The organism is Acetobacter sp. DsW_54 (genome assembly GCF_002153575.1).
In the GTDB taxonomy this organism is placed as follows: Bacteria; Pseudomonadota; Alphaproteobacteria; order Acetobacterales; family Acetobacteraceae; genus Acetobacter; species Acetobacter fabarum.
This window is the reverse complement of the sequence record NZ_JOPD01000020.1, coordinates 1-57,671: the sequence shown is the minus strand read 5'-3', so window position 1 is coordinate 57,671 and position 57,671 is coordinate 1. Positions and strand designations below refer to the sequence as shown.

At 53.0% G+C, this 57,671-nt stretch carries 53 protein-coding genes and 2 tRNA genes (1 of these 55 running past the window's edge); 29 read left to right on the top strand and 26 right to left on the bottom strand.

The window, feature by feature from the left end; all coding sequences use genetic code 11:
- Positions 1-403, bottom strand: the 5' end (the start) of a protein-coding gene (locus HK20_RS09315) for a LysR family transcriptional regulator (protein WP_086646793.1). It extends 521 nt beyond the left edge of the window; only the first 403 of its 924 coding nucleotides appear in the window; its start codon is at positions 401-403; its stop codon lies off the left edge, out of view.
- Between the two features lie 119 nt (positions 404-522).
- Here HK20_RS09315 and HK20_RS09310 point away from each other — a divergent pair, with 119 nt between their 5' ends.
- Genes HK20_RS09310 through HK20_RS09295 form a run of 4 tightly spaced genes read left to right on the top strand, consistent with a single transcriptional unit; the run spans position 523 to position 5,522 of the window.
- The gene (locus HK20_RS09310; protein ID WP_086646864.1) at positions 523-2,160 is read left to right on the top strand and encodes an MFS transporter; all 1,638 of its coding nucleotides are present in this window, start codon (positions 523-525) and stop codon (positions 2,158-2,160) included.
- A gap of 16 nt (positions 2,161-2,176) precedes the next feature.
- Complete coding sequence (locus tag HK20_RS09305) at positions 2,177-3,253, top strand: HlyD family secretion protein (protein ID WP_086646792.1); 1,077 nt, start codon at positions 2,177-2,179, stop codon at positions 3,251-3,253.
- A gap of 4 nt (positions 3,254-3,257) precedes the next feature.
- On the top strand, positions 3,258-4,781 hold the full coding sequence (locus HK20_RS09300; RefSeq protein ID WP_086646791.1) for an efflux transporter outer membrane subunit: 1,524 nt from the start codon (positions 3,258-3,260) through the stop codon (positions 4,779-4,781).
- Positions 4,782-4,790: 9 nt separating this feature from the next.
- Entirely contained in the window at positions 4,791-5,522 is a 732-nt protein-coding gene (locus HK20_RS09295; RefSeq protein ID WP_086646790.1) for a hypothetical protein, read from the top strand.
- Positions 5,523-5,543: 21 nt separating this feature from the next.
- Here the strand turns inward: HK20_RS09295 and HK20_RS09290 are convergent, their stop codons facing one another.
- Positions 5,544-7,286, bottom strand: a complete 1,743-nt coding sequence (locus tag HK20_RS09290; RefSeq protein WP_233129163.1) for a Na+/H+ antiporter — start codon at positions 7,284-7,286, stop codon at positions 5,544-5,546.
- A 483-nt stretch (positions 7,287-7,769) separates the two neighbouring features.
- Between HK20_RS09290 and sodC the strand changes: the two genes are divergently transcribed.
- The 6 genes from sodC to HK20_RS09260 all read left to right on the top strand — a co-directional run bounded on the left by sodC (position 7,770) and on the right by HK20_RS09260 (position 14,077).
- Positions 7,770-8,294, top strand: a complete 525-nt coding sequence (gene sodC, locus HK20_RS09285) for a superoxide dismutase[Cu-Zn] (protein ID WP_086646788.1) — start codon at positions 7,770-7,772, stop codon at positions 8,292-8,294.
- A gap of 234 nt (positions 8,295-8,528) precedes the next feature.
- Complete coding sequence (locus tag HK20_RS09280) at positions 8,529-9,557, top strand: MYG1 family protein (protein WP_086646787.1); 1,029 nt, start codon at positions 8,529-8,531, stop codon at positions 9,555-9,557.
- 95 nt (positions 9,558-9,652) lie between these two features.
- Entirely contained in the window at positions 9,653-10,663 is a 1,011-nt protein-coding gene (locus HK20_RS09275; protein WP_233129156.1) for an MBL fold metallo-hydrolase, read from the top strand.
- Positions 10,664-10,909: 246 nt separating this feature from the next.
- A complete protein-coding gene (locus HK20_RS09270) occupies positions 10,910-11,119 on the top strand; it encodes a hypothetical protein (RefSeq protein WP_086646786.1) in 210 nt (69 codons plus the stop codon).
- A gap of 212 nt (positions 11,120-11,331) precedes the next feature.
- Complete coding sequence (locus HK20_RS09265; RefSeq protein WP_086646785.1) at positions 11,332-13,014, top strand: OprO/OprP family phosphate-selective porin; 1,683 nt, start codon at positions 11,332-11,334, stop codon at positions 13,012-13,014.
- Positions 13,015-13,042: 28 nt separating this feature from the next.
- A complete protein-coding gene (locus HK20_RS09260) occupies positions 13,043-14,077 on the top strand; it encodes a sulfate ABC transporter substrate-binding protein (RefSeq protein ID WP_086646784.1) in 1,035 nt (344 codons plus the stop codon).
- A gap of 47 nt (positions 14,078-14,124) precedes the next feature.
- On the opposite strand, the gene HK20_RS09255 is transcribed toward HK20_RS09260, so the two are convergent.
- The 4 genes from HK20_RS09255 to HK20_RS09240 all read right to left on the bottom strand — a co-directional run bounded on the left by HK20_RS09255 (position 14,125) and on the right by HK20_RS09240 (position 18,638).
- The gene (locus tag HK20_RS09255; RefSeq protein WP_086646783.1) at positions 14,125-15,429 is read right to left on the bottom strand and encodes a lactonase family protein; all 1,305 of its coding nucleotides are present in this window, start codon (positions 15,427-15,429) and stop codon (positions 14,125-14,127) included.
- A gap of 72 nt (positions 15,430-15,501) precedes the next feature.
- Positions 15,502-16,086 carry a peroxiredoxin gene (locus HK20_RS09250; protein ID WP_233129155.1) on the bottom strand — a complete coding sequence of 195 codons (585 nt, stop codon included), beginning with the start codon at positions 16,084-16,086 and terminating at the stop codon, positions 15,502-15,504.
- A 66-nt stretch (positions 16,087-16,152) separates the two neighbouring features.
- Entirely contained in the window at positions 16,153-17,184 is a 1,032-nt protein-coding gene (locus HK20_RS09245; RefSeq protein WP_086646782.1) for an alpha-E domain-containing protein, read from the bottom strand.
- A complete protein-coding gene (locus tag HK20_RS09240) occupies positions 17,166-18,638 on the bottom strand; it encodes a circularly permuted type 2 ATP-grasp protein (protein WP_086646781.1) in 1,473 nt (490 codons plus the stop codon). Before HK20_RS09240 ends, HK20_RS09245 begins: the two co-directional genes overlap by 19 nt.
- A gap of 264 nt (positions 18,639-18,902) precedes the next feature.
- On the opposite strand from HK20_RS09240, the gene HK20_RS09235 reads away from it, so the two are divergent.
- Complete coding sequence (locus HK20_RS09235) at positions 18,903-19,742, top strand: transglutaminase family protein (RefSeq protein WP_086646780.1); 840 nt, start codon at positions 18,903-18,905, stop codon at positions 19,740-19,742.
- A 55-nt stretch (positions 19,743-19,797) separates the two neighbouring features.
- On the top strand, positions 19,798-20,883 hold the full coding sequence (locus HK20_RS09230) for a putative zinc-binding metallopeptidase (RefSeq protein ID WP_086646779.1): 1,086 nt from the start codon (positions 19,798-19,800) through the stop codon (positions 20,881-20,883).
- Here the strand turns inward: HK20_RS09230 and HK20_RS09225 are convergent.
- Positions 20,875-22,566 carry an ABC transporter substrate-binding protein gene (locus tag HK20_RS09225; protein WP_086646778.1) on the bottom strand — a complete coding sequence of 564 codons (1,692 nt, stop codon included), beginning with the start codon at positions 22,564-22,566 and terminating at the stop codon, positions 20,875-20,877. The genes HK20_RS09230 and HK20_RS09225 overlap by 9 nt on opposite strands.
- 284 nt (positions 22,567-22,850) lie before the next feature.
- Here HK20_RS09225 and HK20_RS09220 point away from each other — a divergent pair, with 284 nt between their 5' ends.
- From HK20_RS09220 to HK20_RS09195, 5 genes are all read left to right on the top strand, one after another.
- Positions 22,851-23,060: a hypothetical protein gene (locus HK20_RS09220; RefSeq protein WP_143296486.1), complete on the top strand. Its 210-nt coding sequence runs from the start codon at positions 22,851-22,853 to the stop codon at positions 23,058-23,060.
- A gap of 240 nt (positions 23,061-23,300) precedes the next feature.
- Positions 23,301-24,779, top strand: a complete 1,479-nt coding sequence (guaB, locus tag HK20_RS09215) for an IMP dehydrogenase (protein WP_086646776.1) — start codon at positions 23,301-23,303, stop codon at positions 24,777-24,779.
- Between the two features lie 9 nt (positions 24,780-24,788).
- Complete coding sequence (locus HK20_RS09210; RefSeq protein WP_086646775.1) at positions 24,789-26,087, top strand: RsmB/NOP family class I SAM-dependent RNA methyltransferase; 1,299 nt, start codon at positions 24,789-24,791, stop codon at positions 26,085-26,087.
- A gap of 131 nt (positions 26,088-26,218) precedes the next feature.
- Positions 26,219-28,036: a sodium:proton antiporter gene (locus HK20_RS09205; protein ID WP_086646774.1), complete on the top strand. Its 1,818-nt coding sequence runs from the start codon at positions 26,219-26,221 to the stop codon at positions 28,034-28,036.
- 653 nt (positions 28,037-28,689) lie between these two features.
- Positions 28,690-29,793, top strand: a complete 1,104-nt coding sequence (locus HK20_RS09195; RefSeq protein WP_086646773.1) for an asparaginase — start codon at positions 28,690-28,692, stop codon at positions 29,791-29,793.
- 70 nt (positions 29,794-29,863) lie between these two features.
- Here HK20_RS09195 and HK20_RS09190 read toward each other — a convergent pair whose 3' ends face one another.
- Positions 29,864-30,385 (bottom strand): L,D-transpeptidase, encoded by a 522-nt coding sequence (locus HK20_RS09190; protein WP_086646860.1) that lies wholly within the window; start codon positions 30,383-30,385, stop codon positions 29,864-29,866.
- A 145-nt stretch (positions 30,386-30,530) separates the two neighbouring features.
- Between HK20_RS09190 and HK20_RS09185 the strand changes: the two genes are divergently transcribed.
- Positions 30,531-31,238 (top strand): response regulator transcription factor, encoded by a 708-nt coding sequence (locus HK20_RS09185; protein WP_086646772.1) that lies wholly within the window; start codon positions 30,531-30,533, stop codon positions 31,236-31,238.
- An 81-nt stretch (positions 31,239-31,319) separates the two neighbouring features.
- Here the strand turns inward: HK20_RS09185 and HK20_RS09180 are convergent, their stop codons facing one another.
- Positions 31,320-32,054 carry a YoaK family protein gene (locus HK20_RS09180; RefSeq protein ID WP_086646771.1) on the bottom strand — a complete coding sequence of 245 codons (735 nt, stop codon included), beginning with the start codon at positions 32,052-32,054 and terminating at the stop codon, positions 31,320-31,322.
- A gap of 122 nt (positions 32,055-32,176) precedes the next feature.
- On the opposite strand from HK20_RS09180, the gene HK20_RS09175 reads away from it, so the two are divergent.
- From HK20_RS09175 to HK20_RS12840, 3 genes are all read left to right on the top strand, one after another.
- Positions 32,177-32,251: transfer RNA gene (locus tag HK20_RS09175), tRNA-Val, on the top strand.
- A 335-nt stretch (positions 32,252-32,586) separates the two neighbouring features.
- Positions 32,587-33,330 (top strand): hypothetical protein, encoded by a 744-nt coding sequence (locus HK20_RS09170; RefSeq protein WP_143296485.1) that lies wholly within the window; start codon positions 32,587-32,589, stop codon positions 33,328-33,330.
- Between the two features lie 72 nt (positions 33,331-33,402).
- A complete protein-coding gene (locus tag HK20_RS12840; protein WP_158093050.1) occupies positions 33,403-33,777 on the top strand; it encodes a hypothetical protein in 375 nt (124 codons plus the stop codon).
- A 307-nt stretch (positions 33,778-34,084) separates the two neighbouring features.
- Here HK20_RS12840 and HK20_RS09165 read toward each other — a convergent pair whose 3' ends face one another.
- The 5 genes from HK20_RS09165 to HK20_RS09150 form a co-directional block, all read right to left on the bottom strand.
- Entirely contained in the window at positions 34,085-34,519 is a 435-nt protein-coding gene (locus HK20_RS09165; RefSeq protein WP_086646769.1) for a hypothetical protein, read from the bottom strand.
- Positions 34,516-34,638, bottom strand: a complete 123-nt coding sequence (locus tag HK20_RS13305) for a hypothetical protein (protein ID WP_255375219.1) — start codon at positions 34,636-34,638, stop codon at positions 34,516-34,518. The genes HK20_RS09165 and HK20_RS13305 overlap by 4 nt, the downstream gene beginning before the upstream one ends.
- Entirely contained in the window at positions 34,635-34,859 is a 225-nt protein-coding gene (locus tag HK20_RS09160; RefSeq protein ID WP_233129154.1) for a hypothetical protein, read from the bottom strand. Before HK20_RS09160 ends, HK20_RS13305 begins: the two co-directional genes overlap by 4 nt.
- Positions 34,856-35,026, bottom strand: coding sequence for a hypothetical protein (locus HK20_RS13230; RefSeq protein WP_233129153.1), 171 nt, complete (start codon positions 35,024-35,026; stop codon positions 34,856-34,858). Before HK20_RS13230 ends, HK20_RS09160 begins: the two co-directional genes overlap by 4 nt.
- A 117-nt stretch (positions 35,027-35,143) precedes the next feature.
- Positions 35,144-35,608 (bottom strand): hypothetical protein, encoded by a 465-nt coding sequence (locus HK20_RS09150; protein ID WP_086646768.1) that lies wholly within the window; start codon positions 35,606-35,608, stop codon positions 35,144-35,146.
- 96 nt (positions 35,609-35,704) lie between these two features.
- Between HK20_RS09150 and HK20_RS09145 the strand changes: the two genes are divergently transcribed.
- Positions 35,705-36,049, top strand: coding sequence for a hypothetical protein (locus tag HK20_RS09145; protein WP_086646767.1), 345 nt, complete (start codon positions 35,705-35,707; stop codon positions 36,047-36,049).
- Here the strand turns inward: HK20_RS09145 and HK20_RS09140 are convergent.
- Both HK20_RS09140 and HK20_RS09135 read right to left on the bottom strand, forming a co-directional pair.
- On the bottom strand, positions 36,044-36,508 hold the full coding sequence (locus tag HK20_RS09140) for a lysozyme (protein WP_086646766.1): 465 nt from the start codon (positions 36,506-36,508) through the stop codon (positions 36,044-36,046). The two genes, HK20_RS09145 and HK20_RS09140, sit on opposite strands and share 6 nt — an antisense overlap.
- Before the next feature lie 119 nt (positions 36,509-36,627).
- The gene (locus HK20_RS09135) at positions 36,628-37,476 is read right to left on the bottom strand and encodes an energy transducer TonB (RefSeq protein ID WP_086646765.1); all 849 of its coding nucleotides are present in this window, start codon (positions 37,474-37,476) and stop codon (positions 36,628-36,630) included.
- A 407-nt stretch (positions 37,477-37,883) separates the two neighbouring features.
- Between HK20_RS09135 and HK20_RS09130 the strand changes: the two genes are divergently transcribed.
- The 4 genes from HK20_RS09130 (at position 37,884) to HK20_RS09115 (ending at position 42,812) form a co-directional block, all read left to right on the top strand.
- Positions 37,884-37,960 (top strand) — tRNA-Ile (locus HK20_RS09130).
- 313 nt (positions 37,961-38,273) lie between these two features.
- Positions 38,274-40,730, top strand: coding sequence for a membrane-bound PQQ-dependent dehydrogenase, glucose/quinate/shikimate family (locus HK20_RS09125; protein WP_086646764.1), 2,457 nt, complete (start codon positions 38,274-38,276; stop codon positions 40,728-40,730).
- A 69-nt stretch (positions 40,731-40,799) separates the two neighbouring features.
- Positions 40,800-41,690 (top strand): transporter, encoded by an 891-nt coding sequence (locus HK20_RS09120; RefSeq protein ID WP_086646763.1) that lies wholly within the window; start codon positions 40,800-40,802, stop codon positions 41,688-41,690.
- Positions 41,691-41,843: 153 nt separating this feature from the next.
- Positions 41,844-42,812, top strand: coding sequence for a helix-turn-helix domain-containing protein (locus tag HK20_RS09115; RefSeq protein ID WP_086646858.1), 969 nt, complete (start codon positions 41,844-41,846; stop codon positions 42,810-42,812).
- Positions 42,813-42,825: 13 nt separating this feature from the next.
- Here the strand turns inward: HK20_RS09115 and HK20_RS09110 are convergent, their stop codons facing one another.
- Positions 42,826-43,305 (bottom strand): Dabb family protein, encoded by a 480-nt coding sequence (locus HK20_RS09110; RefSeq protein ID WP_198943911.1) that lies wholly within the window; start codon positions 43,303-43,305, stop codon positions 42,826-42,828.
- A gap of 101 nt (positions 43,306-43,406) precedes the next feature.
- Complete coding sequence (locus HK20_RS09105) at positions 43,407-44,453, bottom strand: aldo/keto reductase (RefSeq protein ID WP_086646761.1); 1,047 nt, start codon at positions 44,451-44,453, stop codon at positions 43,407-43,409.
- 209 nt (positions 44,454-44,662) lie between these two features.
- Between HK20_RS09105 and HK20_RS09100 the strand changes: the two genes are divergently transcribed.
- Both HK20_RS09100 and fumC read left to right on the top strand, forming a co-directional pair.
- Positions 44,663-46,129 (top strand): mannitol dehydrogenase family protein, encoded by a 1,467-nt coding sequence (locus HK20_RS09100; protein ID WP_086646857.1) that lies wholly within the window; start codon positions 44,663-44,665, stop codon positions 46,127-46,129.
- Positions 46,130-46,519: 390 nt separating this feature from the next.
- Positions 46,520-47,965 carry a class II fumarate hydratase gene (gene fumC, locus HK20_RS09095; protein ID WP_086646760.1) on the top strand — a complete coding sequence of 482 codons (1,446 nt, stop codon included), beginning with the start codon at positions 46,520-46,522 and terminating at the stop codon, positions 47,963-47,965.
- Positions 47,966-48,156: 191 nt separating this feature from the next.
- Here the strand turns inward: fumC and HK20_RS09090 are convergent, their stop codons facing one another.
- Positions 48,157-49,473: an MFS transporter gene (locus tag HK20_RS09090; RefSeq protein ID WP_198943915.1), complete on the bottom strand. Its 1,317-nt coding sequence runs from the start codon at positions 49,471-49,473 to the stop codon at positions 48,157-48,159.
- Between the two features lie 100 nt (positions 49,474-49,573).
- Between HK20_RS09090 and HK20_RS12975 the strand changes: the two genes are divergently transcribed.
- Complete coding sequence (locus HK20_RS12975) at positions 49,574-49,741, top strand: hypothetical protein (RefSeq protein ID WP_158093049.1); 168 nt, start codon at positions 49,574-49,576, stop codon at positions 49,739-49,741.
- A gap of 231 nt (positions 49,742-49,972) precedes the next feature.
- Here HK20_RS12975 and HK20_RS09085 read toward each other — a convergent pair whose 3' ends face one another.
- The 7 genes from HK20_RS09085 to HK20_RS09055 all read right to left on the bottom strand — a co-directional run bounded on the left by HK20_RS09085 (position 49,973) and on the right by HK20_RS09055 (position 57,583).
- Positions 49,973-51,403, bottom strand: coding sequence for a tetratricopeptide repeat protein (locus HK20_RS09085; RefSeq protein ID WP_233129152.1), 1,431 nt, complete (start codon positions 51,401-51,403; stop codon positions 49,973-49,975).
- Positions 51,404-51,531: 128 nt separating this feature from the next.
- Positions 51,532-52,533 (bottom strand): tryptophan--tRNA ligase, encoded by a 1,002-nt coding sequence (gene trpS / locus HK20_RS09080; RefSeq protein WP_086646757.1) that lies wholly within the window; start codon positions 52,531-52,533, stop codon positions 51,532-51,534.
- 338 nt (positions 52,534-52,871) lie between these two features.
- Complete coding sequence (locus HK20_RS09075; protein WP_086646756.1) at positions 52,872-53,372, bottom strand: FKBP-type peptidyl-prolyl cis-trans isomerase; 501 nt, start codon at positions 53,370-53,372, stop codon at positions 52,872-52,874.
- A gap of 42 nt (positions 53,373-53,414) precedes the next feature.
- The gene (locus tag HK20_RS09070; RefSeq protein ID WP_086646755.1) at positions 53,415-54,656 is read right to left on the bottom strand and encodes an argininosuccinate synthase; all 1,242 of its coding nucleotides are present in this window, start codon (positions 54,654-54,656) and stop codon (positions 53,415-53,417) included.
- A 118-nt stretch (positions 54,657-54,774) separates the two neighbouring features.
- Positions 54,775-55,989, bottom strand: a complete 1,215-nt coding sequence (gene rlmN, locus HK20_RS09065; protein ID WP_086646754.1) for a 23S rRNA (adenine(2503)-C(2))-methyltransferase RlmN — start codon at positions 55,987-55,989, stop codon at positions 54,775-54,777.
- Between the two features lie 120 nt (positions 55,990-56,109).
- Positions 56,110-56,697, bottom strand: a complete 588-nt coding sequence (locus HK20_RS09060) for a hypothetical protein (protein ID WP_086646753.1) — start codon at positions 56,695-56,697, stop codon at positions 56,110-56,112.
- Positions 56,698-56,821: 124 nt separating this feature from the next.
- Positions 56,822-57,583, bottom strand: a complete 762-nt coding sequence (locus HK20_RS09055; RefSeq protein ID WP_086646752.1) for a TlyA family RNA methyltransferase — start codon at positions 57,581-57,583, stop codon at positions 56,822-56,824.
- Positions 57,584-57,671: the final 88 nt, after the last annotated feature.

Genomic DNA, 57,671 nt, shown 5'->3' with positions numbered 1-57,671 from the left:
GGTCATCAATCTCTGGTGCCCAGATCAGCTCGCAGCGTGGGCACTCCTTTTTCAGGGCCTGCAGAAGTGGCAGGGCAAGGGACGCCACAACCAGATCATTCGCGCGGATGGTAAAGGTGGGTGCCATGTTGGCCAGATTGGCCAATGCGCGTGTTTCTATCAGGCTGTCGGCTGCCCGAACAAGCTCCTGCACCCTGTCCAGAATACCAGCAGCAAAAGCGGAAGCACTCATGCTACGGCCAGACTGGACCAGAATGGGGTCTGCAAAAGCGATGCGTAACTTGGCCAGGTGGCGGCTCATGGCGGGTTCGCTCACCTCCAGCCGCCTTGCCGCGAGCGAGACGCTTTCCTCCTCGATAAGAACCTGTAGGAAGCGCAGCAGATCTAGGTCATAGCCTCTCATGGTTGCAAAAATAGACGTTATCTGGCGCAGGCACCACCATTTATCCTTCCAGAAAGTGGAATCGTTAGTTGCCGTGAATGGGGGTTGTTTGTGGCCCGCCGATCGGGAACATGCGGGGCATGACAAATGCCGCTTCTGCACCGGCGGCTGGTGCGCCTGTTATCCATGCGTCACCACCGCAGTTTTCCTATATTCCGCCATTTGGCCTGCGCACCGTTGTTGGGTGTCTGGGCATGCTGCTTGCCGTGCATGTTGCAGGTTTTAATGAGCATGTGACCGAAATCGGACTGTCCGACATTCGTGGGGCCATGCACATTGGCCATGATGAAGGCACGTGGGTCATTGCCATTTACGAGGCGTTCAACATCGCGGCCATGGCGTTTACGCCCTGGTTCTACATGACGTTCTCGATCTACCGGTTCTCCATTTTCATGACCGCGGTTCTGGCGCTCCTGTCCATTCCCGCCCCCTTTATGCCGGATGTCACATCGCTTTGCATTCTCCGGGCGTTTCAGGGGTTATCCGCTGGCTGCCTGCCACCGGTGCTCATGACCGTGATGCTGAAGTACCTGCCACCCCAGATCCGTGTATTTGGCATTGGGGGCTACGCCATGAGTGCCACTTTTGGCCCCAATCTAGGCCTGCCGCTGGAGGCATTCTGGTTTGAGCACGTAGGCTGGCACTGGTTATACTGGGAGATCATACCCACAGCAGCGCTTGCCATTGCCATGATGGCTTATGGCTTGCCACGGGATCCAATGCATTTTGAACGGTTTGAGAAGTTCAACTGGCTGGGTATTCTGGTCGGGCTGCCTGCCATATGCTCTCTGGTCATTGTGCTGTATCAGGGAGACAGGCTGGACTGGTTCCGCTCCCCCATCATCACCAATCTTACATTCTGGGGCGTGGCGGCATTTATTGTCTTTGTGATCAACGAGGCTTTTCACCCCAGTCCGTATTTTAGAATTCAGTACTGGCGCTCACGCAATATTCAGGCATCCCTGCTATCGCTGGTTGGTATTCTGGCCATCTGTTCCATTATGGCGGAAATCCCGGCTACTTACCTGCAATCCGTGCGGGGGTACAGACCCATACAAACGGCACCGGTATCTCTGGTTGTGGCTCTGCCTCAACTGGTCATGCTGCCGCTGATCGCCTGGGTCTGTAATAACCGCAAGGTGGATTGCCGCTTCGTGCTGGCAGGCGGCATGCTGTGCCTTGCCGGTTCCGCCTGGTTAGGCACGTGGCTGACGGTCGACTGGGTGCGGGATAATTTTTACCTGCTCCAGATACTTCAGGTATTTGGCCAGCCCATGACTGTTATTCCCACCCTTATGCTGGCAACAATGGCCATGGGGCCGGCCGATGGGCCATTTATTTCCGGCATGGTGAACATGCTCAAAGGGTTGGCCAATGCAGTCGCATTTGCCCTTTTTTCCGCCGCCACCCGCAGGCGGGAGCAATACCATTCCACCATGCTGCTAGACCACCACGGCACGCACCAATTGGCGTTGCAGGGTATGGGTAATCCAATTGAGCAGCAACTGGGCGGCACATCGGCTGATGGTGCGCATGTGGTCTGGAACGGGTTGCAGGTTTTCCACACCTTTGTGCACGAACAGTCGCTCGTTCTGGCTTTGACCGACCTGTATTATGCGCTGATCTGGGTCTGCCTTGCGTATGCCGCCATGAATCTTGTTCTACCGCACCGCGTGTATCCACCGCGTGCACCTTCCCCCAACACTCCTGCCCGTTAAACCGGAATAACAGACCATGATTTACAAAAAACCTCTGCTTTATGCCGGATGCGCTGCCGGTGTGCTTGCCCTTGCAGCATGGGGGGGCGCGCGTCTGGTTAATGGGGATGGCGTTAACCAATATACAAATGATGCGTATGTTACGGCTGATTTTACAACCGTAGCCCCCAAGGTTGCGGGCCGCATAGACCGCGTTATTGCTCAGGACAACGAGCGTGTGCACGCAGGTGAGGAACTTGCGCATATAGAGGATGATGATTACCGCGCAGCTCTGGACGTTGCCAAAGGCAATGTGCTGGCTGCTGAAGGCGATGTTGCAAACCTGAGCGCGGAACTGACCCGGCAGGACGCTCTTATAGCACAAGCCCGCGCAGCTGTTCTGGCAGATCAGGCCGACCTGATATTCGCGCGCCAGAACACCACACGCTATCGCAACCTTTCATCCGGTGGGGCCGGCACCATTGAGCAGAAGCAGTCTTCTGAGGCGCATGAAAAAGAAGCACTGGCCGCCATAACCCGTGATCAGGCCGGGGTGGATGCGGCTATCCGTCAGGTTGCCGTGCTTCAGGCGCAGCTTGAACACGCCAAGGGTGTTCTGTTGCATGCGCAAGGCGCTGCCAAACAGGCTGAACTTGATCTATCCTACTGCTCCATTCCCGCACCAGTGGATGGTGTAGTGGGGGAGAGAGGTGTTCGGGTTGGGGCTTATGTGCATCCGGGCACGGGCATTCTGGCTGTGGTGCCTACACAGGCCGCTTATGCGCTTGCCAATTTTCAGGAAACCCAGCTCACCAGTGTTCAGGCCGGCCAGCAGGCAACAGTCTGGGTGGATACGTTCCCCGGTCAGCCACTTAAGGCCCATGTGGATTCACTGGCCCCCGCCACTGGCGTCGCTTTTGCTCCCATTCAGCCAGATAACGCCACGGGTAACTTTACCAAGGTTGTCCAGCGTATTCCGGTCAAGCTGACGTTTGACTCCGGCCAGCCCATGGCGGCCAAGGTCCGGGTTGGTATGTCTGTGGAAGTGAATATTGATACGGCTTCCAAACCCGAAGGGGCGCATGCGCATGATGCACGTTATATCTGGCAGTAATGGCATGAAGTATCTGTTGCTGGCTGGTTTTTCAGCCCTCGCTCTTACTGGCTGTACTGTGGGGCCAGATTACCACAAGCCCAAGGTCAGCGCGCCAGCCACGTGGCGGTCAACGCAGCCCCCAGCACAAAGCCGGATCAGCACAGCCTCGACCGACCCGGCCTGGTGGACCCTTTTTAAAGATCCTGCCCTGTCACAGTTGGAGCAGGAAGTTGCAGCGTCCAATCTGGACCTGCAGGCGGCCAGCCTGCGGTTGATGCAAAGCCGGGCGGAGCGGCGTATTGCCAGTGCTGCCCAACTCCCCCACATGGAGGCCAATGCCTCCTACGCGCGGGAGCGGGCGAGCAGCAACGGTATTCTAGGGCTAATGGGCAACATGGAGCAGGCCGGGGCTGGGAGTATTGCTAATGGCACTCAGGGTTTTGGCCCCGCAGCACTACCGGGGAGTGTGGGCAACCCCTCTTTTAACCTTCCACAATACGGGATGAATGCCTCCTGGGAGGTAGATCTATGGGGGCATGTGCGCCGGCAGGTGGAGGCGGCAACTGCTGCCGTGCACGCTACGGAAGAGCTCCGGCGTGATATACTGGTCTCCCTTATGGCAGAAACAGCCCAGACCTACATAGACCTGCGCGCCACACAGGCGCAGATCGGTATTCTGGACCACAACATTGCCATTGCCCGCCATAGTGTACAGCTGACCACCATGCGGCTGGAGCAGGGGGCAGCAACCCGGCTGGATGTGGCACAGGCTACGGGGCAGTTACACATGTTTGAATCCCGTGCAGCCCCCCTGCAGGCGCAGGCCACACATTTATTGAATAGCCTGAGCTTTCTGGTCGCGCGTGAGCCCGGTGCCCTTGATGCCACATTGGGTAAGCCAGCGGCGGTGCCGCCAGTGCCTGATTCTGTGCCCGTAGGTCTGCCTTCGGAACTGGCGCAGCGGCGGCCGGATATCCGGATGGCAGCAGACCGGCTGCACGCAGCTACTGCCAGCATTGGCGTGGCTGTGGCCGATTTTTTCCCGCGGATTACTCTTTCTGGCAGTCTGGACGTGCAGGCCCTCCAGTTTAGTGGGCTCGGGTCATGGGCGTCCCGCCAGTATGGGTTTGGCCCAACTGCCACACTGCCTATTTTTGAAGGCGGGCGGCTGACCGGGCAACTCCACCTGCGCAAGGCGCAGCAGCAGGAAGCCTCCGTTTTATTCCAGCGCACGGTGCTTAAGGCCTGGCAGGAGATTGACGATGCCATGGCCAACTTTACTGCCGCCCAGAAAAGGCGGAATGAACTGGCACAGGCCGTGCAACAGAACGAAATCGCCCTGAATGTTGCCCAGGCGCAGTATGTGCAGGGTGCCTCTGATTTTTTGAATGTGCTGAGCGCACAGAACGCCCTGCTGGCATCGCAAAGCGCGCTGGTTGAAGCCACCGCCCATGTGGCGGGGTCGGTTACACAGCTTTACCGTGCCATTGGAGGGGGCTGGGAAACACTGTACCCTGATGCCCAAGAATCCTCCAAACATGTGTGAGAACACGCCATGATAACCATCCGTCGGGCGGATAGTCTGGGTCTGGCCCATTCCGATACACTCACCCTGCGCTGCCATTTTGCTTTTGCGGATTATCTGGCACCACAGAACGAGCATGAGGGCAGGCTGAGGGCAATCAACCTTGGTACAATTCCGCCGCAAGGCCGCTACCATCTGGGCCCAGAAGCCAATGTAGATATTGTAACATGGCTGTGCTCGGGGTCATTGCAAACCAGTGCTGAAGGGTTCCCTGTAGAAACCATACAGTCAGGCGGTCTGCATCTGCTTGGCACCGGGGCAGGGGTGCCAGGCATGGCGTGGCAGGCTGGGGCGGATGGGGCTTCCTTCATCCAGTTCTGGCTTCTGGCCGACACGGAAGGTGGTAGTCCCACGCAGGAGGCGCGGCCGGCTTTTCCAAAACTGGAAGATGGTGGTTTTAGAATAATTGCCTCAGGCTTCCCCGAAGATGACCCGGAAATGGCGGAGGTAATAAACGACGGCTCGCCTGTAACGCTGAGTGCACGCAGCAGATTATTGCATGCAGACATTCCGGCAGGGGAGGGGGCTGCTTACCAGACCACACAGGGCCGAGACCTGCATGTGCTGGTGGTTCGTGGTGCCATTACCCTGTGCGGTGCGGCTTTGGCAGCGGGGGATGGTGCAATACTGAGCCAGACTGAACGTGTGGTTGTTATGGCGACACAGGAAGCCGTTGTGCTTTTAACCGATATTGCTGCCTGAATGTGGCGTACAAACCAGTATTCAGCCTGTATAAATGAGCGGGCTGCACATTTTGGGGCCGTCCATGTAGTGCAGATGTCTTGGCAAGGCACGGGCACTGCCCGAAAGGGCTGTTTCTTCCAGATCAAGGTCATGGGTTAAAAGGCGTTCTATTTCGTCACTCACCTGTCCTTCCTGCCGCATACGCGCCAGAGCCTTGCGCTCTGTGCGGAGCAGATGGAGGCGCAAGGCGGCTTCAAACCGTCGCCTTGCCAAAGCCGTATCCCGGTGCAGGGCATCAGGGCTCTGGTATTCCTCGGCCTTGAGCTTGTCATCGGGGGCATCTTCCAAAAGCCGTAGCCGGAAGCGGTATTCGGCTATCAAGGCTGCGGTTACTTCTGCGCGTTGCTGTGCAGTATTTTCATCCAGCTGCTTGGTAACAAGGGCGGACTGGCGCTCCATTTCCGCAATGGCTTCTAGTGCGAGCAGGCGCCGGGCTTCATCTGCCTCGCGGTTAACCGGGTCTCCGCCATCATGGCGAAGGGAGCGGCTTAGCGGGGGTAATACAAGTGCCGCGATCAGGAGAGATGTCATAATTACACCGGCGGCAAAAGTTACCAGCAGGTCCCGCATGGGGAATGCAGGCAGGCCATTTTCCGCAATAGGGAGGGAGAGGATACCCGCCAGTGTTACCGCTCCGCGCACACCGCCTATGGTCATGGCCGCTGTTTCCGTAACCGAAACTCTGCCAGTTTTATGTCCCCGTAATTTTGCAATCAGGTAGCGCGTGCTGCTGATTAAAAATACCCAGACCAGACGGAGCAGAAGCAGCATGCTGGTCAGCAGGACAATGGTGCCAATCAAAGACCAAGTACTGTCCCCCGCCTGATTGGCAGTGCTAATTCCCTGTGCTGCAATATCTGGCAATTGCAGCCCAAGCAGCAGAAAGACCAGACCATTAAAAACAAAGGTAATCATCTCCCATACCGCACTGCCACGCAGGCGGGTGGCAGTCTGGGCTGAGCCGAATACCCTGCTCTGGTTAAGGCTTAACCCCGCACTGACCGCCGCAAGTATGCCTGATGCCTCCAGATGTTCCGCCAGCAGGTAAGCGGCAAAAGGCAGCAGGGTCATGAGTGTGATCTGTGTGGTGGGTTCGTCAAAACCATGGCGGGACAGAATGCGGTTGATAAAATTAAAGCCAAATGTCAGCGCCATGCCGATTAAAATGCCGCCTACCGCTACCAGCACAAACCCCAAAGACGCATGCATGACGGAAAAAGTGCCAGTCAGGCTGGCAGCCACGGCAAACTTGAAGCAGACAAGGCCGGAGGCATCATTCAGCAGGGCCTCCCCTTGCAGAATATGCAGGAACCGTCTGGGCACGCGCTCTTCATCAATCATACCGCCCACGGCTACGGCATCGGTGGGGGAGAGAATGGCAGCAAGCGCAAAAGCCGCGGCAAGGGGGACCATAGGAAGCAGCCAATGAATAAAATACCCGCCAATAATGGTGCTAAAAATAACCAGCCCGACAGCCAGAAGCAGGATCGGCCAGCGCAATTCACGAAAATTGTGCAACGGCATAAGGTACGCGTCTGAAAAAAGCAGAGGGGGAATAAAAAGCAGTAAAAAGGTTTCAGGCTCAAAATCGATGTGAAAGCCCAGAAGCGATGCCACAATACCACAGGCTATTAATAAAAGAGGGAGTGGCAGGCGCAACAGCCGGGCAGCAGGCCCTGCTACTGCCGTTATTAGCAAAAGTAGAAGCACTACAGATGTCATGTGCATTAATGTAACCCGACCTGCCTGATATTATTTTATGAACGATATTCTTGATAAAAATGCCGCCTGTTCATAAAGCCTGAACCATCACAGGGTTGCGCGGGAATGGTCAGAAAAACACCGAATGGCAGGTTGCAGGCCAGCGGCATTGCAACCTGTGTTTTGGTGTCTGGTACCTATGGCATTTTCAAATTTTCGTCACCCACCTACTGGCTACAAACCCAATTTTTGCCCGGTATCCTAGGCTCGTTATGGGAACCTGCCGGAATGGTGTGCGTTTTTGTCAGGATTTTCATGGTCGCGCAGGCTGAGCCATGCCCGGGTGTGGATGTGGGAATGTTTTGCATCCTCAATCGGGCGTGGTGGATTGTTACGCGATGCACTAAGGTTTTCGGGTAGGCACGGATTAAACTCCCGTGATCAGTATTTTACGATGCGACAAGGGGCCTAGCCCCTCGTTTTTTAACTGAAAGGGCATGCGCCATGGTTCATTCAAAGCATTTGGTTCTTCTGGCCTGCACAATGGCTCTGTTGCCATCTCTGGCCCGTGCGGCAGATACCGCCTCCGGCGCTCTGGTGGGCACGGATGGCGCAGCGCACGGTACTGTTGCCATTACCGATGCCCCCAAAGGGGTTATATTGCGGGTAGAAGCAAAAGGGCTCACACCGGGCTGGCACGGCATGCACTTCCACGACAAGGGCGTGTGCGAAGGGCCTAAATTTACAACGGCCGGGCCCCATGTGCATGCAACGACGCCTGTTGTGCATGGTCTGCTTAACCCCACCGCGAACGATGCAGGTGATCTGCCCAACGTGTTTGTCGGAGCTGACGGCACAGCTACGGTAGAGGTATTCTCTCCTCTGGTCGCACTTAAAGCTGGCAAGGATAAGCCGGCCCTGCTGGATGCGGATGGTTCGTCACTGGTCATCCATGCCCACCCTGATGATTATCAGAGCCAGCCCATTGGTGGGGCAGGGGACCGGGTAGCCTGCGCGGTTATCAAATAAACCAAGGCTTTCTGGCATAACCCGTGCTTCTATCCTGTGCGCCATTCCACAAGGCCTGTGGGGTGGCGCACACGGCGCTTTTGAGTGCAATGGCGTATCTCTGCTCTTACTGTATAAGGCGGGAAAAACCGGATTATGTGCATATATCCTGCTGAAGCCGGTTGTCGGATACCTGAGCGTGCGGCATGAGGGGGCTTATGAAAGTTCATCCTCAGTTTGCAGCAGGTCATCGTAATGTCTGAACATACCCCTATTGGTCTCGGTCATGAGGCAACCATCACAACCGCACTGACCCATTCGGGCAACTTCCATGTTGATGAAACACTTGGGTATGTTGTGCTCCATTATGCGCTGGCTCCAATGGGTGACCTGCGCGCCCGTATTCTGGGCGAAGGCCCCGAGGACTGCCTGAAGTTCTTCCGCTCGCGTGACCCGGAGCGTATTCAGGCAGCAGATATCGTGTTCGATGTGGGGGGGATTTATGACCCGCCCAAAGGCCGTTACGACCACCACATGAAAGACAAACCCCTGCGTGAAGATGGCACTCCATACAGTGCCGCCGGATTGCTGTGGAAAGATTACGGCAAGGCGGCTGTGCGTAATCTGGTGCGCACCACTGTGGACGACGCCACAATTACGGCTATCTGGCAGAGTATTGATAAATCACTGGTCGTGCCGATTGATCAGGATGATAACGGCGTAGCCAAGATGGGCAAGCTGTCACTGGCGGATATTGTTTCGGCCTGTAGCCCACCGTGGGACACGGCGGAGCTCCACGGCCCGGAAGAAGCCAAGCGGCGTGAAACCCTTGGCTTTGCCAATGCAGCAACCGCAGTGGCCTCCCATCTGGTCAACACGGTCGATCGTGTGCGTGCCAGCCTGAAAGCAACGGACCGTGTTCTGTCCGCTTATAAAAATGCACAGGACAAGCGTATTTTGCTGATGGAAACGGGCATGCCAACCGAAAAGGTTATTTTTGAGCATGATCTCCCCGTTATTTACGTGGTTTCTCCCACAGGTAGTGGGCAATGGAATGTTAAAGCTGTGCCCCCCGAACGCGGGGCCTTTGGCCAGCGGATATCCCTGCCAGAAGCATGGGGCGGCCTGAACGGGCAGGACCTTGCCGCAGTCTGCGGTGTTGCCGATGCGGTATTTGCGCACCCTGCGCGCTTTATTTGTGGTGCGGCAAGCCGGGAAGGGGCACTAGCCATGGCGCAGCAGGCCTTGAAAATTGATGCAGAGCTCAAGCCGCAGCAAAGCTAAACATCGGACCAAACAACTGCCTCCCGCTTTATGCATGGTGCGTTTGTATTTGAACGCACCACGCACAGTTTTGTTGGCGGGTAGAGGAGCCATGCATGGTTTTTATGACACGTAATAAATACTATGCCGGGCCTGTAACTGACCATTTTGATGGAACCCGGTTTTTTAATCCCGGGCAACCTTCCACAGACCGCTCCTTGCGCGATCTGTGGCGTTGGAGGCGCACATCACATCGTGCGCCATGGCCGGATTCTGTTCCCATAACAACAGCTATACCTGAAAAGAGCGTGGATGCCCTGCGCATTACCATGGTTGGCCACGCTACAGTGCTTATTCAGGCAGCGGGGCTTAATATTCTGACCGATCCGGTATGGTCAGAGCGGGCCAGCCCATTGCGCTGGGCTGGCCCCAAACGGGTTAATGCACCGGGTGTAGCGTTTGAAAACCTGCCACCGATTGACGCATTGCTCATCAGCCATAATCATTATGATCACCTTGACCTAGCTACACTCAGGCGGTTACAGGCCGAGCATAACCCTTTGATGATCATGCCATTAGGGAATGATCACATTGTTAAAAAAGCCATTCCACAAGCCCGTATTCTTACAGGCGACTGGTATGACCAACACGTTATTGCCCCGGCACTGAGTGTAACGCTAACACCCGCATACCATTGGTCTGCACGAGGTATTTTTGACCGGCGGATGGCCCTATGGGCCGGATTCTGGCTGAATATCGGAGGCCAAAAACTATGGTTTGCCGGAGATACAGCCTACGGCGATGGAACATTGTTCCGTGCTTTACACACCCGGTATGGTGCGCCGGATGTGGCTATTATTCCAATTGGTGCTTACGAACCAAGATGGTTTATGGCAGGGCAGCACGTTAATCCACATGAAGCGGTGTGTATTTACAAGGATACGCAGGCAAAGCAGGCTATAGGGATTCATTGGGGCACTTTTCAGCTCACGGATGAAGGTATCCGCGCACCAGAAAAAGCTCTGCAAGCCGCTCTTTTGGCGGGAAATTGCAACGTAGAGCGGTTTAGGGCCGCAAGCCCCGGGCAGGTCTATCAGTTTGGTGGCTGCCAAGAGAGTCGTCCATAAAATAACAACAATTATCGTGATATAAAAAAACAACTATTTTTAAAATTATATAATTGACTGCCGTGGAAATATGGGTGATACACAATCACACGTTAAGCGCGTGGCACATGAGGAGCGCATAGAAGATGCAAAACCTGTGGGGTCGAATGTGTCGGCTGGGCCGATGTTACGACGTTAAAATATCTAACGCCTGACCTGTGGGTTTTATTGCCTTCCGGGTCAGTTATTACCTGGAGGGGAAAAGTCATGTTTGAATCGCGTATTATTGAAATTAACGGTACTTTTGTTGGTGCCATTATTCTTGAAGAAGATCGCCGGACCCGCCGTTTTTATGCGGCGCATGAAAGCGTGCAGAGCTTGCATAACAAGCGCTACCCGGATGGGCAGGATTTGCGGACATCCGTTATTCGCAAATTCAAAACCACTTTTGCACAACATAACCTGAGCGCGGTTTAACCGCGCCAGCAGGGGCCTGCAATCGTTTGGCTTGATGCTTCTGGCATCACACAGTTTTCGTAATTCATATTGGTTGTGTTGAACATTATCTGCAAAATGTAGGTAGTGGGGCGTTTGTTGTGTTTTGAATGGTTCGGGGTCAAAACATAATCATCTTTGTTTTATGGTATTACACCATATTAAAATAAAAATTTTTAAGTTTGGGGGAACTTATGGCGGTGTCTGTTCGGGCGAGTGTTCTGTTAACAACAACAGTTTCAAGCCTTTTTTTTCCATATGTGACGATGGCAGCCACATCGGATGCAGAAAATGCAGCATTACGGCGCGAGATCGCTGCAATGCACCGGGAAATGATGGGGGAAATCCACCGCCTGCAGGCACGGGTGGACAAGTATGAGCATACTTCCAATCTGCAAAGCCGCAAAATTGGTCATGCTCCCCGTACGTTAACGGCGGCTGGGCCGGATGATGTGCAGCCTCAATTCCGTGAAGACCCGGTTGTTCCGCCCGCCAACCATGGCCCGCGCAGCCCCAATGACAGCCGCATTGCCCTGCCGGAAGGGCCGGTACAGTCCTGGAGTTCATTCAAGGCGGCTTCCGCCAAGGATGAGAGCGTGGATATTGGCGGCATTAAAATAGGTTTCCCCAAAGGTCGTCCAACCATTGCGTCGGATGATAAGGCCTACGCATTTTCCATTGGCCTTCTGGCGCAGGAAGACTTTGGTGGCTTTATGGGGGTTGGCCAGCGCGGAAAGGAAAGTGCCGGCAACTTCAACAAGTTTACCGAGAATGCACGGCGTCTGCGCATTTACATGTCCTGGCGCTACAAAGACTGGGTAGTAAACGTAACCCCAGACTTTGGTGCTAATAACAGTGACGGCACCGTTAGCCTGTTTGAAGCCAACCTGAACTATACCGGCCTGCACAACACAACTCTGACCGTCGGGTATTTTCAGCCGCGCATGGAAGAAGACAGCGCAGAGCGTTCAGGGGCATTTGAGTTTTTGGAACGCCCGACCATTGTTGATCTGGTTCGTAACATTGCTGGTGGTGTGGCCCGCTTTAGCATTGGTGGTGAGCATTACGAAAAACGCTGGCTTGTTGCAGGGTATTTTACAGGACAGAAATATGGTGATCGCACAACTGATAAAACCATAACAGACAGCCAGACCGGGGCTGTGTTCCGTGCCGCAGGCCGTCCTTATGTTTCCAAGGATATTGATGTGCATGTCGGCGTTGGGGCAACGGCTGCATTTAAAGTGAACCAGTCCAGCACGGGAAGAACCACAACATTTAAGGACAATGTTGAAGTTCCTCTGGGCGAAACACAATTGCTGACATCCGGCGCGCTAACAAATATTTCCCAGATCTGGGCAGCGGGGCCGCAGTTTGGTTTCCGTTACAAAAAATTCCTGCTCAAGGGCGAGTATTATCATGTTGGGGTGCAGCACGATAACGTAGCCGCCAGTATAAACCCGCCCGCCATTGGCTTTGATGGCTGGTATGTTGCTGCAAACTATACCCTGTTTGGGCATGGTCGTGGCTATAATGAAAAAATTGCCGCGTTTACAACCCCGGGTGTTGAATATGACTTTGACCCCGCAAAAGGGCACTGGGGCGCACTGGAAGTTAGCGGGCGCTGGAGTGTGACCGACCTGCGGACGTCTGGCACCACTAAAATGACAGGAACAGTTATTAATACCGCAGGGGAAACAGGCAATAAACAGACTGTATGGCAAGGTGGGCTGAACTGGTACCCCAACCAGCACATCAAGGTCATGCTGGATTACACGCACTTTAGTGTTTCCAGCTACAATGGTGCAAAATCAACGGATGCCAATTTCTTTGGCCGCAGTGGCAACGCTGTTGTTGGCCGCGTGCAGGCAGCATTCTGATCTGACATTATGATTAAGGAACAGGCTTATGAAACAGGAAAACTTTTTTAACGTTCGCCGTGCCGTTCTCAAAGTAACGGCGGTATTGGGTGTTTCTTTTCTGGCAGGTTTGCAGGCGACAGCAAGCTATGCGGAATCATACCACCTGCTGAATGTTTCCTACGATCCAACGCGTGAGCTTTATGCCGATGTGAATAAAGCGTTTTCTGCCCAGTGGCATAAGAACCACCCGGAAGACACAGTCAGTGTCAAATCGGCGCATGGCGGCTCCGGGGCACAGGCACGCTCCGTGCTGGAAGGAGCGCCGGCAGATGTGGTAACACTTGGCCTGGCCTACGACATTGATCTACTGGCACAGCACGGCCTGATTGCAGCTGACTGGCAAAGCAGGTTGCCGCACAATGCGACCCCTTACACCAGCACCATTGTGTTTCTGGTCCGCAAAGGTAACCCCAAAAACATTCATGATTGGCCGGATCTGATCCGGGATGGCGTGCAGGTTATTACGCCTAACCCCAAAACATCTGGCGGTGCGCGCTGGAACTACCTAGCAGCATGGGGCTGGGCGCTGCACCAGAAGGACGGTACCCCGGAAACAGCCAAGGCTTACCTGAAAAACCTGTTCAAACACGTGCCCGTGCTTGATACAGGAGCACGCGGTGCCACAAACAGCTTTGTGCAGCGTAATCTGGGCGATGTCCTGCTTGCATGGGAAGACGAGGCACTGCTGGCCACGCGTGATATTGGGCCTGACCAGTTTGAGATTGTTGTGCCGTCGCAGACCATCCTTGCGGAACCGCCTGCATCTCTGGTTGATAAAAACGTCAAGGCGCATGGAACGGAAGCTGTTGCCAAAGCGTATCTGGACTTCCTGTTTACGCCTGAAGGGCAGAAAATCGGGGCCAAACATTATTTCCGCCCTGTTGACCCGGCCATTCTGGAAGAAAACAAGGCACTCTTCCCCAAAGTGGATACGTTTGATGTGAAGAGCCTTGGTGGCTGGACTAAGCTGCAGAAAGAACATTTTTCTGACGGCGGCGTGTTTGACAGCCTTTATAAGTAAAGTAGAAAAACGCGTTGCACATGAATGTGCAACGCGTTTTTTAATAACTAGACAGAATCAATTACAGTAAATGCAAAAGATGTAGGTGTGCCAATTGGCACAAAGTGCCATGTAAAATCGAGCACGCCGGTTTCTGTATTGACGCGCAGGGATGTAATACAATCACTCCGCTGATTGGCAACGAACACAAACTTCCCCGACGGATCAAAACTTAAAGCCCGCCCGTAATCAGCGTGTACCCAGACCTCATCAAACAGGGTGATAGAGCCATCTTCATGCACTCTAAAACAGGCAATGGCATTGCCTAACCTGTTGGTGACGTAGAGAAATTTCCCCGTTGGGTGCAAAATAATTTCAGCGGCAAGGGTGCTTCCCCTAAATTGCGCCGTTACCGTGGAGGCTGTCTGCTTGACCTGCATGGCACCTGTCTGGGTATCATAATCAGCAACAACTACGCGGGAATCCTGTTCCCCCAGAATATAGATAACCTTCCCGTCATGGCTGAAGCAGAAATGACGAGGCGCGGAACCTGGCTCCATGCTTAGCCATGGTTTTTCCGCCGGTTTTAGGGTGCCGCTTTCCATATCAAACAGCCACACGTAAACCCTGTCCAGCCCTGCATCACAGGCCAGAACAAACTTACCATTCACATCGGCTTGAATCATATGCACATGCGAGCCAGAGTGATCGCTCACCGCATAATTGCCAGGCGGGTTATCTGCTGCCCGTTCTGGCATTTTAGGCCCGGTATTGTGGATAAGGTCGGTTAACAAACCCAAGCTACCATCCGGTTGAATACGCATGACAGCAGCACTGCCGCCAGTATAATTGGCAATAAACAGGTATTTGCCCGATGGATGCACACTTAAATGCGCGGGGTCTGCTCCGCCACTACTCATAACATTTAACTTGGTAAGCACCCCGGTACGGCGATCTACCTGAAAAGCCGTGACTGACCCAGTGTGTCCACCTTCAAAATCGCTGATTTCATTAACTGTGTACAGGCTGTTCTGGTCGGGTGATAATGCCAGAAAAGAGGGATTGTCCGCAGGTGTTACGTGGCCCAGTTGGGTTAGAATACCGCTCTCCGGGTTCATTTCAAACAAGGTTATGCCCGTTGCATTACTCTCGGGTGGGCCAGAACGTGTGTAGCCGCCAACATAACATAAAATCCGCGGACCAGTTTTTTTTGCAGCCTTTTCCGGGCTGGCTTTGGGCAATGCTGCTTTGGGAATAGGGGCAGGGGGAGGAGCATTCTCCCCAAAGGCTTTTCCAAAATGGGAGGTAAGACCTAACCCCATGATAGAAAAGCCAAAAATCCTGCGGCCCATCATATTATGTTTATTGTTCATAGCTCTATTATCATGAGCTATGCAGGGATGATCAAATAAATTTTAAACTCTGATAAAGTGTAATTGTCCCGTTTATTTCTGTCTTTTGCCTGCATGCCATTTTTTTAGGGCATCGAGAGTTTCCACAACATGCTGTTCCGGGTTGTTGCTGGTAAAGCTCAGCAGAATAGTGCCATCTGGCGCAATCACATAAGATGTGCGCTGTGAGAGCAAAGTCTGGTGCTCCGTATTAACTGAGTGGTACAGAATGGCGGTCAAAGCCCCCGGGTCGGCCAGAACCGCAAATTTATCCCGGCACTCTACCTTGGAAAACTCAGCAACCCGGTCAGTATTCCCCGCCGTTATGCCAACAAGCGTGGCCCCGGCGGCGTGGAACTGCTCTGCGGCTTCGGCAAAGTCATGTGCTTCCTGCGTGCAGCCTGTCGTAAACGCTGCGGGAAAAAAATAGAGAACTACTGGCCCTTGTGCGAGGGCCGACTTGAGCGAAAATGTAAAAGGCTTGCCAGCCAGAGCCCCTTGCAGGGTAAAGTCGGGAGCACTTGCTCCCTGAGATAACGCCGCATAAGCCGTTCCCGAGCCCAGACATGCGCCAACCGCGACAGAAACCGTGACCAAAAAGCCAGATGCGGCGCTTAAAAACATTGTCTTTTTGATCACCTTAACCACCCCATATATTTGCACTCCCGCAGGGGAGAACTTTAAACTGTGCCTGCAAGCTTACACCTAGTTCTGCTCTTGTTCAGCCATTTTTGTAAGAGCGGCTTCCTGCGGTATAATTACAGGCCAGAATGTTGTGGCTATGGCGTTTTGTAAATCCATGAGTTGGGTCTGTATCCAACTCATATAATCATGCAAACCGCGAATAATAATTTCCTCTGCTGTTTGGTCCTGCAGACTGGCCCGGAGTTCGGCCACACATTCCAGCAAAGGTGAGCAGAACTGACGTAGATTGTCATGCGTCGCCAGAAGAGTAAGCGTTTCATCAATCTGGCGCAGGTTGGTGCTTAGTGAACGCGGGAAACCATCATTCTTGAGCAGGAAGCCAACAATATTGGCAGGTGTCAGGGTTACCGGACGTAACCGCCGGAAGGCATGGTACGCAGCTGCCGAACGCAATACGGATGTCCATTGTGTCAGATCAATATCGGACCCCGGTGCTTCGGACTGCGGCAGCAGCATATGATAGCGGATGTCTATCAGCCGGGTAATCTGGTCGCTCCGCTCCAGAGCTTTGCCCAGCCGGTAGAACAGCCACGCCTGATCTCGGTACAATGTGCCTTCTGCAATGCCAAAATGGGTTTGGCAGTCCTGCCTTACGCGGGTGCAGAGTTCGGCCAGATTATGCTCTGCCATATCTCCGTTTTTGAGATTAAGCAGGTTCCGCGAAAAGACATTGAGTTGTGTCCAAAGCTCGATTGAAACAAGCGGCCTGACAGCACGCGCATTTTCCCGCACTTGCTGTGCAAGCGAAACCAGTGATGAAGGGTTGCGGGTTTCTGTTACATAAAACGGCACAATTTCCGTGTGTTGTGTCGTGTTATGTATCTGCTGGAACAGGCTTTCATCCGAGTTAATGGCCAGAATGGAATCCCAAGCTGTCTGCCCTTCGGCATTACGAACAAAGGTTTCCGTAACTTCCAGCAGGCGCGCCAGATTTTCCATGCGCTCCATGTAGCGTGCCAGCCACATCATGCATTCCGCGTAGCGCGAGAGAAGGGGAGTGGGGGAAAAAATTATCATGATGCCATGACCCATGTATCTTTTGAACCGCCCCCTTGGGATGAGTTAACAACCAGCGAGCCTTTGCGCAGGGCAACGCGGGACAAGCCGCCAGGTAGCACCCAGACAGAACGGCCCGTAACGGCAAAGGGTCTCAGGTCAACATGGCGGGCTTCTACCGTATCTCCGCAAAGGGTTGGCGTAACTGACAGGCCAATGGTTGGCTGGCTAATGTAATTGCCCGGATTGTGGCGTAATTTCCGGCTGAAGTCGTCCAGTTCCGCCTGCGTTGCTTGCGGGCCAATCAGCAGCCCGTAACCGCCTGATTCCCCAACAGGTTTGACAACAAGCTTGTCAAGATTTGCCAAGGTGTATGCCAGCCCCTCCGGTTCTGCGCAGATATGTGTTTCCACACTTTCCAGAATAGGGTCTTCATCCAGATAATAACGGATAATACGGGGCATATAAGCATAAACGGCTTTGTCATCCGCAACGCCTGTGCCCAGCGCATTGGCCAGTGTGACATTGCCGCGCCTGTAAGCCTCGACCAGACCGGGCACTCCCAGCAAGCTGTCAGGATTAAAGGCAAGTGGATCAAGAAATTCATCATTGAGGCGGCGGTAAATGGAGTGAACAGGCCTTGGCCCCATAACGGTACGCATGAAAACCTTGTAGTTCTCCACAAACAGGTCGCGGCCTTCGACCAGCGGAACACCCATTTCGCGCGACAGGAACACGTGCTCGAAGTAAGCGGAATTATAAATGCCGGGGGAGAGTAGAACAACCTGTGGGTCGTCCACACCTTCAGGGGCGACCTCACACAAGGCATTATGCAGGCGCGGGCCGTATTCCTCCACCGAGCGTATGGGCAGGCCTGATGCCAGATCTGGCATGAGCCTGAGCATCATGTGGCGATTTTCTATGACGTAGGATACGCCAGAAGGTGTGCGTGCGTTATCTTCGAGAACCAGAAAGCGGCCCTGCTGGTCACGGATAAGGTCTGTTCCATTGATATGGACATAAACCCCACCGGGCACGTCCAAACCAACCATAGCCTGACAGTAATTGGCGTTTTGCAGCACGAGTTCGGCTGGAACCACGCCATCCTTCAGGATATGCTGTTCATGATAAATATCATGCAAAAACAGGTTGATGGCCTGAATACGCTGTTGAACTCCGCGTTCAATATGTTGCCATTCTTCTGCTGTAATAATCCGTGGAATGGCATCAAAAGGCAAAATGCGGTCAATGGCTTCCCGGTCCGTGTAAACGGTAAAGGTAATGCCCATTCTGTAAAGCTGTGCTTCGGCAGAGGCAGTTCTGTTCTGGAGTTCCTGTATCTGCAAAGCAGACAGACGCTTTTTTACGCAATCTATAATGGGTGGAGCAGGGGATTTGCGGTTCATTAACTCGCAAAAAAAATCAGGAGTGGCGTAGTTGTCCAGCAGTCCGCGTGTTAGGGGAGGGGCAAGGTGTAGGGCGTTCGTCATAAAAGCCTCCCTTCTGGCATTCGGGACTGAAGAAAAGCTGGTCCTGGCTGCCAAAACGTTTCGAATACGCATTAACGGAGCAGGATTTCCGGCGTTTGCCAAGCACAAAATACGTGCTCACATTTTGTTTGCACAAACCCGCATGGGTCCCTTGCATGCCTTGCACGGAATGATATGATTTTGCGCTGAATTATTGTTCTGATACCAAACAGATATCCGCCGCCCACGGCATTGGGCTGCAACACGAGCAGGGCCGTATTTCTGATGAGTTCACAGGTAACGCTTTTGCACCGGACCTGCTACCGTTACGACCGCCCCGTATCCTTGGGAACCCAGACAATACGACTACGCCCCATGGAAGCCTGCCGCACGCCCATTGAGGCATATGGCCTGCATATTCAGCCAGAAGGTTTTAACCTGAAATGGGAGCGTGATTCGTGCGGGAATGATGTGGCCTGTGTTGGTTTTCCCGACCGTCTGACACATTTTGATATTGAGGTGTCTCTGGTTGCAGACATGACCACTTATGACCCGCTCCTGCAAACCTTAGCCCCCGATGATCATACCGACCTGCCGCAGGAGGAACATGCAATTCCACCTGAATGTGGGGAAGAGGTAAGGGATTTTCTCTCCCGCTACCCGGTTGGCGTAGGGGGGGATGTGCTGGGGGATATGATGGCCATAAACCGTGGTATTGCCCGCACAGTCGGCTACCAGCACAGGCTGGAACCCGGTGTATGGTCCCCGGAGGAAACTCTACACCGCCGCGCTGGTTCCTGCCGCGACAGTGCATGGCTTTTTGTCAATATAGCCCGGCATCTGGGGCATGCTGCGCGGTTTGTCTCGGGCTATCTTATTCAAAGTGTGAACACGGCAGACGGAGAGGAAGTGCTGACCGGGGAGTTGCACGCATGGGCACAGATTTTTATTCCCCAGCGTGGGTGGCTGGGGTTTGATACCACTTCTGGCCTGCTGGCTGGGCAAGGGCATATCCCCCTTGCAGTTGCTGCCAGCCCTGAAAATGCTGCTCCTGTTTCCGGCCTGCTGGACAGGTGCGAGGCAACCTTTAATGTCTGCATGAAGGTCGAACGTCTGTTTAACTGATAAGCAGACATTAAAAATCATATTTTGAGCCACTGGGTGTCAAGAAAGGTGCTGGATGAAGCGTTTTACATGCCAGTCCTGTGGGCAGCCGGTTTTTTTTGAAAACACCCGTTGCAACCAGTGCCATGCTCCCTTGGGTTATATGCCCGAAGCAGCCAACCTTGCCGCCTTGGCGGCTGAAGCAGGTGGGCTTTACCACCCAATAGAACAGAACGAAGAGCCGCGCGCTTTTTGTGCCAACCATGCGTATAATGTGTGTAACTGGCTGGCTCCAGCGTTGCAGCCAAAAGGCACGTTCTGCTTTGCCTGCCAGTTTAACCGGGTTATTCCCAACCTGAATATTCCGGGCAATACGGAACGCTGGCGCAAGCTGGAGTTTGCCAAACATCGCCTCGTTTATACAATTCTCCGGCTTAGGCTTCCTGTTAAAAACCGTCAGCAAGACCCGCAGGAAGGGCTGGTGTTCGATTTTCTGGACGATCCCCCCCAAGGCTGGCCACCAATCATGACAGGCCATAATAATGGCGTTATTACCATAGCAACCAAAGAGGCCGATGATGCCTACAGAGAGCATATGCGTGTGGAAATGGGAGAGTATTACCGAACTCTTCTAGGACATTTCCGGCATGAAATTGGCCATTACTACTGGAATGTCCTTATCCGTGACGGTGGCCGTCTGGAGCAGTGCAGGGCCATGTTTGGGGATGACCGGGCAGATTACCAAAGCGCGTTGCAAAAACATTACGCCAGTGCAGCACCGGATAACTGGCGGGAGCACTATGTCAGCCATTATGCCATGTCCCATCCTTGGGAAGATTTTGCCGAAACATGGGCGCATTATTTTCATATAGTGTCCACGCTGGAAACGGCCTTGTCTTATGACATGACCATAGGCCCGATCGTTGATGGCAAGCCTGTTCTCACGCACAGAAACGACCCTTACCTGCACATGCCGTTTGATGACATCATAGAGGCTTGGCTGCCATTGACATATGCCGTCAACAGCTTGAACAGGTCGATGGGACTGGCCGATTTTTATCCTTTTGTGCTCACGGCGGGTGTGCGTGCAAAGCTACGTTTTATTCATGATGTTGTGCGTGAGGTACAGCAGACGGCAGACCAGCCATCCGGCTTATTGTAACTGGATCTGTGAAAAAAGAATTTCGTCATTCAAAGTAATAATGACATTTTTGGCGCGGCGGGAGAGCAGAAGCACCCTCTGGGTTTGTGAAAGGGGCACAAAAGGGGCCTGCGCCATAATCTCCCGGTCAACTTCGGACCATGCGTGGTTGCTCGCCTCCCGGTCGGTTAAAGCCAGAATCGCGGCCTCCTGCATTTTCCGGTCAATCTTGGGGTCGCAAAACCCTGAATAATTGGGAGAGTTGTCAGAGTTGGGGTGGAAGGTTTCGCAGGAAAACAGGGTTTGCAAAAAGCTGGAGGCCGAAGGGTAATCGGCATTCCAGCCAGCCAGAGCAATCTGAAAATGGTTTTGTGTATTCTGGATGTAAGTAAACGCTATGGCAGGGCTTATGGTGCGAACCGTTGCCTTGAAGCCGAGCATATCCAGCGTATTACGAATATCGTCCGCCGTGGCGCTGCCATGCTGTTCGGATGGAACAATAATGGTCACTTTCTGCCCCGCCATGCCGCTTTCCTTCACGAGCTGGCGGGCAACATCCATATCCGGTTTAACCCAGTTTTGTGCGGGATGTGCCGGGGAGGCGCCTTGGGTATAAAAACAGAACGGCTCATACCCCGGCGTGCCATCCGGCAAAATCTGGCATAGGGGGGACGCCACGGCCGGGCCGCCCCGGTAAATAATCATGGCGTGCCGGTTCACTGCGTAATTCAGAGCCTGCCGAACTTTGAGCGATGTAAACGGCGGTTCATGCACGTTGAGCATGGCAAAGTATGACAGAAGCGGGGCGTAAAGATACACCTGACTGGCGTAACGGCTCCCAACTTCTCCTAACCTGTCCAGCGGAACATTTTCGTACATCCAGTCCGCCTGCTCATTTTCCACGGCGGTAACGGCCGCTTCTCCGTCCAGACCGAAGGAAACCAGAACCTCATCCGGGTAGGCGGCTGGTTGTGCCTGATGTGACCATTCGTGAAAAAAAGGATTACGCTCCAAACGTAACTGAGTAGTCGGGTCATACTCCGCAATACGGTAGGGGCCTGTTCCGGGTATGGGGGTGTTGCCCATGTCATGCACTGGGGTGTCTGCGGGCAGAATGGCGGCGTGCATCCATGCCAGCCGGTCCAGAAACTCCGGGTCTGGCGCCTCTAAATGGAAGACTATCTGCCGCGTGTGGGCGTCTGTTTCCACACCACCGGCCAATGTGCATGTGGTGGGGTTTTGCAGGCAGGCACGGGCACCAACAATGGCCCCGTAATATGGGCCAGCCGTTGGGCTCCCTACCTTGAAAAGACGACGAAAAGACGCTGCCACATCGTCCACCGTAACGGGTTTGCCGTTGGAAAAATATAGCCCATCCCGCAGGGTCAGGCGGTAGGTGCGTCCATCATCCTCGGGGGTTGGTACAGCCTCCACCAGATTGGCAATGACCGGATGCGCACCGGGGCCGGAAAGCTTGGGGTAGGTTAACAGTGTGTCATACACTGGTGTTTCAAGCACTTTGGTCAGGGCAATGTAAGATATTTGCGGGTCGAGTGTGCCTGCATCACTTTGTGCGAGAATACGCAGCGTGCCGCCCTTATGTGCATCTGGCTGCCCATTTGTGGCCCATACGGGGGGCGTGGCGCAGGCCAGCAGGCCAAAAACCATCAGGTGGGAGAGCAAAAAAGGCATCCGTTGGGTCATGCCCAAAGTATGGCGTGCTTTGCTGTCCGGTTCAAATTGGAAATGGGCGGGGTATTTCTAGTACCCTATTGCCCTACGCTGCCCTGGGCGGCTTGAAACTGACCAAGTTACCGCGTGAGAGACAACGCCTTTCAGGGGCAGTTTCGTTATGTTTTTTCTCATTTGCGTGCAGGGTGTCCAGTGCTGCAAATCAGAGTGCATGTTTTTTGACCTTTCACAAAACAGTCATGCCTCAACTGATTTTTTTGCGTGTAGTGTCAGGTTACAGCAGAGGGGAGGCGAACATGCATATTCATCAGGTTGTGCAGGCAACGCAGGCAAAAACCTCGGATCGTTGGCGTGAGGCTGTTCGTGAACGCTGGCGCGTTACGTTGCTGAGCGCATGGGAGCGGGATGCTCTGGTGGAAGACGGCACGGCAAGAGCCTGCTCTCCGCAGGTGGTGTTTTTGCGCCAGAAGCCCCGCATGCTCCGTAATAGCGCAGCCTGTAAGTAATTTTTCCGCTCCTGTTCGTATATCAGGCCACATCCAGCAGGTTCGCGCTTGCTGGATGTGGCCTGTGCATATTGCGTTTAAAAGATGCTTTTTTAAAAAACATGGTGAATAATGGCCTTGAGCGCTTGCGTTTACCCGGCCAAAGTCATAAGAGGAAGCGCCAAAGGTCGGGTGACCTGCGGCAGTGATTTGCTACAGGGTAAACCCGCCACGTTGTAATTCAGCAAGGGTGCCCGCTGCATGACTTCCTCTCCATACAGCCGTGTTACTGAAGCTCTGGCGTTTGACGATGTTCTTGTCGTCCCGGCTGCTTCCGATGTCGTGCCAGGTCAGACCATGGTGCGTACGCATCTGACGCGCTCCATCGAGCTTAACATTCCTCTTATTTCTTCCGCCATGGATACGGTAACGGAAGAGCGTATGGCCATTGCCATGGCGCAGCAGGGTGGCCTTGGCGTTATTCACAAAAACCTCAAGCCCGAAGAGCAGGCCGAGCATGTGCGCCGGGTCAAGCGGTTTGAATCCGGCATGGTGGTCAACCCGGTTACGGTTGGCCCAGACCAGACACTGGCAGAAGTGCGCGAGATCATGCACCGGCATGGCATTAGCGGCCTGCCAGTTGTGCAGCCCGGCACCCAGAAGCTGGTTGGCATTCTGACCAACCGCGATGCCCGCTTTGCGGTTGACCCCAACCAGCGTGTTTCCGAACTCATGACCAAGGACCGTCTGGTTACGGTCAAGAATGGTGTTGACCCGGATACGGCCCGCCAGCTTTTGCACAAACACCGGATTGAAAAGCTGCTGGTTGTGGACGATGCCGACCGTTGCGTCGGGATTATTACCGTCAAGGATATGGACAAGGCGGTAGCCCACCCTCTGGCAATCAAGGATAGCATGGGGCGCCTGCGCTGTGCCGCAGCAACCGGTGTGGGGGAAGACGGCTTTAGCCGCGCCAAACTGCTGATTGATGCCGGTGTGGATGTTCTGGTGGTCGATACCGCCCACGGCCACTCCGCCGGCGTGCTGGCCGCGGTCGAGCGCCTGAAAGCGCTGGATGACGATATTCAGGTTATTGCCGGCAACGTTGCAACGCCAGAAGCTGCGCGTGCACTGGTTACGGCTGGGGCAGATTGCGTTAAAATTGGCATTGGACCGGGTTCCATCTGCACCACGCGCATTGTAGCTGGCGTGGGTGTGCCGCAGTTTTCCGCTATTTTGGAGACGTCTCTGGCCTGTAAGGAAATGGACGTTCCCTGCATTGCCGATGGTGGTATCCGCACATCGGGCGACATCGTAAAGGCCATTGGTGCCGGGGCCGACGTGGTCATGATCGGCTCGCTGCTGGCTGGCACGGAAGAAGCACCGGGCGAGGTTTTCCTGTATCAGGGGCGTTCCTACAAATCCTACCGTGGCATGGGCAGTCTTGGTGCCATGGCGCGCGGCTCGGCAGACCGTTACTTCCAGCAGGAAGTCAAAGACACGCTCAAGCTTGTCCCGGAAGGGATTGAAGGCCGCGTACCCTATAAGGGCAGCATGTCTGCCGTTATTCACCAGCTGGTTGGCGGGTTGAAGGCTGGCATGGGCTACACCGGCTCGCGCGAGATCAGTGATCTACAGGTCCGTGCCAAGTTCCGCCGCATTACCGGTGCCGGTCTGCGTGAAAGCCATGTGCATGACGTGTCCATCACGCGTGAAGCCCCCAACTATCGTCAGGACTGATCTGCCTTTATGACACCTACAGCCAGACTTGCCGCCAGCATTGACCTGCTTGCGGCTATGGAGGCGGCACCACGCAAACCAGCGGATGCCGTTGCCAACAGCTTTTTCAGGGAAAGACGCTATATTGGCGGCGGTGACCGGCGTGCCATTTCCGGCCTGGTGTGGGACATCATGCGCAACTGGCGCAAGCTGGGTTGGTGGCTTGAGCAAAGCGGGGGCACTGCCAGCCCCCGCATGCTGGCTGGTGCCCAGTTGGTGTTTGATCGCACCCCTATGGAAAAGCTTGCATCCATTTACGGCGGCGGTCGCTTTGCCGCGGGCGCACTAAGCGAGTCTGAACAGGCGGTGCTGAACGCCCTGATCGGCAAGGAGCTTGAGTGCACGGATATGCCACGGGCTGTACGGCTTGAAGTGCCAGACTGGCTACTCCCCAAGCTGGAAGAAACCTTTGGGGCGGACCTTGAAGCAGAAATCAAGGCCATGGCAGAACCTGCCTCTCTGGACCTGCGCATTAACATGCTGCGCACAACCCGTACGGAAGCCATGCACGCGCTTGCGCGCGAAGGGCTGCATGCGGAAGAAACAAAGCTGTCCCCCTGGGGGCTGCGGCTGGAAGGCCGCCAGCCTGTAACCGCCAGCAAGCCGTTCCGTGATGGTCTGGTAGAAATTCAGGATGAAGGCAGCCAGCTTGTTGCTGCCATGGCGGGTGTTGATCCCGGCATGCGTGTTCTGGATTACTGCGCGGGTGCCGGTGGCAAAACATTGGCCCTTGCCATGATGATGGAAAACAAGGGGCATATTGTTGCATGTGACGTTTCTGTCGTGCGGCTGGAAGGCGCTGTTAAAAGACTGCGCCGCGCAGGGGTGCATAATGTGGAGCGCCACCTGCTGACCGAAGGGGATAAGTGGGCCAAAAGGCGCGCTGCCTCGTTTGATCGGGTTCTGGTCGATGCACCTTGCAGCGGCACGGGAACATGGCGCCGTAACCCGGATGCGCGCTTCCGCACCACGCAGGTCGATCTGGAAGAACTGCTGGTCAAGCAGGCCGCTATTATGGACCGGGCAGCAGCACTGGTTAAACCCGGTGGTCGCATGATTTATGCAACCTGCTCTCTCCTCAAGGCCGAAAATGCCGGACAGGTCGAGCAGTTTGTCGCCCGTAATCCGGAGTTCCGTCTTGTTGCATCTGGCTCTCCCGCACTCCCGGAGCGCTTGCGTGAAATGACCATGATCAGCCTGACCCCGGCACGGGACGAAACTGACGGATTTTTTGCCGCAGTTCTGGAACGGCAGTTACAGAACGACTGATTGTTTTTTACACAAAACTATTATCTGGCTGCTTTTGCGGTCTATCTTGTGAGTTTGATGTATAACTTTCATGCCTTTATGCTTTAAGCACAAAAGAGCATGGATCACATCTGACCCCGAGATAGACCCGCATGACCGATAGTGTAATTATTTTCGTCTTTTTTGTGTTGGGCGGCAGTATGCTCGCGCAATGGACGGCATGGCGCTTCCGGCTGCCCGCTATTGTATTGCTGTTCTCACTCGGCTTGCTTTACGGGCCTGTCCTGCAGGTTATGCACCCGTCAGAAATGATTGGCTCGGCTTTTCATCCCCTTGTGTCACTTGCTGTGGCCCTGATTGTTTTTGAGGGCGGTCTGGCACTTGATTTCCGGCAGCTCAAAGAGGCTGGGGAAGGGGTTCTGCGACTGACGCTGGTAGCTTTACCCATTAACTTTCTGCTGGGCAGTCTGGCTGCGCATTATATTGGTGGCATGGGGTGGGGCCCTGCATTCCTGTTTGGTTCGATTGTCGTGGTAACGGGGCCTACCGTGGTGCTGCCTTTGCTGCGGCATGCCAAACTTAAACCCCGGATAGCCGCATTTTTACGCTGGGAGGCCATTCTAAACGACCCGGTGGGAGCCATTCTGGCAACATTGGTGCTCGAAGTGCTGCTCATGCGCCCCGATGAAGGGTCGGGCACTGTGTTCATGGCCATTGTCCCACATATGCTTGCCAGTGCTGCCTTAATGATCGGGTTAGGCATTGGAGCAGCATGGTGCGTAAAATGGATTTGTGTGCGGGATATGCTGCCCGACATCATGAAGATGCCGTTGTTCATTACGTTAGCGCTCATGCTCTATGTGGTCGGGACGTTAAGCATGGATGGGGCTGGGCTCATGGCCTCTACCGTGTTTGGCATGGGGCTGGCCAACCTACGTATTCCGGGGATGAGCGAACTCCAGCGCATGAAGGAAGCGCTGGTTGTTCTTATTGTTTCCGTACTGTTCGTGCTTTTAGCCGCAGACCTGCAACGCCACGAACTGACCAGCCTTTCATGGTCTATTGGTGGGCTAACACTGGCGGTTCTGTTTCTGGTCCGCCCGCTAGGAATCTGGCTGGCAACCATCGGTACCAGCCTGAGCTGGGCTGAGCGGTTTTTTGTTGGCTGGATTGCCCCACGCGGCATTGTTGCCGCCGCCGTGGCCGGTATTGCCGGTGTTCGGTTGCAAGATGCCGGTTACCCCGGTGCGGGGCTGGTTATGCCCGCAGTATTCGCCATTATTGCCTCTACCATGATCCTGCATGGCTTTTCGCTTATCCCGCTCGGGCGCAAACTGCACCTGACCCTCTCCAACCAGCCTGCCCTGGCCATTGTGGGGGCCAGTGAGTGGTCCACACAACTGGCGCAGGTTGTGCATGAAGTCGGCACCCCGGTGCTTTTGGTGGACAGCTCAGCAAGAGATCTTGCCCTCGCCCAAAAAGCAGGCGTTCCCGTGTTATGCGCCGAGGTTCTCTCGGAGGAAGGAGCTGAAAGTCTGGAGGAACGTCCGGCAGACTACCTGATTACAGCTACACCCGATGCAATTTATAACGGACTGGTCTGCGCGCATCTGGCCCCCCATTTTGGCCACCAGCGCGTGTATCAGGTCAGCCCCGGCATTGCCCGTCTGGACCAATACCGGGGCCTCAGCCGCGAGGCGAGGGGGAAAGTCCTTGGGCAACCGGGCTGGAACTTTACCTTGCTGGAAACTCTGGTCGCACAGGGTTGGCGCTTTGTGGCCAAAAACATCACGGAAGAGAACAAAGAACGGCTTTTAAAGGAAAACAGCGATTTCCTGATTTTCCTGATGATCCAGAAAGGTGCTGCCATCACCGTTGTATCTCTGGAAGATGATGCCTCTCCACCCTTCTGGGTAGGGCTGGTGGCTATTGGTCTTATGCCTCCCCCTAAGCAGGAGGAGGCTGCCTGAACGCAGGTGTTTGAACCGAATAGTGCGGTGCAATTCACAGGTTAATTAGCAGCATATGAAGCTGTGAGTGACATATTTTTATTGCCCGAGGGGCTATGATCGATAGAGATACTCATCACCACAGGAGCATTTTAATGCTCAATAGAAATTATGTATGCCCGATTTGTGGATATGCGAAGCTGAGTGAGCCAGCTTATGATAAGCATAATTGTGCTTCGTACGATATCTGCCCGTGTTGTGGAAATCAGTTTGGATATAGTGACGCGGGGTTTTCTCACGAAAAGCTAAGAAGGGAGTGGATCGAGGCTGGATGTTTATGGTCTTCGCAAGTAGTGGCGCCACCTCATAATTGGGCCCCTCTTCAACAGCTAGAAGACGCGGGACTCATCAGGAATGATAGAGTTTGAAAGCTTGAAACTCGTAGCAGCAAGGCTTCTGGCGCATATCTTTTGTCAACGTAACTTAAACAACCAAAGCAATCTCACAAGTGCGGTTGCGACCCAATTGGTTAGTGTGTGTGTCCAAAGATTGCTTTATAATAGACGAGGCTACGCAAAGAGTAATCTTCTGCCAACCAGCCTATTTATTTTAAATGGGTGAGGCAGGGGCGCCTGAGTAGCCTGTTATCACTCTTTACTGGAAAGACTGATTTTATGGTTTCTGTGCGTGTCCTGTCTCTTCTCGGTACAATTCTGAGCGCAGTGAATATCCAATCCGCTTTTGCTCATACAGCAGGGGTAGAGGCTCCCACAGCTACAGTGCATAAGCAGGACGCCTTGCCGCGTGTGTTGGTTCTGGCAACCGGGGGCACAATATCTGGAAAAATCAATACACGCTCTGCCATTGGTTATGATGCAGGTGCTGTGACTGGCGAGCAACTAATTGCTGGCGTACCAGGCGTGGAAAAACTCGCCCAATTACAGGTTGAGCAGATTTCTAACATTGCCTCCCAGAATATGAATAGCCAGGTATGGTTCAAACTTGCAGAGCGGATACGGAAGGCATTTGCAAACAATGAAGCAGATGCCATTGTGATTACACATGGAACCGATACAATGGAGGAAACGGCGTTCTTCCTGGATAATGTTATCGGAGATTCCCGCCCCGTAATTTTAACTGGCGCCATGCGGCCCAGCACGGCCATCAGTGCGGATGGTCCTGCCAACATGTATGAAGCCGTGAAAGTCGCGGCCGATCCGCAGGCCCGCGGGCGTGGTGTTCTGGTTGTTTTAAATGATGTAATCCAGTCTGCGCGTGGCGTGAGCAAAATGCACACCACAGAGTTACAAACATTCCATTCTCCAAATCTTGGTCCGGCTGGTTATGTTGACCCGGCATCTGTGCGTTTTATTACCGCCGCCCAACCACGCCAGCCTCTTGCTCTTCCGGCAGATCACACCCTCGCGCAGGTACAAATTGTGTATGCCCACGCGGATATGGATGCACAGCAGATTGATGATGCGGTGAAGGATGGTGCGCGTGGTATCGTCATTGCCGGGATGGGAGACGGAAATGTTTCTGATACCGCTTTGGCAGGCATTGAACGAGCAAGAAAAGCCGGCGTCATTGTCGTGCGTTCCACGCGCGTCGGTAGTGGCATGACGAACCGGAATGTGGAAGTTGATGATGACCGATATGGTCTGATCGCCTCTATGGACCTCAATCCACAAAAAGCACGAATCCTCCTTCAGCTTTTACTCGCTAACGGAAAAACAAAACCAGAAGATATTCAGTTAGCTTTTCAGGCAGGGTTATAAGTCGATAAACTCAAGAAGAAGAGTTTAAAGACCTGAATAGAAAGTGGTTTGATTGATTTTCCGCAGAGCTCTACGGGTGTGGGCAATCATGAATGGCAATTGTCGTGGCCCCGGATTGTAAAACAGTGCGCAGGTCCTGCTCCGTCAGGGCAATGCATCCTTCCGTTGGTGTGCGGTCGGGGCGTTGTAGGTGCATGAAGATGGCAGAACCTTTTCCAGGTAGGGCAGGGGTATCATTGTAGCCTATAACAACCACAAGGTTGTATAGGTCATCCTCTCTCCACAAATCTTCATGCCGGGCCGCGTTGGGCAGTGTGATGTGCTGATTATACACCTCGGACGTGGGGTCATCACACCATCCATCGTCAGGTTTTAGCACTTCCGTGGGTAAAATAGAGTAGGGGCGGGCGGTTCGGTCAGCACGATAATACACTTTTCTGAGAGTGAACTGGCCCACCGGAGTAGCCATATCTCCCTCATGCTTATGAGGAGTAATGCCGTTTTTGCCGATCACCGCATCCATTATTATGTGCCCGCAATGCAGTTTTGCGTAGCTGCGGCTGTCAGGCAAGGGCCACACGTGTATTATCATTCCAATATCTTGCCTCTGTTCATGGCCTGCCATGCGGTTCACGTATCATGTCGCTGCTTACGTTGCGTGAAGATTCGTGGCACGATAGCAAAAGAATAGGTCAGGCAGCCACTTATAGAAGGCTGACACAAGGAGATGGAACCACATGACGGGTGCACGCCCCATTTTGGTTGTTGACGACGATCAGGTTATCCGCCGCGCTTTGACGGAACAGCTACAGGTTGATGGTGAGTTTCTGGTTCAGGAAGCCGCCACGCTGGCAGAAGCACGCGAGAAAATGAAAGGCCCGGATGCCCGGTGTGATGCCATCTTGCTTGATGTCTCATTACCGGACGGCGATGGCAGAGATTTCTGTGCTGAGCTGCGCAAAGAAGGGCTGCGCATGCCGGTGATCATGCTGACCGGCTCGGATGATGAGGCCGACATCGTGCGCGGTCTGGATGCCGGTGCCAACGATTACGTTGCAAAACCCTTCCGCATTGCCGAGCTTCTGGCCCGACTGCGTGCGCAATTGCGCCTGTTTGAAAACAGCGAAGATGCTGTTTTCTCGATCGGTCCATACACTTTCCGTCCCTCTGCCAAGCTGCTGCTGGAACCGGTTAAAAACCGCCGTATCCGGCTGACGGAAAAAGAAACTGCCATTCTGAAATTCCTTTACCGCGCAGGCACACGCCCGGTTCCACGGCAGGTGTTGCTGAACGAGGTATGGGGTTACAACGCGGCGGTTACCACGCATACGCTGGAAACCCATATTTATCGCCTGCGGCAGAAAATCGAGCCCGATCCGGCCCATGCATCCCTGCTGGTAACCGAAGGCGGTGGCTACCGCCTGAACCCGGAAGTGCTGGCTTAAAATCCCAGCCTTTGCCCATCTGGTCGGCTGTATATACGAGAGAAGCCAACCAGATGGGCAGAGCAAGGCTCTGCCAGTGGGTTATGTCTGTCTTTTTGCAAAGCTGGTGAGCGAATTCGCGACCATACCGGGCAAAGCGCACGATGCCAGCAGAGCCGCAGTGACAAACAAAAAATATGTGGGCCAGACGTGATAAACAAAGGCCCCGACAACGCCTCCACCAACAAAGCAGCAGATAATCTGCAAATGCAGTCGTAACCTTTGGGTAATGGTATAGCGGTGTTCTGGCCCGATCTTGTGCCGCCAAGCATCCAGCCAGTCGGCAATTTCCATTCCCAGATCCGTCAGCATGCCGGTAATGTGCGTTGTCCGCACAACTGAGCCTGAAATGCGGGTAACGGTTGCGTTCTGCAAACCCATGAGAAAACAGAGCGTTAACGCAGGAATAAAGCTGTGTGGGCCAAACAGCATAAAAGCGCTGGCCAGCCCCAGTAAGGCGAGCATGACGGCTTCCAGCAGAATACTAAAGGCATAAGCCGCATGCCAGTGCCGCCTGCGCCCACGGTTGACCAAAAATGTGCACACGATGGCCCCCAGAACAAAGCTCCCGCTCAGTTCCATGGCACGAAAGCCATCAAGGAGCTTTCCATCCTGCAAATTCAGAGCCATTGCAGAAGCGTTGCCCGTCATGTTGGCACAGTAATATCCAAAATCCATAAAACCAGCGACATTTATGGCTCCGGCAATCATGGCCAGAGAACTGCCTAACCGCCGGTTGGTGACAAAATTCCGTTTTTCCTGCTCCTGAAAGAGCATGGTTTCTCCTTATTCATTCCCGCAGTGAAGACCGGTTGCAAAATATTTGATTTTTTTGACTTTAATGGCAAATCACCTCTTGCCAAACCCTTCGTGATAGATGTATCAAGCCCTCACAAACCGGGTGCGTAGCTCAGCGGTAGAGCATCGCCTTCACACGGCGGGGGTCACAGGTTCAATCCCTGTCGCACCCACCACGGTTTGCCCTAGTTTTCTGCGGGTTACAGAAAACAATCCACAAAACAATAAGTGTGCTATCGGTTTATATCGGTCCCTATTGGACCATATCGAACCATATTAAGCCACATCAATCCGTGCAAAATCCGTGCACCTTTTTAAGGTGTCCGCTTCGATGTAAACACACGTAATTCGCAAAATTCTGAAACAAATTTGCGCCGCACGCTATATTTCCACGTTTGTTTTTATAAGCTTAGCAACATGATATTGCGAAAATCGAGAATGTTTTTTAAGACTATCTATATGTAGGCTTTAAGCACCAAATGCCCACTTTCTTTGTAAGGACGATTAAACTGTGAACTGGCTGTGCAACAATATCCAAACAGCGTTCTTTTTAGTTCCGAACCAAAATGTTGAAGCTATGGAGTGTTGGAATAAAGTCATGGTCAATGAACCCGCCATGATCTTTAAAGATGGCACGCCCAATCCAATGAATTATCCCGGAGCTGTTTTGGGGGGGGCATGTGAAGACTCGAGCTTTATTTTAGGTGTGCAAAAAAATCGTATTGATATGTGGATAACCCCCTTGGGGAATAAGTTGCCAGAAAATGGGCTGCCCCCCATTTTAACTAATGTTGAAGCCGCTGTTTCGTCTCTTAGGGAAAAATCCAAAATTCTTTCATCGTCCATTTCGTGCAATAGATTCGGGGTAATAACTAATCTCGGGAAAATCTATGATAGTGAGTGGGAATCTGTTGAGCACTTTAACAAAGATATTCTCAAAAATGAGACTGTCCCCAAAAACTCAACAGAAGTGAAATTTAAATACAATGTCCCAGTCAAGGAGGAAATTGACGGAACTTCATTCCGAGTTAACAATATTTTTTCCATGAATAGCTTTAAACAACGGAATGTAAACTTACGAATATCAGATGAAGATTTTTCTTCAAGTTCTTTTTCTGCGCATGAGAATTATGGCATCGGGAAAAATATAGATTTAAATACATCTATATTTAAAGAACCTATATCTACTCCCATTCTTTCTAAGATCATCGATAAATTTATGGATGATATTTTGAAGTATATTTCGGAGAATTGATATATTATGTATTGCGCTCCGCCAGTTAATTATTCAGAAATTCGTAATATTGAAGAAAGCTCTTCTCAATTTTTGAAGGAAAATGTAACTTGTAAACCTCAAGACATTCCAGTTGATTATATGTCTAATTTCAAAAATTGGCTTGCCAATGTTCCTGTGCAAAATGAAAGAGTTCCTAGTATAGAAATTAAATTGCCAAATTCAATTTATTTTCTTGAAAATACAGAAGTGGAGCGGGATAATTTACACCTCCCTGAAAGGGCGGTTTATACTTTTGCGATTGGATCAACTGCAAATTTAATATTTGCTTCATTGTTTATTTATTATTATTTATCAGGAAATAATAAAGGTTCATCTTGGTCATTATTGCTTCTTTTGGTTTCTATGCTGTTTGTTTGGAAATCTATAAATGAGGCAAGGGAATTTAAGGAGAAACACTCTGTCTAGTAATAATAAAATTTCGAGCAATAATGGTCCATGGTCTTCTTTTATAAGGATATCTGAAAAAGGACTAAATTTCTTTTCAGACAATAAGATGTTTGATTCTTATCGAGCATCTTGGGCCTTATTAATAGGGGTATTTTTATCAAAATTTGGTTTTTATTCTGATGAAGATATCAAAAGACCAATAGAATGGGCTGGTGTCTTTTTGATTTATGGAAGTTCTTTTCTTTTGCTTGGTATCGGGTATAAGTGTTTGTTCTTCGGAGGAAAAGTTAATTAGTGATTGTTTGTGGACTTCTGAAACAGTCACTTAATTTTTGAATTCGTGTTGCATATTTTCCTTTTGTAATATTGAAATCTGTTCGCAAGCCAGCACCAGTGGCCGACAAGCTGAGTAAGGCCCCAGAAGGGTGGCATTTGGCCCAGTGTATTCCACCTGCGCCACGCGCTCCTGCCGCAACCGGACGACAAGGTGGCAGGTGCCATGACCGGATAGGTCCAGTTCTAGGCTCATTGGCCCCTTGATCGTAAATGGACCTTGCACTTGCTGGTCCTGCCGCCACTGGAGAACCTCGCCGTCTGGCAGAGTGGCCACGTTGTCTGGCACCCCAGCACATGCAATCAAGTCGGACCGGTTCATGCCCAACAGATCATGCTTGGCTCGCAGAGGTAGGCTGGAGCAGGCGGATGCCAACAGCAGCAGTCCAAAACTTGCGAATTTACGCAAGTTCACAAATCGGTTCATAGATCGTCTTCCTTATCCGCACGGGTTCTGAGCCAGCGCACGGTTGCGGCAAACAGAACAAAGGCGAGGCCAACGGCCCCGCCTCCCAAGATCAGAAAGAACTCGTTATCGGGCGTCATGCGTTCTGGATCGCAGTGTTATCGGCCACGCACTTGGCAATAATCACCTGAATATCCGCATCGGTCGGGCCAGTGCCGGATTTGCTCTGCTCGATTGCGGCAATGATGGTGGCGTAGATTTCCGGCCCGTATTTTTCGGCCAGTTCCACCACTTCCCCCACAACGCCAAGGATCGCGCCAGAAGCGGCGGCAATGCCTTCCATGGTTTCGGCTGTACTCATTTGCTGGTGTCTCCCGTCTTGCAGGCATCCGGGATGGTGTCCGTCTTTACACCTGCCCAGCAGGTCTGGAACGAAAGCAGCGCCGACTGGAGGCCGGAAACACTGGTCTGGGTCAGGGTGTTATTGTTCTGGATGGCCGTCTCCAAAACAGTCAGCTCGTTCACCACGGTCTGGCTGGATTTCTTGACCAGGACTTCTGTTCATCGCTCAGATGCACCCCCGGCACTTTGCCTGCCATCACATCAGGCATGGGGCTTGCGGCCACATGGTAAACGCTGGCCGCGTCAAACACGGTCTGCCGAAGTTTGGCCTGTGGTGTCTCTCCACAGGCTGCCAGGCCAAAGCCCAGAACGCCTACCAGCAGGACCGGCACAACTGGAACCGATGCTTTTACCCGTATTGGCCGGAGCTGATGCGGCCACAGTGTTCAGGGCTGATGCCGTGGCCCCGAACAGGGAGCCAGCAGGCAACGTATCGGCAATAATCCGGACAGCCGCAGGGCCAATGTCCTTGTGGCTGGCCACGGCCTGCATGGCCTTGGCCAGATCGTCCCGCTGGCCGGTCAGGGCGGTAAGCAGTCCGCTGTTGTCGCTCGCCAGCAGGGGCAACACGGCAACCAGCAGGGCGGCACTGGCATCTGATGTGATGACATGGAACCACGTTGCCACCAGCGTGCCCAGGAACAGGCCAAGGGCAAAAAAGGGGGGGGGCTGCCGCAGGTATGCGACAACTTTTTTTAGAGGAGGCATATTGTTTCTTTCTGTTTGGTAAGGTTAGGAAGGGGTTCAGACTATTTCCATGCTGATCTGCGTGAGGCATGGACAAACCGCATTCACGAGGATCACATGAAAAAATATCTGCTTCTGACAATGGGTCTTGCTCTGTCCGCCTGCGCCACTAGCCCCGATAAAATTAAAGCTGAGTATGTGCCTGATACGGCATACGCCAGCCTGTCATGTCAGCAGCTTGGAGAAAGTGAACTGAAGCAGGCCGATACGGTCTCGCAGTTGTACAACAGCCAGAGGCGTGCCCATAAGACTGATACATGGACAGTTCTTGCTGTGGGTGTCCCGCTTTCCGGCATGTTGGATGAAGACAAAAAGGAGCAGTTCGCTCGCGAAAAAGGGAAGCTGGATGCCATCCATCGCGTTCAGGCTACCAAGAGCTGTCCCGGAACTAATAACTCATAACGCACCGACCCACAGATGCCATTCGGCTTGCCGCCTGCGTGTCAGCCCTGGCACGGTGATGAGCTGTCCGTTTTTGTGCATGTGGTCCCACAGCAGAAGCTGCTCTCCAGCCTGCATGTCGTGGCCAGCATTGAGCAGTTTGAGCAGCGTGGACCCGGCGAGGGCCGACAATCCAAGGTTGAAAGCAAAGTCCAGCAACGCTGCCTCCCTGCCGGGGAGCAGCGGAGCATGCACGAGCTGGTGCAGTTCGGGCTGGATGCGCCGGAGCGTGAGCAGCAGCAGAGCGTCTGCCTGCTCCGCCGTAATGGGTGCGGTTCTGGCTGTTACGGCGGCCCCGTTGGCCAGAAAGCGGTTCCCGTAGCCAATGGACAAGTAACCGGCGGGGCAAAGGTAGGGGGCAAGACGCAGCCCCTCGAACTGGCGGCACAGATCTGCCGCCATGCTGATCGGGTCATTCATTCGGTTGTCCGGATATGAATAAAGCCGCACGTGGCAGCCGGGAAGGTGGGCTAGTTTTCTGGGGATAGGGTGGGATTAGTCCATCGGGATGTTAAAACCGCAGGGAACAGCCATTAATATTAATTTTGCACCAATGTATACTTTATTATTACCGTAATTTTCTTCGGTTTTTTACTATGAGATAGATTTGGTACAGTTTTTCCCACAAACATACCCATTGCTGCATTGTCGAGAAGAATGCTACCGGATGATTTGGAAAAACGTACGGATTGAATTTTTCCCTGAGGACCAATCCAAATTTTCATTGTTGTATAGCCTTCAATGCCACTTCTGGCTGCTTCCATAGGATAATATATCTGCTCTGACATCCATAAGTCCAAAGGGGTTTGGGGTTGAGGTTTACTAATTGTTGGTGTCGTTTTTTTGTGGTGATACGCTGGTAATTGCGGATACTCGAGCTTATAAAAATCATTCGAAATTATAACCAAATATTCATAATAAATATCCTGAACTTTTCCATCTGCATTGACGTGTTTTATTTTTTCCAGATTATAAATACTAAGAAATTTTTTCCCCTTAATTTTTGTATGAACTGGACAGCGCGCATCTTTTTCGTCCACTCCGTCTGGTTCTTTGTAGGGCTGATTTACAATAGGGTGGTGGTGTGTTCGCTTATACGCAGGACTATTCGTAACAAGTATTTGCATCTGCTGGCGTATAAACTCTGATGCATGCCGGGAGTGTTGGATGGACTGGCATAATGTACCTGCTTCCAGAACTGCAGATAAATGCTCCGGACGCATAGGATCGGGATTCCAATAGGGAGAACAGGATGTTTCCGAAAAAATAAAACAAAACAATGCCATTTTTATAAATGTTTTATTTCTAAATTTGCATTTCATATCATGACATTCTTTGCGATTATTATTAATTTTGAAAATAAAATTATTAGATTTTTTTATTAACATGCAATCTATATTCCTATTGATTTTAACCTTTCACATTATGAAAATCTTTACTCACTCCTTGTGCCAGAAAATAATCCCCTGCGTCATGGAATGACGATATGTGAAATATGCATTCAATGCTCATATCCCACAACGCTGCGTCAACGGGATGAGCCTTTATCAGTTTGTGGCATGGTATCCACTAAGGCCCAATAAATAACACTTTAGCGGTCTTGATACTCGTTTTGTCGCGCATACCTGGCTCGCCATCTGGCGGGCCGGCTTGGGTTCCACATGTTAATAACAACGCAGAGGCCGGATATAGCCTGAAAAATATGCCAGCATGTCTTTTCAGCTTACAAGATGATCTGTATGGCTAAGGCAGAAGGCGTGCCCATGGTAATCCGGGGTAACGCCTACAATATCGTGCGCTGGTAGCTCAGTTGGTTAGAGCGGGCCGCTCATAACGGCTTGGTCGCGGGTTCAAGTCCTGCCCGGCGCACCATATTTTCATTCGGTTTTTGTATCTGGCACCATGCATCTATTTTCCGTTTTATCGGACTGGCGCTTAAGGCCCACATTCCGCCGGCATTGGACCGGTTCTTTCGCCTCAAAATACCTGTAGCTTGGCTAACCTGTCTCATATCTGAAACAGGTTAGGTTTTTTGCTACAAACATCTGTGAGCACGGCCATATCAACTGTGGCAATTTCTGGGTGCTTCCTGTTCATCAAACGAAATTGGCTGTGGACAGGGGCGGTGTAGCGGCCTGCCCTCCATGTTTCGGGCCGACTGAACACATTCAGAGAGACACACAACATGCGAGAGAGTAATAAGGGGTTATTTTCAATTATAACCTCAGCCTTACTGGCTCTGATCGGGCTTTTCCTGTTTTTTGGTGGGGCAGAACTGCTCTTCCTGGGCGGATCCTGGTTCTATATTCTGGCGGGCGGCGTTATGCTGGCGGCAGCTTTCAGTGGTTTTAAAAACCCAAAGCTTGCCAGCCGCCTGTACGCAGCCCTGCTGCTGGTAGCAACGGTCTGGTCCCTTATTGAAGTTGGCTTCAATATCTGGGGGCTGGAAGTTCGGCTGTTTACGCTCATTGGCCTCGGGGCATGGCTCCTGCTGCCATGGGTCTGGCGTACAGGGGCAGACTGGCTGACCGACAAGCGTGAAGTGCTGGGGGCAGTTGCCGTTTCCACTCTTGTGGTTGTGGCTAGCTGCTTTGCCTCTTACTCCATTAACGGTACGGTACCGGCTGATCGCATGGCCGCACAGGGGCAGACTGATCTTGCTGCCAATGGTGTGGCAGATGCAGACTGGTCAGCTTATGGCCGCACGGTTGGGGGGGACCGCTACTCTCCCATCGGGCAGATCACTCCCGCCAATATCAGCCATCTCAAACGTGCATGGATGACCCGTACGGGCGACGTGCAGCAGGATGGTGAGGGCACCGTTGCCGGGCCTGATCAGGGGCATGAGTTCAATCTGGAGCTGACCCCGATCAAGGTGGGTGACACACTTTACATGTGCACCCCCCATAGTTGGGTGATGGCTGTGGATGCCCTGACAGGGAAGGTCAAGTGGAAGTTTGACCCCAAGCCTGCAACGGCTGATCTGGACAAAAACGTGTATCTGGCCTGCCGTGGTGTTTCCTACTACCACGTCCCGGACGAAATTCAGACCAGCTGCCGCAACCGCATCTACTCCCCTGTGGCAGACGTGCGTATGGTTGCTGTGAATGCCGAAACCGGCCAGCCGTGTGATGATTTCGGCGACCATGGCTTTATCTCCCTGCGCGATTACCTTGGCCACGTGCCGCATGGTTTCCACTTTGTGACATCGCCCCCCATGGTGGCCAAAAACCGCCTGATTACCGGTGGCTGGATTTTTGATAACCAGGCCAATTTTGAACCTTCCGGTGCCATTCGCGCATTCAACGCCACTACAGGTGCCATTGAATGGGCATGGGACGTTGGCCACAACCCCGAAACATGGAAACCCGGCCCGAATGATGTGCTGACGCGTGACACCCCGAATGCCTGGGGCGTTTACACGGCTGACCTTGATCTGGGGCTGGTTTACATTCCTACCGGCAACTCTCCGCCAGACAACTGGGGTGGCTCGCGCCGTCCGTTTGACGATGCCTCTTCCAGCGCCACGGTTGCTCTGGATATTGAAACCGGTGAACGTCGCTGGATTTACCAGACCGTGCACCATGACCTGTGGGATATGGATATTCCTTCCGGCCCATCCATGGTGGACCTGCCCGGCCCGAATGGGGAAAGCATTCCCGCTCTGGTCCAGAGCACCAAGCGTGGGGAATTCTTTGTGCTTGACCGCCGTACGGGCCAGCCTGTTCCCGGTTATCCGGTTGCGGAAAAACCCGTACCCACGGCCGGGCATGTGGCAGATGACCGCGTATCGCCCACCCAGCCATACCCCACGGCCATGCCCTCCCTTACGCCGCCGGATCTGAAAGAATCTGACATGTGGGGCGCAACCCTGCTGGACCAGATGATCTGCCGCATCCAGTACCGTCAGTCTGCTTATGATGGGCAGTTTACGCCGCCACATCTGGGCCAGACCACCATTGTCTATCCCGCGTTCTATGGCGTTGTGGACTGGCAGGGTATTACCATTGACCCGCAGCGCAAGCTTCTGCTGGCCAATGCAAGCTACCTGCCGTTCCGTATCCGTCTGGAAAAACGCCAGACGCTGGAAGGCCCCGGCACCCTGCCGAAATGGGACGGTAAAGGCGAGGAACCCGCTGCCAAAGGCGATGCACTATCTGTTTCACCTGACTATGGCACGCCGTACATTGCCTACACCAACCCCTGGCTGAATCCGCTGCAGATCCCCTGCAAAGGGCCGGTCTGGGGCACACTGACCGCGATTGATCTTGTCACCAAGAAGATCGTCTGGCAGCACCCGGTTGGCACCACGCGGGATACAGGGCCTTTCCGCACCCACAACAACCTGCCACTGCCTACAGGCATGTATAACATTGGCGGGAACATTGTGACCAAAGGCGGCGTGGTGTTCATGGGCGCCACAGCAGATGATTACCTGCGTGGTTTTGACCTCTCCACAGGTCAGGTCATCTGGCAGGACCGTCTGCCAGCAGGTGGTCAGGCAACCCCCATGTCTTATGAGGCAGGCGGCAAGCAGTACGTTGTGATTGCTGCAGGCGGCCACGGGGGCCTTGGTACCCGTAGCGGTGATTACATCATCGCCTACACGATCGATGGCGCACAGGGCTCCAAAGCCCAGTAACGCGCCTTCCATGCGGGGCTCCTGATTTTTCTGGAGCCCCGTTTCTTTTTGAATACGGAAATCCTTCTGATGCGTCTGACAGAAAAGCCGGAGCGGCTGCGCTCTTTGCTTCGCCTCGTCATACCCGGTGTGGTTCTGGTTTATGCGTCTCCCGCTTACGCTGCGGATGTGACACTCGGCATTATTGGCCCGCACGAATATGATCTGCCGGTCGATTTCAAACCCTTTAACGTGCTGGTGCAGTATGGGGATGGAAACGCTGCGGGCAGCACATATAACAGCCTGGGCCAGCGGCAGGCCCGTGGGGGCAGCCATACGTGGGCGGGCATGACCAAATATGTGCATTTCCGCAGTTTTGAAGCCATTCCCCACGTAGGTTTTGCCTTTGAGCTGATCCAGTCCGAGAGTTATTCTCTGGCGAATGGCACGGATTATGGGGGGCTGGGGCCAACCATTGTAGGGCCAGCTGCGTGGTTCAAACCCAATGCACACAGCACCTTTGGCATACAGACCTTTATGCAGACGCCAGAAGGGACCCGTGATGCAACATCACCCCATTACTGGTCCAATATTTCCAGCTTTATATTTGACTATGAGTGGGAACACTTCAGCTTCGATGGGGATGCCGGCACCGTTGTAGGTTCAACAAAACACGTAAAGGGTGCTCATAGTTATTCACCCGGCGTGGTGTTTTACTCCAATTTACGCTTCAGCTGGAAAGCAACTCAAAAACTGGAACCGTTTGTTGCGTTTGACTGGCAGAATGTAACCGGCACATACGACAATTCGGCCAAACGTTACCTTAATGATTCCAATAGCAGGGAAACAACATTGGGGCTGGGGTTGATGTATAACATTTCCAAGCATTTTTCGGTAACTGGCCGTTATTCACACTCCCTCGAGGCGCGCAATACGCCCGAAACCAACGCGTATTATGTGAAGTTTGTCTACCTTTGGTAAAAGAAATGCATAAGCAACATCCCACTCTTTCACGTTGAGGTAAAATTTTCTTTAAATCCTGTTATAATGTGCAGTATCATGCCGACCGGGTTCAGGCCTCACATCTTTGTCGCGCACGCAAAGGATAGTACGGGTTAACTGGTGGAAGACTGCATGAATGGCAACCAGAGCAGGGCAAGAATAGCGGAAGACGATATTCTGCCACACCCGGTGCACGAGAGAACTCCAGCGACAAGCGATACCTGTATCCAGCAGTCATGGGAGCGATGTGCCTCTGCCTATAATCTGGACCCCTCACAGGGGTGGATAGCCGATGTGTTATCCGGGGCAGAATTCAGGCAGGTCAGTGGGCGTTCATCCCTTTTGCTAAAATCTGCCATGGGGGAGATGCGGCGGCTTTTTGAGCTGGTGCAGGGCATGGGTCTTATGGTGCTACTGGCAGACCCGGATGCAACCATTCTGGCCCGCTGTGTGGACGAAACCCATTTGTCAGTCTGCCGCAGGCTCCATTTGCGCAAAGGAGCCATCTGGCATGAATCCGCTGCAGGCACGAATGGTGTTGGCACATGTGTAAAGGAAAAATGTCCTATATTTCTGGGGCAGGGGGAACACTGGCGGTTCTGCTTTTCACTTCTGGCGAGCTATGCCGTTCCGGTTTTTGATGCTCAGGGGCATGTAGCGGGAGCCCTCAATCTGGCCGCCCCCAGTGGAAACAGCACCAGACCCTACGCCGCGCTGGTCATGGATACTCTGCTGCAGTCAGGCCGCCGCATAGAAGAACACCTTTTTCGTGAACATTATGCAGGCCAGAAAATCCTGACCCTTGGTCCAGCTGAGGGATGCTCCTCCCTTCTCGTCGCCCTGAATGGCGATGGAGATGTGACCGGAGCAACACATGCCGCCCGCCTGATGATGGGATGGACGGATGACATGATCAAAGACCACCCCAACCTGCTGACAGAGCTGGAATCAGGTTCCGAAATAAGCCTGCAAAAAGCGGAAGAAAGCGTAGTCAGATCCGCACTAGCGGCCAGCCACGGCAATGTGGCCGCCACAGCTCGTAGTCTGGGTATTAGTCGGGCGACCCTTTACCGCAAAATGAAGGGGCTGCACATTCAGTAGCTCTGTGTGGTGTTCAGTGCTGCCCGCTTGCCTCTACGGGAAAGTCAAAAACAACGACTTTTTCCAGATACGGCGCGGCAAACGCTTTAAAGGCGTCATGCGCAGGATCAAAATAACGTGGATCGGTTACAATTGGGCGCCCAACGTAAAAATTACGGTCTCCCTCGGACCGGAAGGTCACCAGGTAAGCCTGTTCCAAGCCAATATCCGCATTTTCTCCACTGATCTGTGGTCCGGTTTCAATCGAGAGGACTGGCGCTGAACCATCTGAACGACGGGAAAGGTGGCGTAGTGCAATGAAGCGTTTTGTAACCTCATTGCGCTCGGCCTGTGTTGTTTGTGGGTTAAAGCGGAACATAACCATATGCCGCACTAAACCGGGCTTGAAGTCCGGCGCAGTAAAACGGGCTGCGCCGGTTATATGCGCTTCATTACGGATTTGCTGCGCCGCTTTGCTCAACTCTGGCGCGGCCAGAACTGGTCGTGCCAGCATACCGAATGCCGCCAAAGACGCAAAGCAGGCACTCAGCGCCAAGCGCGCTATTCTGCTTTTTAATCTCGTGCGGCACACAGTCATCATAAATTATAGAGCAATCAGGGAGCCGGGTTGGAGTGAACCTGATGGATCGCGTTTATTTTTGCTTCCAATTCAGGAGTAATTACCAGATCCAGAGAACCAAGAATGGTTTCAAGCTGCTCTATGCTGGTTGCGCCAATAATATTGGACGTAACAAACGGCCTACTTGTTACAAAAGCTATAGCCAGTTGCACCGGGTTCAGCCCTTCCTGCCGGGCGAGGTCCATGTAAGCACGGATTGCCTCGTCCACACCGGGTTTTTCGTAACGCTGAGCGCGATTAAAAAGGGTCGTACGCGCACCGGGCGGCCGGGCACCATCCAGGTATTTGCCCGTCAGGTAACCTTGGGCGAGGGGAGAATAGGCCAGAAGCCCCACACGCTCACGCAGAGCCATTTCTGCCAGCCCGATTTCGAACGTACGATTGATCAGGTTGTACGCGTTCTGAATGGATGCAACACGCGGCAGACCGGTTTTGGAAGCCGCCAGAAAACTGGCAACACCCCATGCTGTCTCGTTGGAAAGGCCGACATGGCGGATTTTCCCTTCAGCCACAAGGTCGCCCAGCACGCCCAGTGTTTCCTCCACCGGCACGGAATCATCTGGCGGGAGGTCCTTGAACGTGGTCCCGCCTTCTCCAAACAGGCCAATAGTGCGGTCGGGCCAATGGAGCTGGTACAGGTCAATATAATCTGTGCCCAGGCGGCGTAGGGAACCTTCCAGAGCATAGCGGATCTGGCGGGGGGTCAGGCGCGCCTGCTCACCACCCGGCCGATACCACGGGGATGATGAACGCCCCACAACCTTGCTGGCAATAACCAGTTTTTCGCGTCCGCCCCGGGCTTTAAGCCAGTTGCCGATAATGGTTTCCGTTGCTCCATATGTCTCGGCCCGCGGCGGAATGGCGTAAAGTTCGGCTGTGTCGATAAAATTGATACCCCGTTCCAGCGCCAGATCAAGCTGGGCATGCCCTTCAGCCTGCGTGTTCTGCTGGCCAAAGGTCATTGTACCAAGGCAGAGTTCACTCACCATAATGCCAGTACGGCCAAGTTCGCGTTTGTTCATGTTATGCCTATTGGATAGAGGGTAAAATGATTTTGGCATCATGGAAGATAACATGCGCCAGAACAAGGGGAGGGGAGCATAATGAAAATAAATATTAAAAATTACACAATGAGTAATGAGAATATTATAATAACTTAATGTCCGTGTTGAAATTTGGGATCAGACCAATTACAGTTGCCGTTCTGATTGTAAATATTTTGGAGGAACGCATGCTCACTCTTGAATGTCTTGGCAATGTGAAGTCTCCTGTGCATTTACCAGACTATAACCCGCTGGATATTAAGGCAGGTATTGTTCATTTTGGTGTTGGTAATTTTTTCAGGGCGCATGAAGCATTTTATATTGATAAAATCCTCAAGACAGAACCAGACTGGGGCATTATCGGCGTTGGCCTGACAAAAGGCGACCATTCCAGCAAAAAAGCCGCATTGTTCCATGCGCAGGATTGCCTGTATTCCCTGACTGAATGCGCTCCAAGGGGGGATCGTTCCGTGCGGATCATTGCCGCATTGCGGGATTACCTGCTTGCCCCTCAAAACCCACAAAAAGTGCTGGAGCATTTAAGCAATCCCGATATCCGCATCGTGTCCATGACCATAACTGAAGGTGGTTATAATATTAACGAAACCACCGGCATGTTCGACCTGAGCAATCCGGACGTGCAAAGCGACCTGCAAAACCCCGAAAACCCACAAACCGTTTTTGGGTATGTTGTGGAAGGTCTGCGCCGCCGGCGCGCTGCGGGAACAAAAGCGTTTACCATCATGTCCTGCGACAATCTGCGGCATAATGGCGATGTTGCCCGAAAGGCTTTTCTTGGTTTTGCTCAGGCGCGCGACCCGGAACTGGCCGACTGGATTGCGCGGAATGCCACGTTCCCCAATGCCATGGTGGACCGCATTACCCCAACCGTTACAGCAGATATTGCCAAAGCCCTAAATACTGCCAGCGGGCTGGAAGATGATCTACCTGTGGTGGCGGAGGACTTCCACCAATGGGTGCTGGAAGATAACTTTGCCAATGGACGGCCAGACCTGGCCAAAGCCGGCGTGCAGTTTGTAACCGATGTTACGGATTATGAGCACGTTAAAATCCGCATGCTCAATGCCTCTCATATCATGCTCAGTTTCCCAGCAATTCTGTTGGGTTATGCGCATGTGGATCAGGCGGTAAAAGACGCCGCACTCAAGCAGAACGTGGAAAACTTTTTAACCCGGGATGTTATTCCAACTCTCAAAGCGCCGCCCGGTGTGAGCTTGCAGCATTATATGCAAAGTGTCCTAAGCCGTTTTTCCAACCCCGCCATGGCCGATCAGACCTTGCGTATTGCCAGTGATGGCTGTGCAAAAATTCAGGTTTTCTGGACACAGACAGTCCGCGATCTGCTCCTTGGCCACAAAGACTGCTCCCGCATTGCTTTTGGCATTGCCGCGTATCTGGAAATGCTGCGAGGCATCAATGCGCAGGGGCAGACTTATACAACGTCTGAACCAGCCTACACGGCGGAGCAGGAAGCCCTTGTGCATTCTGATGATTATGCCGCTGGTTTGAAGCTGCCTGCGTTCGATGCATGGAGGGATTTGGAGAGTTCTGCCTTGGATCAGAAGGTCATTGAACTGCGTAAAATTATACGCACTCAGGGTGTTCTGGCGGCTCTGGCAACATTGCCCACGTAACGCCCGCTTAAGCAAAGCCTGTGTGTGCGGTTTAATGCATACACATCAGACTACTGGCGGGCAGAGAGAACCGTTTTTTACGGAATGTTTCCTCTGTTCGCGTTAGCCCTCCAAACGCATAGATAACCTTTTCCCAAGAGTTCCCACATTCGCGTTATACAGTGGAACCGCCTGATTTGCAGGCCGTTGGGGTGGCATGTATCAAATGCCCCTTCATGCCAATCGAAGCCAGAGCAATGCGCTCTCTCCACCACATATAGGGGGTGGACTTTCGGCCTGTCCCCGCAGTGTCGCGTGGCATATGGCTGGCATCACGCTTCAAAAAACAATGAAAACATATCACCCCAAAGGGGCTGTTTGTCTGGAACGTTACAGTGGGAGCGGCAGAAGATGACAGAAACTTACACGCTACGGGACGTAAGCATTGGCATAGACGCGACCGGCACGCGACAGGAAACTGATTCCATGGGCACAATTGATGTGCCTGCCAACCATTACTGGGGGGCGCAGACACAGCGCAGTCTGGTGCATTTTTCCATTGGGCAGGACCGGATGCCCATAGAGCTTTGCCGCGCTTATGGCATTGTTAAAAAAGCTGCAGCACAGGTCAATCTGGCAGATAACCGGCTCCCCAACTGGAAGGCCGCCGCAATTATTCAGGCAGCGGATGAGGTAAGCTCTGGCCTGCTAGATGCCGAGTTCCCGCTTTTTGTCTGGCAGACAGGCTCGGGCACTCAGACAAACATGAATGTGAATGAAGTTATTGCCAACAGAGCCATTCAACTCCTAGGTGGGCAGATTGGCTCCAAAACGCCCGTGCATCCCAATGATGATGTGAATATGGGGCAGTCGAGCAATGATTCATTCCCCACAGTCATGCATGTTGTCACATTGCTTGAAATAGAAAATACCCTTGTCCCGCAGGTAGAGGCGCTTATTGCCAGTATCCGGGCCAAAGCCGATATGTGGAACGCCGTAGTCAAAATGGGTAGAACCCACTTGCAGGATGCCGTGCCCCTAACGGTAGGGCAGGAATGGTCTGGCTGGGCACAGCAACTTGGAACCACGCTGAATACGCTCCGTGCAGCCCGAGCGGATCTGGCTGAACTGGCGGCCGGTGGCACGGCTGTTGGTACGGGCCTGAACGCCCCCAAGGGCTTTGGCAAGGCAATTGCCGAACATATTGCGGTTTTGACCGACAAGCCCTTTGTAACAGCCCCCAATAAATTTTCCGCTCTGGGCGGTCTGGACGCCATGGTGCGCGCATCGGCCGGGCTGCGTGGCCTTGCCGTAGCGTTAATGAAAATTGCCAATGATATGCGGTGGCTCGGTTCCGGTCCGCGGTGTGGGCTGGCAGAACTTAACCTGCCGGAAAATGAACCCGGGTCTTCCATCATGCCCGGCAAGGTTAATCCCACACAATGTGAAGCCCTGATCATGATTGCAACGCAGGTGTTGGGGAATGACGCTACGGTTGCGTTTGCGGGCGCTCAAGGCAATTTTGAGTTAAATGTCATGCGCCCGGTCATTGCCGCAAATGTGTTGCATGCGATCCGCATTCTGGCTGATGGCTGCAAAAACTTCAGAGTCTTTTCCGTTGAAGGAACAACCCTGAACGAACGCAACATCAAACATTACGTGGAAGTCTCGGTGATGCTGGTTACAGCACTCAGCCCCGTTATCGGGTACGACAAAGCATCTGCCATTGCTCACCGGGCTATGGCGCGGAACGAGACACTTAAAGAAGCAGCCTTGGCTTCAGGCGTAAGTGAAACAGTTTTTGATCAGACTGTGGACCCGAGCAAAATGGTCGGGAATGGCCTTGCTGGGGCTTAAAATCTGCTCGTAACAGTAGGTCAAACGGCTTGGCTACCTAAATCACCAAAGCTTGATGCATATCATTGCGGTGTGATCGTGCTGGGGAGCAACTTCGGCCTTGTTGAAAGACAAAACTTCTTGGCGGAAGTGGGAAAGGGAGGTGTAGAGCCTCCCTTTCTTTTTGTGTTCGATGCTTTTTTAACCTGCGATCAGGCTGTTTGCTGGGCACCGTGGAAATCGGCCGATCTGGATTGTTTTTTCTTTTTTTCCAGCATTTCAGTATGCCGGTGCGCTTCGGGCGAAATACGCAGGCATAGGGTCAGCACCCCGGCCAAAAGATAAAGACCAGAAAAGCTCCAGATCACGCCTTCCAGCCCCATCCCGAACCAGGCTTCACAAACGCTGACAACCGCCGGCCCAACCCAGGTGCTAGCACCAGCGCCCAACCCCAGAATGGACAGGGCCGCAGCTTTTTCCTTTGGGCAGATCAGGGGCATCAGGCCGGACATGGGCACAAATGCAGCAACGGTGCCCCCATAAACAAAGCCCGCGATTGCCGCCAGAGTGAAGTTACCGGGGTACCACAATGGCACATAGTAAAAGAGAGGAATGGTCACACAGCAACCAACGCACCCGCCAATGGCAATAACAAACCGGTGGCCAAGCTTGTCAGCCAACATCCCGGCGGCAAGGTTGAACAGAATGTTGCCAAGGAAGATCAGCGAAAGCAGGTCCAGCCACTGCGACTGGGAGAAGTGAAGCTGATCCACAAAAAAAGCGGGCATAATAGCCAGAAAGGCATATTCGGATGATGTGTTAATGGTCCGGATAATGCCGGAAACCAGCGTTTTGGGCTCACGCCACATGATGCTGACAGACCCGAAGAAAACCTGCTTTTTATCGGCATTAGCAGCAACCAGCGGTTTGGAGCCAATGGGCTCATTAACCAGCAGCAGGGCTATCAGACCACCAATAATCACCAGCCCCAAAGAGCACCAGAAAGTCGCCAGCTCCCCTATGTAAGGAATGGTGTAGCGCGCAAACTGTGAGCCAAGAGTTGGCAGGCCCGCAGAAAAGGAAAACCAGAACCAGCCCGCAGCAGAACCCAGCATCCGCGCAGGAGTAGCAGCCGCAATCCAGACCAGAAACCCATACGCAAACAGCGGATAGGCAAACCCACGCAGCGTATAGAACAGCAGGGTCATGGACAGGTTATCCGGCCCTAGCCCCCAAGACAGAAAACCCACTTCCAGCAATGCCCAGAGCAGCAGGCCTGCCCACATGGTACGCCGTGGCCCAAACAGATCGGATAATGGCCCTGCCAACCATGCAGAAAGCATGACGGTAACACCATACGTTGTGAACATAAGGTTCACATCACCCTGACTGTGCCCATGGTGGAGCATGTACGTGTCAAGGTATCCGGCTTCCACGCCATCGCCGACCATAAACAGAAGCAGACCGACAAAACCAAAAAAGAGTGGTTTAGGTATGCCCAAAAAGGCGGCAAGACCACGCGATTGCATGGATGACTGAGGGCTTGTCTCTGGCAAGACGCTCTCTCCTTATATAATTTTTGCAGCCTGCTAAGGTTGAGCTACACCCTAAGGAGCAAGGGAAGCAGGCATGCGTGATGCTGGCCCGGAATATAATTCAACGGGCTATGAAGATACGGGCACGAAAACGAGATCGCGCATCACGGGGACAAAAGCACAGTTGCGTGCTGTTGCAGTAATTTATAACGGCAGCACACTATCGGTTCAAGATATTTTTTATAAATACATATGCAAATAAAGAATATTATTTTCAATAATCATTCAATATGACAATTATAATGAATTATACTATAAGTAAATGTCCATGTTTTTATTGATTAACGTGCGAATGAATTTTTGAAAGTCAAATTGATTTTTTTTTGACATCGCCAAAAAACATAGGAGCAAAAGATAACGCAGCCGTGCCTCCTTCCATCAAAATAAGAGAGGCTGCGGCGTATTTTTTATAATTCAAATAAATAAAAAACAACTACTTTAAATTGTAAGTTTTTTCTTCCAATTTCATTAAATCGGAAACTATTTTATTAATGGGAGTAGCCCAGTCAAATGGTTGTGGCTGCTGGTAGATACGCAGATTACTGTACCACGGCGAATCTGTTCGGCCGGAAAGCCAACGCCAGCACTGGTCAAAACGTGAGAGCATCCATACTGGTTTTCCCAAACCTGCTGCCAGATGCACAACGGATGTATCAACAGAGATCACCATATCCAGATTAGCAATCAGCGCTGCTGTATCATCAAAATTATGCAGAAGATTGGCATGGTTAACCAATTTCATGCCCGCAGGCGGGGCTTTGGCCTGAATGCTTTTTTCTCCAACCTGCAAACTGTAAAACAGAATATTGGGCACCTGTGCCAAGGGGGCCATGCTTTGCAGGTTTATGGACCTACGCTGATCCACAAACTCCACGTAACGAACCTCCCGGTGGGGTGAGCCTGCCCATACCAGACCAATTTTTAGTGTGGGTGACGCGGACATAAAGAACAGGTCTTTATCCAGACGAGCCTTCCAGTCAGCAAGCCTGGCTGGGTCAGGAGTAAGATAACCACTGGCCAGCGGAATTGTATCCAGCGTTGTGCCCAGCAGATATGGCAAACTCCCAACTGAACATTCCAGATCGTGGGGAGGGGCTACCTCATCGACAGTAATAAACAATTGTTCGGGGAATGAGCGCTGCAGAAGGGTCAATAACTCCTTGCGGACTTTGACAATAATGCTTCCGCCCCGTTGGGCTGCATACGGAACAAAGCGTACAAAATGCAGCATATCTCCAAACCCACCTTCCGTGTGGATAAGCAGAGTCTTGCCAACAAAAGACTCTCCATTCCACACCGGGCCTTGCAGGTTATGCTTGCCTATGATGTTGCTGTTCCACCGCCATTCATACGCCTTAAAACCTTTCTGATAATCTCCGTGCGCCAGAAGGGAGAGCGCGTGATTGGTCCGGTTTTGTCCGTTTTCTGGCTCTATCTGAATAGCTGCGTTATGAAAGTTCAAGGCAAGTTCATGCCGCCCTTGGCAATCCAGCGCCACGCCCAGATTACTGAGCGCGAGTGCATGCTGAGGTTGCAGTGTCAGACACTGTTTATAAGCTTCAATGGCACCGCTATAATCTTGCAATTCAAACAGGACATTCCCAAAGTTTGACCACGCATCAGGCATATCCGGTTTAATACGCACGGCACGGGCAAGAAGGGGCTTGGCTGTTTGAAACTCCCCCAACGCACACAGCAGGCCACCATAATTGCTCAGGGCGTAAGCATTGTCCGGGTCCTGTTCTAGCGCCACTTTATACGCGGCAACGGCTTCGTGCATACGATTGGCACGTTGAAGTGCCACAGCATCCATAACTTGAGCATCTGACAAAGCGGATGGTTCAGAAAAAGAATGCTCTGGCATGATCATCCAACCCAGCTTTAATTAAAACCGACACAAACCCTAATGCGCCAGATCACCACGTGATCACAGACATGCACAAGACAGCTCTCTGCAATATGGCTGCACAGGCCTATTGCAGAGGAGAATAGTCAGAGCGGCTTTACAAACCCGACCAGTTTTTCTGCTTCAGCAACAATTGGTTCAGCAATAGCCTGTGCACGCTGTGCACCGTTATGCAGCATTTGCACCAGATGCGTTTCGTCTTGTAAAAGCTGGCTGGTTTTTAGCGCAATCGGGGCAATCTCGTTGACAACCACCTCTGTTAAAGCTGCTTTGAACGGACCAAACCCTTGCCCCTGATGCAAATCCAGAACCTGCTGCACGGTCTTGCCAGACAAAGCCGCGTAAATGGAAACTAGGTTTCTGGCTTCCGGACGGTCTGCCAGACCAGAAGGGTCTTCTGGCAGTACGCCAGTATCCGTTTTGGCACGCCTGATTTTTAACGCAATGGTGTCTGCATCATCGGTCAGCTCAATCCGGCTCTGGGCTGAAGGGTCCGATTTGGACATCTTTTTTGTCCCATCGCGCAGGCTCATGACACGCGCCGCCTCTGGCGGGATAAGCGCTTCTACCTGTGGGAAAAATTCGACGCCATAATCATGGTTAAACTTCTGGGCAATATCATTGGTCAGTTCCAGATGCTGCTTCTGGTCCTCACCCACGGGTACCCGGGTTGCCTTGTAAGCCAGAATGTCGGCAGCCATCAGGTTAGGATAAACATAAAGACCGGCGGAATGGTTTTCCCTGTCTTTACCTGCTTTATCCTTGAACTGCGTCATACGGTTCAGCCAGCCAAGCCGGGCGACACAGTTAAAAATCCACGCCAGACGCGCATGCGCCGAAACAGCGGACTGATTGAACAGAATATGACGCTGGGCATCAATACCGGATGCCAGCAGAATGGCTGCCTGCGTAAGCGTATGTTCGCGCAGTTTGGCGGGCTCCTGCCAAACCGTAATGGCATGCATATCCACAAGGCAGAATACACATTCATGATCAGCCTGCAGGTTAACCCAGTTCCGAATTGCTCCCAGATAGTTGCCAAGCTGAGGAACACCCGAGGGCTGAATGCCAGAAAAAATACGTTGCATACGGAGTTATCGCTACTGTCTGTAAGGAAAAAGAAAAACCATTCGGCACGCTGCATTTTTTTACAAAATACAGAAACAAGGCGACAAAAGTAGATTAGTCCACAAAATGGTTTATGCGTTTTTGCTTTGTGTAAAGTGATATAGCCGCCTGATCAAAACCCATAGTATTGCAGCATTTTTGTAACTAACACCCCATGGACAATCATAGCCGGGAGGGGAGGGGGCTTTCCTGCTGTAAAAAACCCGCTCCACCTTGCCCCTCAAAAGCGGTCCCTTTCAGCAGAATACACCACAAGAGGAAGGAAACGCCCTAAGCACGGCACAATGTACACCAAATATTATGGCGTGTTGTGCGTATGCTCGACCCCAAGCAACTGGATGCGGAAAACCAGAGGGCTATCCGAGGGAATAACCCCCATGGACCGGTGCCCATAACCCAACTCCGGCGGCACATACAGCATCCAGGTATCCCCCACATGCATCAGCGGCAGGGCTTCCATCCAGCCTTGCACCAGACCGTCCAGCGGCATCTGCATATAGGCACCATTGCCATGCTGGTCGGAGCCGTCAAAGATGGAGCCATCGGGCAGACGGCCTTCGTAAATCAGCATCATCACATCCCCTTTACGGGGCTGCTCACCATCCTTGGGGCCAGATTCCAGCACTTTATAAGCCAAGCCATCTTTTAGCACCGTAACGCCCGGTTGCGAGCGCAGCTTTGCCATCTGCTGCGCTGGCGTCAGTTCTGCTTCTTCCGCCTTATGGCCACCGCAGGCGGTGAGCGAAAAGGCCAGGCTGGCCGCAAGTATGCTTGGAACAAGAGAAAATCGACGGGACATGGTACTGATGTGCTCCCTTACAAAATTCAGAAAAAGTGGCGCTTAGAGCGCGCCACCTTTACGGCCGATCTGTGCTCCCAATCTCAGGCGCAGCGCGTTCAGCTTGATAAAGCCCTGAGCGTCTTCCTGATTATAGGCGCCTTCATCGTCCTCAAATGTCACAACGCGGGTATCATACAGGCTGTTGGGGCTTTCACGACCCACACAAATCACATTGCCCTTATACAGCTTCAGCCGCACCCGCCCGGTTACGGAATGCTGGGAGGCATCAATCAGAGCCTGCAGCATACGACGTTCAGGGGAGAACCATAGGCCGTTATACAGAATGGAAGCATAGCGCGGCATCAGGCTATCTTTAAGATGCATGGCTTCACGGTCCAGAGTGATGGACTCAATGCTCCGATGTGCTGTGAGCAGAATTGTGCCGCCCGGCGTTTCGTACACACCGCGGGACTTCATGCCCACAAAGCGGTTTTCCACCAGATCAAGCCGACCGATACCGTTGGCTTTGCCCAGTTCATTCAAACGGGCCAGCAACGTTGCGGGGGAAAGAGCCTCACCATTAATGGCTACCGGGTCACCGCTTACAAAGTCGATGGTAATTTCTGTCGCACGGTCAGGTGCTGCTTCTGGTGCAATGGTCCGCTGGAAAACAATTTCCTCAGGTGCAACAGCCGGATCTTCCAGCATTTTACCTTCGGAGGAAGAATGCAGCAGATTGGCATCAACCGAGAACGGGGCTTCGCCGCGCTTGTCCTTGGCGATGGGGATCTGGTTTTCTTCAGCAAAGGACAGAAGGCGGGTACGGGAGGTCAGGTCCCATTCACGCCAGGGGGCAATAACCGTAATGTCGGGTTTAAGGGCGTAATAAGCCAGTTCAAACCGGACCTGATCATTACCCTTGCCCGTAGCCCCGTGGGCAACGGCATCTGCGCCAACAGCTTCAGCAATTTCAATCTGGCGCTGCGCAATAAGGGGGCGGGCAATAGATGTGCCCAGCAGGTACTGGCCTTCGTACAGGGTGTTGGCACGGAACATCGGGAAGACAAAATCCTTCACGAATGTCTCGCGCAGGTCTTCCACAAAAATTTCCTTAACCCCGAACATCTCGGCTTTTTTGCGGGCGGGTTCCAGCTCCTCGCCCTGCCCAAGATCGGCCGTAAAGGTCACGACTTCGCAGCCATAGGTCTTTTGCAGCCATCTCAGGATAACGGACGTATCAAGCCCGCCCGAGTAAGCCAGAACAACCTTTTTAACGTCTTTTTTGGCGGAAGTCGCGCCCATGCACCAATCTCCTGATCACTCTGAATAACAGGTTTGCCTTTCTCCTATCACCGAGAAAGCCCCGGAGCCAGAGCGCTTTCCTGATGAAGCCGCGTTCTGGCCGGAAAAAAGTATGTTTTTATGCAGATGGCGTGTTTCTTGCTCTCTCGCTCGCCGTTTTCAACTGCCCACAAGCAGCCAGAATATCGCGACCACGCGGCGTGCGAATGGGGGAAGCAAAGCCTGCATCCATCACAATTTGTGCAAACCTGTTCTGCTGTTCGCGCGTGGAGGGGCGGTAGTCGCTGCCCGGCCAGGGGTTAAATGGGATCAGGTTCACCTTGGCAGGGATATCAGAAATCAGCCGGACCAGTTCTCGAGCATCGGCTTCGCTATCGTTTACACCGCGCAGCATAATGTATTCAAAGGTGATGCGGCGCGCATTGCTCGCAGCCGGGTAACGACGGCACGCGGCCAGAACCTCTTCAATCGGGTATTTGCGGTTGAGAGGAACAATTTCATCACGCAGATCGTTCCGCACGGCATGCAGGGAGACCGCAAGGTTGATTCCCAGTTCATCCCCGCAGCGGTCCATAAGCGGCACCACACCGGATGTGGAAAGTGTAATACGCCTGCGGGAAAGGCCAATCCCTTCGCCGTCCATGATAATGCGCATGGCTTTGGCAATGTTTTCGTAGTTATACAGAGGCTCGCCCATCCCCATCAGCACTATGGTTGAGAGCAGGCGAGGGGTGTCCCCCTTGGGGCTTGGCCATTCACCATAGGAATCCCGCGCAGCCATGAACTGGCCCACAATTTCGGCCGCGCCAAGGTTGCGCACCAGCTTTTGGGTGCCGGTATGGCAGAAGGTGCATGACAATGTGCACCCAACCTGAGACGAGATGCACACAGCACCACGGTCTTCACGCCGGTCAGGAATATAAACGGTTTCCGCCTCCTGCCCGTCACGGAAGCGGAAAAGAAACTTCCGGGTCTCATCCTGCGAAGTCTGCACGGTTGTTGGCTCAGGGCGTGCGATAATGAATTTTTCAGCCAGTTTTTGCTGGAGCGGCTTGGCAATGCTGCTCATGAGCGAAAAATCCGTAACACCCTGATGATAAATCCAGTGCCACAACTGCTTGGTCCGGAATGGTTTTTCACCAATTTCGACCAGAATTTCGGTCAGTTCCTCGCGTGACAGGCCAACAATGTCCCGCCGCCCATCTGCCGTAACCGCAGAAGGAGGGCTGAACAGGGCAGCCTTAGCCAGAATGCGCGTACGCTCCTCGGCATTCAGTGCGGTAACAGCAGCGGCATCAGCAGGAATTGAGGCAGAAGGAACGGGAGACGACATGAGGGTATGCACTGTTTCATAAAATGAGGAGAGAAGGGTTCATAACAAAAAAAGAGGCTGACAGATACCAGCCTCTTTCACCAACCGTCATCTGCTCAGAATATGGTGCTTTTCCGCCCCTTACTGGGCGGCAGGCTGGTTCTGGCCTTTAAGGGCATTCTGGAGCCACGAGGCCATTGTCATTTTGGACGTATCCACATTATCCAAGATCATGCCAATGGTTTGCGCGGAATACGCATCAGGCTTTGTATCAGCCGAAATGGGGAAGGACGGACGGGTAATCTCAATGGTCAACGCAGGCGGTGCAGGCTTGTCGTCACCAACGTTCATGGCAGCCGGCGCGGGTGATTCTTCCTGTATATCAGCAACAACCGACAGCTTGGTTGCTTCCGGATTTTGCCCAAAATAGAGGTAAGCGTACGTAGCCGCGGCAGAAAGCACATCCTTGACCGTCTGGCGATACAGATCAGCCGTGCCAGCATTACCCTCCACATGCAGGGTTGCCGGGTCCGCTTTGATCGTCAGCACACCAGCCTGCATATCATCCTGCAGCAGCAACCCATCCTGTTCATAACCGCGCAACAGAACACTCCCGGTTTCCGTCGCCGGGTATGATGCCGCAGATGGATGATAAGCCGGAGCGGCCCAGACATATGAGCTGGAAGCCAAAAGGAAGGCGGCGCCAAACAGTGTCGCTATCTTGCGCATGATTCTGTGTTGCTTCCCTTACAATGGTGAACTGATTTTTGCTTTCTCTCAGAGAATTGTGGCAAAAAAATTGACCATCTGCCATGCAAAAATCGGGAAGCAACCTGAAAATTTAATTTAAGGTTTACACACAGCCGCTGCAGTTTATGCCTTTTCGCTGTGCAGCTATCAGGAATTCCTTATTACCTTCCGGCCCGGTAATGGGACTGAGCTCAATACCCAGCACCTCCCACCCCGGCAAGGAGGACCACCATTCCTGAATGGTGGCGCACACGCTTTCATGCACCAGAGGATCGCGCACAACGCCTTTTGCGCCAATCTGCTCACGCCCGGCTTCAAACTGGGGTTTAATCAACGCTACGGCCCAAGCATTATCCGCCGCCAGACCAAGGGCTGCGGGCAGGACAGTGCGCAAGCCAATAAAGCTGGCATCACACACAATGACTTCCGGCGCGACCGGAATAAGCGTGGTATCCAAGTAACGGGCATTGCACTTTTCCAGCACGCTCACCCGCGGATCGGACCGCAGCTTCCATGCCAGTTGTCCATGCCCGACATCCACAGCATAAACATGCTCAGCACCATGGGTCAGCAGTACATCCGTAAAGCCACCGGTAGAAGCACCAACGTCCAGACACTGGCGCCCGGCCGGGGAAAGACCGAAATGCTCCAGAGCATGCGCCAGCTTGCATCCCCCGCGTGAAACCCATGGATGCTCCTGCCCCTTGAGTTCCAGAGGGGCATCTTCCGCCAACTGGTCTCCCGCTTTGGCGACGCGCTTGGAGCCGCTAAAAACCAGCCCTGCCATAATCAGGGCCTGAGCTTTTGTGCGACTCTCGACCAACCCACGATCGACTAGAATCTGATCAGCGCGACGCCGGGCCATGCCTTCAGGCCGTCCGTTCTTCCGTGAGGTTAACACCCAGTGCGTTAAGGGCGGTAGCGACGATGTGGGGTGCGGAGAGCCCGGCCTC

Bases quoted from the DNA above. Each gene is read 5' to 3' on its own strand.
- HK20_RS09300 (WP_086646791.1), top strand. From the start codon at position 3,258: ATGAAGTATCTGTTGCTGGCTGGTTTTTCAGCCCTCGCTCTTACTGGC.
- HK20_RS09280 (WP_086646787.1), top strand. From the start codon at position 8,529: ATGTCTGAACATACCCCTATTGGTCTCGGTCATGAGGCAACCATCACA.
- HK20_RS09055 (WP_086646752.1), bottom strand. From the start codon at position 57,583: ATGGCCCGGCGTCGCGCTGATCAGATTCTAGTCGATCGTGGGTTGGTC.
- HK20_RS09180 (WP_086646771.1), bottom strand. From the start codon at position 32,054: ATGCTCTTTCAGGAGCAGGAAAAACGGAATTTTGTCACCAACCGGCGG.
- fumC (WP_086646760.1), top strand. From the start codon at position 46,520: ATGACAGAAACTTACACGCTACGGGACGTAAGCATTGGCATAGACGCG.
- HK20_RS09185 (WP_086646772.1), top strand. From the start codon at position 30,531: ATGACGGGTGCACGCCCCATTTTGGTTGTTGACGACGATCAGGTTATC.
- HK20_RS09190 (WP_086646860.1), bottom strand. From the start codon at position 30,385: ATGATAATACACGTGTGGCCCTTGCCTGACAGCCGCAGCTACGCAAAA.
- sodC (WP_086646788.1), top strand. From the start codon at position 7,770: ATGGTTCATTCAAAGCATTTGGTTCTTCTGGCCTGCACAATGGCTCTG.
- HK20_RS09135 (WP_086646765.1), bottom strand. From the start codon at position 37,476: ATGTTAATAAAAAAATCTAATAATTTTATTTTCAAAATTAATAATAAT.
- HK20_RS09195 (WP_086646773.1), top strand. From the start codon at position 28,690: ATGGTTTCTGTGCGTGTCCTGTCTCTTCTCGGTACAATTCTGAGCGCA.
- HK20_RS09125 (WP_086646764.1), top strand. From the start codon at position 38,274: ATGCGAGAGAGTAATAAGGGGTTATTTTCAATTATAACCTCAGCCTTA.
- HK20_RS09110 (WP_198943911.1), bottom strand. From the start codon at position 43,305: ATGCTGGCACGACCAGTTCTGGCCGCGCCAGAGTTGAGCAAAGCGGCG.
- HK20_RS09100 (WP_086646857.1), top strand. From the start codon at position 44,663: ATGCTCACTCTTGAATGTCTTGGCAATGTGAAGTCTCCTGTGCATTTA.
- HK20_RS09090 (WP_198943915.1), bottom strand. From the start codon at position 49,473: ATGCAATCGCGTGGTCTTGCCGCCTTTTTGGGCATACCTAAACCACTC.
- rlmN (WP_086646754.1), bottom strand. From the start codon at position 55,989: ATGTCGTCTCCCGTTCCTTCTGCCTCAATTCCTGCTGATGCCGCTGCT.
- HK20_RS09265 (WP_086646785.1), top strand. From the start codon at position 11,332: ATGGCGGTGTCTGTTCGGGCGAGTGTTCTGTTAACAACAACAGTTTCA.
- HK20_RS09085 (WP_233129152.1), bottom strand. From the start codon at position 51,403: ATGCCAGAGCATTCTTTTTCTGAACCATCCGCTTTGTCAGATGCTCAA.
- HK20_RS09275 (WP_233129156.1), top strand. From the start codon at position 9,653: ATGGTTTTTATGACACGTAATAAATACTATGCCGGGCCTGTAACTGAC.
- HK20_RS09070 (WP_086646755.1), bottom strand. From the start codon at position 54,656: ATGGGCGCGACTTCCGCCAAAAAAGACGTTAAAAAGGTTGTTCTGGCT.
- HK20_RS09160 (WP_233129154.1), bottom strand. From the start codon at position 34,859: ATGAGTACAGCCGAAACCATGGAAGGCATTGCCGCCGCTTCTGGCGCG.
- HK20_RS09255 (WP_086646783.1), bottom strand. From the start codon at position 15,429: ATGAACAATAAACATAATATGATGGGCCGCAGGATTTTTGGCTTTTCT.
- HK20_RS09205 (WP_086646774.1), top strand. From the start codon at position 26,219: ATGACCGATAGTGTAATTATTTTCGTCTTTTTTGTGTTGGGCGGCAGT.
- HK20_RS13305 (WP_255375219.1), bottom strand. From the start codon at position 34,638: ATGACGCCCGATAACGAGTTCTTTCTGATCTTGGGAGGCGGGGCCGTT.
- HK20_RS09260 (WP_086646784.1), top strand. From the start codon at position 13,043: ATGAAACAGGAAAACTTTTTTAACGTTCGCCGTGCCGTTCTCAAAGTA.
- HK20_RS09235 (WP_086646780.1), top strand. From the start codon at position 18,903: ATGAGTTCACAGGTAACGCTTTTGCACCGGACCTGCTACCGTTACGAC.
- HK20_RS09305 (WP_086646792.1), top strand. From the start codon at position 2,177: ATGATTTACAAAAAACCTCTGCTTTATGCCGGATGCGCTGCCGGTGTG.
- HK20_RS09120 (WP_086646763.1), top strand. From the start codon at position 40,800: ATGCGTCTGACAGAAAAGCCGGAGCGGCTGCGCTCTTTGCTTCGCCTC.
- HK20_RS09295 (WP_086646790.1), top strand. From the start codon at position 4,791: ATGATAACCATCCGTCGGGCGGATAGTCTGGGTCTGGCCCATTCCGAT.
- HK20_RS09140 (WP_086646766.1), bottom strand. From the start codon at position 36,508: ATGAATGACCCGATCAGCATGGCGGCAGATCTGTGCCGCCAGTTCGAG.
- HK20_RS09210 (WP_086646775.1), top strand. From the start codon at position 24,789: ATGACACCTACAGCCAGACTTGCCGCCAGCATTGACCTGCTTGCGGCT.
- guaB (WP_086646776.1), top strand. From the start codon at position 23,301: ATGACTTCCTCTCCATACAGCCGTGTTACTGAAGCTCTGGCGTTTGAC.
- HK20_RS09230 (WP_086646779.1), top strand. From the start codon at position 19,798: ATGAAGCGTTTTACATGCCAGTCCTGTGGGCAGCCGGTTTTTTTTGAA.
- HK20_RS09150 (WP_086646768.1), bottom strand. From the start codon at position 35,608: ATGCCTCCTCTAAAAAAAGTTGTCGCATACCTGCGGCAGCCCCCCCCC.
- HK20_RS09310 (WP_086646864.1), top strand. From the start codon at position 523: ATGACAAATGCCGCTTCTGCACCGGCGGCTGGTGCGCCTGTTATCCAT.
- HK20_RS09240 (WP_086646781.1), bottom strand. From the start codon at position 18,638: ATGACGAACGCCCTACACCTTGCCCCTCCCCTAACACGCGGACTGCTG.
- HK20_RS12975 (WP_158093049.1), top strand. From the start codon at position 49,574: ATGCGTGATGCTGGCCCGGAATATAATTCAACGGGCTATGAAGATACG.
- HK20_RS09060 (WP_086646753.1), bottom strand. From the start codon at position 56,697: ATGCGCAAGATAGCGACACTGTTTGGCGCCGCCTTCCTTTTGGCTTCC.
- HK20_RS09105 (WP_086646761.1), bottom strand. From the start codon at position 44,453: ATGAACAAACGCGAACTTGGCCGTACTGGCATTATGGTGAGTGAACTC.
- HK20_RS09270 (WP_086646786.1), top strand. From the start codon at position 10,910: ATGTTTGAATCGCGTATTATTGAAATTAACGGTACTTTTGTTGGTGCC.
- HK20_RS09225 (WP_086646778.1), bottom strand. From the start codon at position 22,566: ATGACCCAACGGATGCCTTTTTTGCTCTCCCACCTGATGGTTTTTGGC.
- trpS (WP_086646757.1), bottom strand. From the start codon at position 52,533: ATGCAACGTATTTTTTCTGGCATTCAGCCCTCGGGTGTTCCTCAGCTT.
- HK20_RS09290 (WP_233129163.1), bottom strand. From the start codon at position 7,286: ATGACATCTGTAGTGCTTCTACTTTTGCTAATAACGGCAGTAGCAGGG.
- HK20_RS09165 (WP_086646769.1), bottom strand. From the start codon at position 34,519: ATGAACCGATTTGTGAACTTGCGTAAATTCGCAAGTTTTGGACTGCTG.
- HK20_RS09115 (WP_086646858.1), top strand. From the start codon at position 41,844: ATGAATGGCAACCAGAGCAGGGCAAGAATAGCGGAAGACGATATTCTG.
- HK20_RS09220 (WP_143296486.1), top strand. From the start codon at position 22,851: ATGCATATTCATCAGGTTGTGCAGGCAACGCAGGCAAAAACCTCGGAT.
- HK20_RS09075 (WP_086646756.1), bottom strand. From the start codon at position 53,372: ATGTCCCGTCGATTTTCTCTTGTTCCAAGCATACTTGCGGCCAGCCTG.
- HK20_RS09245 (WP_086646782.1), bottom strand. From the start codon at position 17,184: ATGGGTCATGGCATCATGATAATTTTTTCCCCCACTCCCCTTCTCTCG.
- HK20_RS09145 (WP_086646767.1), top strand. From the start codon at position 35,705: ATGAAAAAATATCTGCTTCTGACAATGGGTCTTGCTCTGTCCGCCTGC.